This window comes from Clostridioides sp. ZZV15-6597 (assembly GCF_020657815.1).
In the GTDB taxonomy this organism is placed as follows: Bacteria; Bacillota; Clostridia; order Peptostreptococcales; family Peptostreptococcaceae; genus Clostridioides.
On sequence record NZ_JAGWCT010000021.1, the window covers coordinates 1 to 49,782 of the forward strand.

At 27.3% G+C, this 49,782-nt stretch carries 49 protein-coding genes; 37 read left to right on the plus strand and 12 right to left on the minus strand.

The window, feature by feature from the left end; genetic code table 11:
* Positions 1 to 288: 288 nt before the first annotated feature.
* On the plus strand, positions 289 to 2,076 hold the full coding sequence (locus KGF52_RS06975; RefSeq protein WP_227839594.1) for a UvrD-helicase domain-containing protein: 1,788 nt from the start codon (positions 289 to 291) through the stop codon (positions 2,074 to 2,076).
* Between the two features lie 77 nt (positions 2,077 to 2,153).
* Here the strand turns inward: KGF52_RS06975 and lepB are convergent, their stop codons facing one another.
* Both lepB and KGF52_RS06985 read right to left on the minus strand, forming a co-directional pair.
* Positions 2,154 to 2,684, minus strand: a complete 531-nt coding sequence (lepB, locus tag KGF52_RS06980) for a signal peptidase I (RefSeq protein ID WP_227827212.1) — start codon at positions 2,682 to 2,684, stop codon at positions 2,154 to 2,156.
* Positions 2,685 to 2,723: 39 nt separating this feature from the next.
* Positions 2,724 to 3,548, minus strand: coding sequence for an undecaprenyl-diphosphate phosphatase (locus tag KGF52_RS06985; RefSeq protein ID WP_227839595.1), 825 nt, complete (start codon positions 3,546 to 3,548; stop codon positions 2,724 to 2,726).
* 255 nt (positions 3,549 to 3,803) lie between these two features.
* Between KGF52_RS06985 and KGF52_RS06990 the strand changes: the two genes are divergently transcribed.
* From KGF52_RS06990 to KGF52_RS07000, 3 genes are all read left to right on the plus strand, one after another.
* Positions 3,804 to 4,715, plus strand: coding sequence for a tyrosine-type recombinase/integrase (locus KGF52_RS06990; RefSeq protein WP_227839596.1), 912 nt, complete (start codon positions 3,804 to 3,806; stop codon positions 4,713 to 4,715).
* Positions 4,716 to 4,855: 140 nt separating this feature from the next.
* Entirely contained in the window at positions 4,856 to 6,301 is a 1,446-nt protein-coding gene (gene purB, locus KGF52_RS06995; RefSeq protein ID WP_227839597.1) for an adenylosuccinate lyase, read from the plus strand.
* A gap of 310 nt (positions 6,302 to 6,611) precedes the next feature.
* Positions 6,612 to 7,064, plus strand: a complete 453-nt coding sequence (locus KGF52_RS07000) for a MarR family winged helix-turn-helix transcriptional regulator (RefSeq protein ID WP_227827215.1) — start codon at positions 6,612 to 6,614, stop codon at positions 7,062 to 7,064.
* 87 nt (positions 7,065 to 7,151) lie between these two features.
* Here the strand turns inward: KGF52_RS07000 and KGF52_RS07005 are convergent, their stop codons facing one another.
* Positions 7,152 to 8,348: a pyridoxal phosphate-dependent aminotransferase gene (locus KGF52_RS07005; protein ID WP_227839598.1), complete on the minus strand. Its 1,197-nt coding sequence runs from the start codon at positions 8,346 to 8,348 to the stop codon at positions 7,152 to 7,154.
* Positions 8,349 to 8,721: 373 nt separating this feature from the next.
* Here KGF52_RS07005 and galT point away from each other — a divergent pair, with 373 nt between their 5' ends.
* A complete protein-coding gene (galT, locus tag KGF52_RS07010) occupies positions 8,722 to 9,672 on the plus strand; it encodes a galactose-1-phosphate uridylyltransferase (protein ID WP_227839599.1) in 951 nt (316 codons plus the stop codon).
* 135 nt (positions 9,673 to 9,807) lie between these two features.
* The gene (locus KGF52_RS07015) at positions 9,808 to 10,560 is read left to right on the plus strand and encodes an exodeoxyribonuclease III (RefSeq protein WP_227839600.1); all 753 of its coding nucleotides are present in this window, start codon (positions 9,808 to 9,810) and stop codon (positions 10,558 to 10,560) included.
* A 92-nt stretch (positions 10,561 to 10,652) separates the two neighbouring features.
* Here the strand turns inward: KGF52_RS07015 and KGF52_RS07020 are convergent, their stop codons facing one another.
* Positions 10,653 to 11,429, minus strand: coding sequence for a 3'-5' exonuclease (locus KGF52_RS07020; RefSeq protein WP_227827218.1), 777 nt, complete (start codon positions 11,427 to 11,429; stop codon positions 10,653 to 10,655).
* Between the two features lie 313 nt (positions 11,430 to 11,742).
* Here KGF52_RS07020 and KGF52_RS07025 point away from each other — a divergent pair, with 313 nt between their 5' ends.
* Positions 11,743 to 13,641: a glutamine synthetase gene (locus tag KGF52_RS07025; protein WP_227827219.1), complete on the plus strand. Its 1,899-nt coding sequence runs from the start codon at positions 11,743 to 11,745 to the stop codon at positions 13,639 to 13,641.
* Between the two features lie 143 nt (positions 13,642 to 13,784).
* Here KGF52_RS07025 and KGF52_RS07030 read toward each other — a convergent pair whose 3' ends face one another.
* A complete protein-coding gene (locus KGF52_RS07030; RefSeq protein WP_227839601.1) occupies positions 13,785 to 14,915 on the minus strand; it encodes an MGDG synthase family glycosyltransferase in 1,131 nt (376 codons plus the stop codon).
* Positions 14,916 to 15,104: 189 nt separating this feature from the next.
* On the opposite strand from KGF52_RS07030, the gene KGF52_RS07035 reads away from it, so the two are divergent.
* From KGF52_RS07035 to KGF52_RS07070, 8 genes are all read left to right on the plus strand, one after another.
* Entirely contained in the window at positions 15,105 to 15,437 is a 333-nt protein-coding gene (locus KGF52_RS07035) for a PadR family transcriptional regulator (RefSeq protein ID WP_009889116.1), read from the plus strand.
* Positions 15,424 to 16,338, plus strand: coding sequence for an HAAS signaling domain-containing protein (locus KGF52_RS07040; RefSeq protein WP_227839602.1), 915 nt, complete (start codon positions 15,424 to 15,426; stop codon positions 16,336 to 16,338). Before KGF52_RS07035 ends, KGF52_RS07040 begins: the two co-directional genes overlap by 14 nt.
* Positions 16,331 to 17,404: a DUF4097 family beta strand repeat-containing protein gene (locus tag KGF52_RS07045; protein WP_227839603.1), complete on the plus strand. Its 1,074-nt coding sequence runs from the start codon at positions 16,331 to 16,333 to the stop codon at positions 17,402 to 17,404. The genes KGF52_RS07040 and KGF52_RS07045 overlap by 8 nt, the downstream gene beginning before the upstream one ends.
* 101 nt (positions 17,405 to 17,505) lie before the next feature.
* On the plus strand, positions 17,506 to 18,036 hold the full coding sequence (locus KGF52_RS07050) for a hypothetical protein (RefSeq protein ID WP_227827223.1): 531 nt from the start codon (positions 17,506 to 17,508) through the stop codon (positions 18,034 to 18,036).
* Between the two features lie 126 nt (positions 18,037 to 18,162).
* A complete protein-coding gene (locus KGF52_RS07055) occupies positions 18,163 to 18,870 on the plus strand; it encodes a lantibiotic protection ABC transporter ATP-binding protein (protein WP_227827224.1) in 708 nt (235 codons plus the stop codon).
* A gap of 1 nt (position 18,871) precedes the next feature.
* Positions 18,872 to 19,591, plus strand: coding sequence for a lantibiotic immunity ABC transporter MutE/EpiE family permease subunit (locus tag KGF52_RS07060; RefSeq protein ID WP_227839604.1), 720 nt, complete (start codon positions 18,872 to 18,874; stop codon positions 19,589 to 19,591).
* A gap of 1 nt (position 19,592) precedes the next feature.
* The gene (locus tag KGF52_RS07065) at positions 19,593 to 20,348 is read left to right on the plus strand and encodes a lantibiotic immunity ABC transporter MutG family permease subunit (protein ID WP_227839605.1); all 756 of its coding nucleotides are present in this window, start codon (positions 19,593 to 19,595) and stop codon (positions 20,346 to 20,348) included.
* 132 nt (positions 20,349 to 20,480) lie between these two features.
* Positions 20,481 to 21,872 carry a sensor histidine kinase gene (locus KGF52_RS07070; RefSeq protein WP_227839606.1) on the plus strand — a complete coding sequence of 464 codons (1,392 nt, stop codon included), beginning with the start codon at positions 20,481 to 20,483 and terminating at the stop codon, positions 21,870 to 21,872.
* Between the two features lie 74 nt (positions 21,873 to 21,946).
* Here the strand turns inward: KGF52_RS07070 and KGF52_RS07075 are convergent, their stop codons facing one another.
* Positions 21,947 to 22,768 (minus strand): pyridoxamine kinase, encoded by an 822-nt coding sequence (locus KGF52_RS07075; protein WP_227839607.1) that lies wholly within the window; start codon positions 22,766 to 22,768, stop codon positions 21,947 to 21,949.
* 250 nt (positions 22,769 to 23,018) lie between these two features.
* On the opposite strand from KGF52_RS07075, the gene KGF52_RS07080 reads away from it, so the two are divergent.
* The 3 genes from KGF52_RS07080 to KGF52_RS07090 all read left to right on the plus strand — a co-directional run bounded on the left by KGF52_RS07080 (position 23,019) and on the right by KGF52_RS07090 (position 25,407).
* The gene (locus KGF52_RS07080; protein ID WP_227839608.1) at positions 23,019 to 24,173 is read left to right on the plus strand and encodes an amidase domain-containing protein; all 1,155 of its coding nucleotides are present in this window, start codon (positions 23,019 to 23,021) and stop codon (positions 24,171 to 24,173) included.
* 182 nt (positions 24,174 to 24,355) lie between these two features.
* Positions 24,356 to 24,556 (plus strand): cold-shock protein, encoded by a 201-nt coding sequence (locus KGF52_RS07085; protein ID WP_227434262.1) that lies wholly within the window; start codon positions 24,356 to 24,358, stop codon positions 24,554 to 24,556.
* 422 nt (positions 24,557 to 24,978) lie between these two features.
* The gene (locus tag KGF52_RS07090) at positions 24,979 to 25,407 is read left to right on the plus strand and encodes a CBS domain-containing protein (RefSeq protein ID WP_227434263.1); all 429 of its coding nucleotides are present in this window, start codon (positions 24,979 to 24,981) and stop codon (positions 25,405 to 25,407) included.
* Positions 25,408 to 25,555: 148 nt separating this feature from the next.
* Here the strand turns inward: KGF52_RS07090 and KGF52_RS07095 are convergent, their stop codons facing one another.
* The 3 genes from KGF52_RS07095 to KGF52_RS07105 form a co-directional block, all read right to left on the minus strand.
* Positions 25,556 to 26,311, minus strand: coding sequence for a peptidylprolyl isomerase (locus KGF52_RS07095; protein ID WP_227827479.1), 756 nt, complete (start codon positions 26,309 to 26,311; stop codon positions 25,556 to 25,558).
* A 709-nt stretch (positions 26,312 to 27,020) separates the two neighbouring features.
* On the minus strand, positions 27,021 to 27,527 hold the full coding sequence (locus KGF52_RS07100; protein ID WP_227839609.1) for a hypothetical protein: 507 nt from the start codon (positions 27,525 to 27,527) through the stop codon (positions 27,021 to 27,023).
* Positions 27,528 to 27,609: 82 nt separating this feature from the next.
* Entirely contained in the window at positions 27,610 to 27,930 is a 321-nt protein-coding gene (locus tag KGF52_RS07105) for an XRE family transcriptional regulator (RefSeq protein ID WP_227434265.1), read from the minus strand.
* Between the two features lie 468 nt (positions 27,931 to 28,398).
* Between KGF52_RS07105 and KGF52_RS07110 the strand changes: the two genes are divergently transcribed.
* The 17 genes from KGF52_RS07110 (at position 28,399) to KGF52_RS07190 (ending at position 46,817) form a co-directional block, all read left to right on the plus strand.
* A complete protein-coding gene (locus KGF52_RS07110) occupies positions 28,399 to 28,839 on the plus strand; it encodes a hypothetical protein (RefSeq protein WP_227839610.1) in 441 nt (146 codons plus the stop codon).
* 251 nt (positions 28,840 to 29,090) lie between these two features.
* Positions 29,091 to 29,534, plus strand: coding sequence for a DUF6838 family protein (locus tag KGF52_RS07115; RefSeq protein WP_227827233.1), 444 nt, complete (start codon positions 29,091 to 29,093; stop codon positions 29,532 to 29,534).
* Positions 29,535 to 29,538: 4 nt separating this feature from the next.
* Positions 29,539 to 30,603 carry a phage tail sheath subtilisin-like domain-containing protein gene (locus tag KGF52_RS07120; RefSeq protein WP_227839611.1) on the plus strand — a complete coding sequence of 355 codons (1,065 nt, stop codon included), beginning with the start codon at positions 29,539 to 29,541 and terminating at the stop codon, positions 30,601 to 30,603.
* 13 nt (positions 30,604 to 30,616) lie between these two features.
* Positions 30,617 to 31,045: a phage tail tube protein gene (locus KGF52_RS07125; protein WP_009896262.1), complete on the plus strand. Its 429-nt coding sequence runs from the start codon at positions 30,617 to 30,619 to the stop codon at positions 31,043 to 31,045.
* 87 nt (positions 31,046 to 31,132) lie between these two features.
* Positions 31,133 to 31,579, plus strand: coding sequence for a phage tail assembly chaperone (locus KGF52_RS07130; protein ID WP_227839612.1), 447 nt, complete (start codon positions 31,133 to 31,135; stop codon positions 31,577 to 31,579).
* Positions 31,580 to 31,772: 193 nt separating this feature from the next.
* A complete protein-coding gene (locus KGF52_RS07135; protein WP_227839613.1) occupies positions 31,773 to 34,172 on the plus strand; it encodes a hypothetical protein in 2,400 nt (799 codons plus the stop codon).
* A complete protein-coding gene (locus KGF52_RS07140; protein ID WP_227839614.1) occupies positions 34,172 to 34,594 on the plus strand; it encodes a phage baseplate protein in 423 nt (140 codons plus the stop codon). Before KGF52_RS07135 ends, KGF52_RS07140 begins: the two co-directional genes overlap by 1 nt.
* A 55-nt stretch (positions 34,595 to 34,649) precedes the next feature.
* A complete protein-coding gene (locus KGF52_RS07145; RefSeq protein WP_227839615.1) occupies positions 34,650 to 36,431 on the plus strand; it encodes an NlpC/P60 family protein in 1,782 nt (593 codons plus the stop codon).
* A 15-nt stretch (positions 36,432 to 36,446) separates the two neighbouring features.
* Complete coding sequence (locus KGF52_RS07150) at positions 36,447 to 36,773, plus strand: DUF2577 domain-containing protein (protein WP_227839616.1); 327 nt, start codon at positions 36,447 to 36,449, stop codon at positions 36,771 to 36,773.
* Positions 36,773 to 37,201 carry a DUF2634 domain-containing protein gene (locus KGF52_RS07155; protein ID WP_227839617.1) on the plus strand — a complete coding sequence of 143 codons (429 nt, stop codon included), beginning with the start codon at positions 36,773 to 36,775 and terminating at the stop codon, positions 37,199 to 37,201. Before KGF52_RS07150 ends, KGF52_RS07155 begins: the two co-directional genes overlap by 1 nt.
* The gene (locus KGF52_RS07160; protein WP_227839618.1) at positions 37,194 to 38,246 is read left to right on the plus strand and encodes a baseplate J/gp47 family protein; all 1,053 of its coding nucleotides are present in this window, start codon (positions 37,194 to 37,196) and stop codon (positions 38,244 to 38,246) included. Before KGF52_RS07155 ends, KGF52_RS07160 begins: the two co-directional genes overlap by 8 nt.
* The gene (locus tag KGF52_RS07165; RefSeq protein ID WP_227839619.1) at positions 38,243 to 38,941 is read left to right on the plus strand and encodes a putative phage tail protein; all 699 of its coding nucleotides are present in this window, start codon (positions 38,243 to 38,245) and stop codon (positions 38,939 to 38,941) included. The genes KGF52_RS07160 and KGF52_RS07165 overlap by 4 nt, the downstream gene beginning before the upstream one ends.
* Positions 38,942 to 39,928 (plus strand): phage tail protein, encoded by a 987-nt coding sequence (locus tag KGF52_RS07170; RefSeq protein WP_227839620.1) that lies wholly within the window; start codon positions 38,942 to 38,944, stop codon positions 39,926 to 39,928.
* A gap of 21 nt (positions 39,929 to 39,949) precedes the next feature.
* A complete protein-coding gene (locus tag KGF52_RS07175; RefSeq protein ID WP_227839621.1) occupies positions 39,950 to 45,130 on the plus strand; it encodes a chromosome condensation regulator in 5,181 nt (1,726 codons plus the stop codon).
* 17 nt (positions 45,131 to 45,147) lie between these two features.
* Positions 45,148 to 45,501: a CD1375 family protein gene (locus KGF52_RS07180; RefSeq protein ID WP_227839622.1), complete on the plus strand. Its 354-nt coding sequence runs from the start codon at positions 45,148 to 45,150 to the stop codon at positions 45,499 to 45,501.
* Between the two features lie 253 nt (positions 45,502 to 45,754).
* Positions 45,755 to 46,018: a hypothetical protein gene (locus KGF52_RS07185; RefSeq protein ID WP_227839623.1), complete on the plus strand. Its 264-nt coding sequence runs from the start codon at positions 45,755 to 45,757 to the stop codon at positions 46,016 to 46,018.
* Position 46,019: 1 nt separating this feature from the next.
* Positions 46,020 to 46,817: an N-acetylmuramoyl-L-alanine amidase gene (locus KGF52_RS07190; protein WP_227839624.1), complete on the plus strand. Its 798-nt coding sequence runs from the start codon at positions 46,020 to 46,022 to the stop codon at positions 46,815 to 46,817.
* Between the two features lie 169 nt (positions 46,818 to 46,986).
* On the opposite strand, the gene KGF52_RS07195 is transcribed toward KGF52_RS07190, so the two are convergent.
* Positions 46,987 to 47,442, minus strand: a complete 456-nt coding sequence (locus tag KGF52_RS07195) for a hypothetical protein (protein ID WP_227434279.1) — start codon at positions 47,440 to 47,442, stop codon at positions 46,987 to 46,989.
* Positions 47,443 to 47,669: 227 nt separating this feature from the next.
* On the minus strand, positions 47,670 to 48,089 hold the full coding sequence (locus KGF52_RS07200; RefSeq protein WP_227839625.1) for a helix-turn-helix domain-containing protein: 420 nt from the start codon (positions 48,087 to 48,089) through the stop codon (positions 47,670 to 47,672).
* Positions 48,090 to 48,387: 298 nt separating this feature from the next.
* On the opposite strand from KGF52_RS07200, the gene KGF52_RS07205 reads away from it, so the two are divergent.
* Entirely contained in the window at positions 48,388 to 48,597 is a 210-nt protein-coding gene (locus KGF52_RS07205; RefSeq protein WP_227434281.1) for a helix-turn-helix transcriptional regulator, read from the plus strand.
* 37 nt (positions 48,598 to 48,634) lie between these two features.
* Positions 48,635 to 48,844, plus strand: a complete 210-nt coding sequence (locus tag KGF52_RS07210) for a hypothetical protein (RefSeq protein WP_227827249.1) — start codon at positions 48,635 to 48,637, stop codon at positions 48,842 to 48,844.
* A 231-nt stretch (positions 48,845 to 49,075) separates the two neighbouring features.
* Here the strand turns inward: KGF52_RS07210 and KGF52_RS07215 are convergent, their stop codons facing one another.
* On the minus strand, positions 49,076 to 49,483 hold the full coding sequence (locus KGF52_RS07215; RefSeq protein ID WP_227839626.1) for a helix-turn-helix domain-containing protein: 408 nt from the start codon (positions 49,481 to 49,483) through the stop codon (positions 49,076 to 49,078).
* Positions 49,484 to 49,782: the final 299 nt, after the last annotated feature.

The window sequence follows — 49,782 nt, forward strand, 5'->3', positions numbered from 1 at the left end:
GTTTTTAAATTTTTTAATACTAAGTTTTTATATTTCTAGACGAGAAGATTCGTCATTTTAAAGATTTTACTTATTATTTTAAACATTAATTATGAAATTTATCAATTTATTATCTACATAAAATATTTTATAACAATAAATATCTATAGTTATTGCAATTTTTCTTTAATAGTTTTGTATTTATTTGTACTTATTTTGAATTTGTTTGCTAAATTTGCCTATAAAAAGTATATATAAAAATATAGTTTAAAATGGTATAATTAATTATAACAGAAGGAGGTAATGTAAGTGAGCCAATACATAAATATAAACTCTCAGTTAGACGCCCTGAAATTGAAAGAATTCGAGAAAGTATTTTACGAAAATATCAATGAGGACGTTAAAGTAGTGCCAAAAGTTACTCCTTTTAAAGGAATAAATACTGACTTGTTGTATATAAAAGATGGAAAAATTTTATTTATAAAATTTATGGATACAACAGAAGATATATATTTTATTTTGGAAGAAGAGTTACTTGAAGTTATGCATGAGGAATATGAGCTTTTGAAACTAAAAATGGGACAAAAGAATAGAAATATAAGCTATAATTATGTTTATATTATGCCATATGTTGAAGTAGACGAAGCTTATGAGTTTGAAGAATTTGTGAATAATAATATAATAGATAAAAATAAGCTTCAAGATATAATGGCTAGTGCTTCACTGGATGAATATCTTAAGGAAAAAAATGATGAAATAAATTTAAATTTATTTTTATTAGATATATGTTCAGAATACTATATAATAAATGACACACTTCACCTAAACGAAAAATTTAAAAAAATTTCCTTCTACAATGATGACTATAAATATACAGCAACTATGATGGAAGAAATTCAAATTAAAGATGCTATTTCTATTAAATATGGAAATACACTTATTGAAGGCGGTTCTGGTATAGGGAAAACGGCAAATATGCTTTCTAGAGCTATAAAACTGGCAAAAGTATATCCACATCATAAATTACTAATATTTACACATACAAAACAACTATGTAATGAACTTCGAGAAAGAATTGAATTATTATATAAAGATAACAACAATTTAGAAGTTCATACATTTAGTTCTTTTATATTTAAATTAGCTAAAAAATATAATCTAATCATTGACTACAATATGTTAAAAAATGATTATGAAAAAACATTTAATAATCTTGTAAAGCAAGCACAAAACATTATAAAGAATAAAAACATGTTTAAGGCTATTTTCATTGATGAAGCAGAAAGTTTTTTAGATTATGAAATAGATTTTATAAGAGAGTTTTTATATAAAACAAAATTCATATTTAATGTGTATTCTTGTAACTCTTTAAATATCTTTAATAGATTAAATATATTTAGGAAACTATATAGTAATATAGAGTTTGATGATAAAATCATATTAAATAAAAATTATAGGCAAGCTAAAGAAATTGTTGATTTTACAAATAATTTTTCAAATAATTCTAATGCTTATATTAATGAATTAAGACCTAATACAAAGTTTAATACTTTTTTTAATACAAAAGCACTTAGAGGTGGTAATAAGTCGGTTGATATAATAAAAGTAAGTGATTTAGATGACCAAATAAGTTCTGTAATATGGGAAATCGAATATTTGATAAGCAAAAAAGGTCTTGATTATTCTGAAGTTGCTATTGTATATCCTTATAATAAGAAGAAATTAAAAAGTGGAAAAACTATTTATTTTCAATACATGTTAAAAAAGGCATTAGAAGAAGCACAAATTCCTTATATATGTGCAGAAGATAACTTAACAAACATAAGTAAGAAGATAGGAACGACAATAGCAAATATATATACAATAAAGAATTTAGAATATAAATCGATAATAATATGTGAGTTAGAAATGTTATATAATCAAACAATAAATGATACAGAGCAAGATTATCAAGTAAATGACTTTGTAGGTGATTTAAATAAGGTTTATTTGGCTATGAGCAGGGCAACTGACTATCTAAGTATAGTAACAACCTTTAATGAAGATGCAAGTGATATAATAAGAATTATTACAGAATCAAAAGAGGATAGGAAATAAAACGTATTTTGAATTCAAAAAATTAAAAGAGACTGAATTGTGTAGAATAAATATTACCAATTCAGTCTCTTATTTTTTTAACTTACTTTTCCAATATTATCAAAAGGTAATAATCTTACCATGACCTTACCAATAATTTCATCTTCATCAACCATACCTACATCTGGGAATCTACTATCATTACTATTTTCTCTATTATCACCCATTGCAAATAACTTTCCTTTTGGAACGACTGTGTCTACATCTCCAGAAGTATAATTATTATGTATATATGGTTCAGTTATTAATTTGCCATTTACATACACTTTAGAATTGGATATTTTTATACTGTCACCTTCAGTAGCTATAACTCTCTTTATTAAATCTTTTTTCTTTCCAGTATCTCCATCAACTAAATCAGTTTTAAAAACTACAATATCACCTTTTTCGGGTTTACCAACTTTATATGATATTCTATTTAAAATTAAATAGTCTTTATCGTCTAAAGTAGGATACATTGATTCTCCACTAACAATAGAAGGTCTTATAAATTGTAATATTACAAATGCAAGTACAATAGCCATGGCTATTGACTTAATCCAATCAAATATTTCCTTTTTAACACTCATAATTTTTCTCCTTATCATTTGTCATTAAATTAAAATACTCTAGAATAAAAAGAAATAACCAAGAACAACTATACCCAAAATTATTCTATAATAACCAAAGACTTTAAAATCGTGTTTTTTGATATAATCCATAAAAAACTTAATAACTACGATTGAAACTACAAAAGCTACTAAAGAGCCAACACCCAGAATAAGCCATTCAAATCCAGTAAATCCAAATCCAGCTTTTAAAAGTTTTAATGCACTAGCTCCAAGCATTGTAGGAATAGCTAAGAAGAATGAAAATTCTGCTGCTACGTATCTAGAAGTACCAAGTAATACTGCACCGATTATAGTTGAACCAGATCTAGATGTACCTGGAATAAGAGCTAGACATTGGAATAAACCTATACAAAGAGCTAGTTTATATGTAACTTGAGAAAAATCTTTATATTTTGGTCTTTTATTTCTACTTTCAAGTCCTATCATTATTATACCATATACAATAAGAGCAATTGCAACTACTGTTGAATTGAAGAATAATCTGTCTATATCATCCTCAAACAGTATACCAATAACTCCAGATGGTATAACTGCAATTATAACCTTAAGCCATAAGCGAACTGTTTCTTTTTTTTGTTTAGTATTCTTTGCACTATCAAAAGGATTTAACTTCCTAAAAAATATAACAAGTACAGCTAATATTGAACCAAATTGAATTACAACTAAAAATGTATTTATAAATGTAGATGAAAAATTCAATTTTATAAATTCATCAACTAATATCATATGCCCTGTACTACTTACTGGTAGCCATTCTGTAATTCCTTGAACTATTCCCAAAATGACTGCTTTAAAAACTTCAAGCAAACTAAATGTTTCCAAATTTAAATACCTCCAATACAAATTTATAGTAGCATATTTTACTCAAATATTAATAAAATATGCCACCTTTTACTAACTTATAATACCACAGTACTGTGTAGTGCACAATGGAAGATTGATATTTTCATAAAACCTTCATAATTTAAAAAAATAAACTTGAAACTTGTCTATTGAATAAGGGGTATATATGAAGGGGAAATATATGGTATAGTAAAAGTATAACTATTTTATTTTATGAAAAGGAAAGGAGTTATTATGTATAGTACGAAAATATTGGATGATTATGAGTATGAAACTTTTAATGTTTTTTCGACAAAATTAAACCCAAGTACAAAACACGATTATTTATCAAAGGTTATGTTATTTAAAGAGTTTCTAAAAGGAAAAGAATTAATTTATGTAACAAAAGAAGATTGTAAAAATTTTGTGGACTATATACAAACCAAATATGCAAAATCAACCTGTGAAAAGATATATAGTTATTTACATAGTTTTTATAACTTTTTAAAAAAAGAAGGATATATAGATATAAATCCATTTAGACATGTAGAAAAACCAACAGTAACTAGAATAAAGACAAAGGATGATGTTTTAAGCATACAGGAAATAAATAAGCTTATAGGTATTTTACCAAAACTGAATATAAGAGATAGAGTGATAATAGTCTGTCTAGTTACTACTGGGTGTTTATTAAATGAATTAGTTAGCTTAAAGTGGAAAGACCTTATGGTAGATGAAAACGATAACTCGTATGTTAGACTAGGAAAGGGAAGAAAAGAGAGAGTAGTAAAGTTACATCCATACTTTTTTAGGCTTTTAGAAGACTACAGAAATTATTCTGGACTTCCAGAAGTAATAATACCTAATGATGATTTTATTTTTACAACTCAAAAAAGCAATTCTATAACAGATAGAAATGTCAGATTGATAGTAAAAAAAGCATTAGATTTAGCAGGACTTTCTCAATATTCAGCAAGAGACTTTAGACATTCATTTGCAGCAATAAGTTTAAGACTTGGGGCGGATGAGGGTGACGTAAAAAATCAACTTGGCTGGAGTGATAAATACTATGCAATTAGATATAAATATGTATTGAATTTTGTTGATAGCGAGATTGTGGATTATTTAATTGAGAAAGATAATCTAGATATAAATAAAAAGTATTAGCACGTAAAAAATACTCTATATAAATGTGAACAAAAAATAAAAAAGTCTTGTTATAGTTCGTAAAATTATATATAATTATTTATGTACTAATATGTACATAATAACTATACAACAAAAGATTTAAGGAAGGTGCTAATATAATGATAGATAACAAATATACTACGTACTCAAATCCGCTTACAGATAGATACTGTAGTAAAGATATGAGTTATATATTTTCTCCACAATTTAAATTTTCTACATGGAGAAGATTATGGGTTGCTCTTGCTGAAGGTGAGCATGAGTTAGGAATCAATATAACTGAAGAACAATTAGATGAGTTAAGAGCTAATATAGATAATATAAATTTTGATGAAGCTAGAAAAATAGAAAAAGAAGTAAGACATGATGTAATGTCTCATGTAAAAGCGTATGGTTTACAATGTGAAAAAGCTAAAGGAATCATCCATCTAGGAGCAACATCTGCTTATGTTGGAGATAATACAGACGTTGTACAAATGAATGAAGCCTTAAAACTTCTAAGAGTAAAGCTTGTAAATTTAATAAATAACTTAAAAGAATTTGCACTTAAGTATAAGGATATGCCAGCTCTTGGTTTTACGCACTTTCAAGCAGCACAACTTACAACAGTAGGGAAAAGAGCTTGTTTGTGGGCTCAAGATTTAATCCTTGATTTAGAAGACTTAAATTATAGAATAGATAATATGAAATTAAGAGGAGTTAAAGGGACTACTGGGACTCAAGCAAGTTTTTTAAGTTTATTTGAAGGAGACCATGAAAAAGTAAAAGAGCTAGATAAGAAAATTTGTAAAAAAATGGGATATAGTTCTTCTTATGCAGTAAGTGGACAAACATATACTAGAAAGCTAGACTATCAAGTAATAAGTGTATTATCAGGAATAGCTCAAAGTATGCATAAAATGACTAATGATATAAGACTTTTACAAAGTCTAAAAGAATTAGAAGAGCCATTTGAAAAAAATCAAATAGGTTCATCAGCAATGGCCTATAAAAGAAATCCAATGAGAAGTGAAAGAATAGCTTCTTTATCTAAATATATAATATCTGAATCTATAAGCCCTGCAATGGTACAGGCTACTCAATGGTTAGAGAGAACATTAGATGACTCAGCCAATAAAAGATTAGCTATACCTCAAGCTTTTATGGCAGCAGATGCTATACTTGAAATAGGTATAAATGTAACTGATGGGTTAGTAGTATATGAAAATATGATAAATAAACGTGTAAATGAAGAACTTCCTTTTATGGCTACAGAAACAATACTTATGGAAGCTGTAAAAAGAGGTGGAGATAGACAGGAATTACATGAGATAATAAGAGAATATTCTATGAAAGCTGCTTATAGAGTTAAACATGAAGGAAAAGATAATAATTTAATTGAGCTTATAATGAATGATGATTCATTTAAAATGAGCAAGGAAGAAATATTATCTATAATGGACCCAAAAAACTTTATAGGTAGAGCTCCAGAACAAGTTGTAGAATTTGTAAATGAAGTTGTAGAACCAGCTATAAAAGATTATAAAGAAGATTTAGGAAAAGTAGATGTGGATTTAAGAGTGTAAGTTTTATAGATAAAATATAATTAAAAACGGCTATCTTATTTATAAATAAGATAGCCATTTTAATGGGCTAGCGTCTGCTCTTCACCGCTGTGAAGAGTTCTTCCTTATTTACTATATCATGAATTCAATAAAATAGCTATATAAATAATATTTAATCAGAAAAATATAATTAAAAACAAGAAAAATAATAAGATTACTAATTAAATTTAATCATTATTCAAAAACTATTGTACTTGCAATATTTTTAATGTAAACTGAAATAAAGTTAGTTAGATAATTTAATAAATTTTAAAACAACCGAGGTGATTGTATGAAATACGTAGTAAAAGATACTATAAGTTTTTTGGTAAAAACATTTCCTAAGATTTATTCTAGTTTATATTTAGAAGACCTAAAAAAATTCGCACCAGACTATAATGTAAATAAAACACAATTGAGAGCATTAGTATTTATAAGAAATTATGGAGTAATAAGCATGACTGATTTATGCTCTAAATTAAATATAGAAAAAGGCAGTCTAACTAGTATGGTAGATGATTTAACAGAAAAAAAGTATGTAACAAGAGAAAGAGATTTAGTTGATAGAAGAAAGTATTTAATTGACATTACAGAAGAAGGAGATAAGATAGCTTCTGATTTTATGGATAAATTAAGTGATGGATTGGAAGAAAAGCTTTCTAGACTAACTGAAGAAGATAGAAAGAACTATCTAGGAGCAATAAATACTCTTCAGTATATATTAAATAAAGATGAATTTAAATAGGAAACTATGAAAAATCCCCTTTTCAAATATTGGTTGAAAAGGGGATTTTTTATCTAATAAAATTTACATAAGGTAAACTTTTAAAATTTATTTGTGTAAAGATACATATTGCTCTAAACCTTCTTTTAATAATGTAGCAGCTCTATGAAGGTCAGTTTCATTTAAGATGTAAGCTAATCTTATTTCGTCACGTCCTAAACCTGGAGTAGCATAGAATCCTTCAGCAGGGCAAACCATAACAGTTTCATTATTTTTACTGAACTCTTTTAACATCCAGATTGTGAAATCTTCTGCATTTTCAACTGGTAATTTAGCAACTATATAAAATGCACCAGTTGGTTTTTTACAGATAACACCTTCAACTTTCATTAATTCATTGTATAATACGTCTCTTCTTTTTTTGTATTCTTCATTAACTTCTTTGAAGTAAGAAACTGGAGTTTTGTATAATTCAACAGCTCCTATTTGTTCTAATGTAGGAACACAAAGTCTTCCTTGGCATAATTTAAGTATTTGAGCGATAAGACCTTTATTTTTACAAGCGATAGAACCGATTCTAGCACCACAAGCACTGTATCTCTTAGAAACACTGTCTATTATTATAACTCTGTCTTGTACACCTTCTAAGTTACCACAGCTAGTGTATTCAAGTCCATCATAAACAAATTCTCTATAAACTTCGTCTGCTATTATCCATAGATTTTTTTCTTTAGCTATTTCAGCTAGGATATTAAGTTCTTCTTTTGTATAAATTGCACCAGTTGGATTTCCTGGGTTAGAAAGAATTATAGCTTTAGTTCTATCATCTACCTTAGAAGCTATTTCTTCTTTTGATGGAAGGTGGAAACCGTTTTCAGCTTTTGTTGTAACAGCATTAACTTCTACGTTTACACATTGACCAAATCCATTGTAGTTAGTATAGAATGGTTCTGGAACTAATAAATTATCTCCTGGGTCACAAACAGCCATCATAGTGAAAAGTAAAGCTTCACTACCACCATTAGTTACTAATAATTCATCTTTTTCAAAATCCATATTGTAAGTTTTGTAGTAATTTTGAAGTGCTTCTAATAATTCTGGAATACCTTCAGAAGTAGCATATTCTAAAACTTCGCTATCAAAGTTTTTAACAGCATCAAAAAACCCTTGAGGAGTTTTTATGTCTGGTTGACCTATATTTAAGTGATATACTTTGATTCCTTTATCTTTTGCTGCTTGTGCAAATGGAACAAGTTTTCTGATTGGAGAGGCTTGCATTGCACTAACTCTGTTTGAATAATTCATTTTAATACCCCCTATTTAATTTAAATACGTATATTGTATTATGTAAATTGTATATTGGAATACAAGACATCTTTACAAGATAATAATAACATACTTATAGGTAAAAATCATCAAAAAAAATTAATATAGCTTTAAAATAAACTTTTAACAAATTAGAGTGAAATACTCGTATTTATACTAATAAATTATATGTACATAAACTTATTTATAGTATGATAATATATGTATATATTAGTTATAATTTTTTGTATTACAAAATTAAAATACCTAATACTAAATATGTAAAATTATAAAAAATATTATAAATTTATTTAACAGATACAATAAATATCATATAATTATATTAAAGGCTATTAACTAAGAGGTGTTAATTATGAGAGAATTAAGAATAGATCCAATTACTAATGATGTTGTTATATTTGCTACTGATAGGTTGAAAAGGCCATTAGATACAATTGATGTACCAAATGATGAAGAAGAAACTAATGAATACGATGAAGGATGCCCATTTTGTAAGGGAAATGAAGTTTATGCAACGGATACACTATTTGAAATAAAAGGTGATGAAGGTTGGCTTGTAAAATCTATATATAATAAATTTCCTATAATTGATGATTTGGCAAGAGATATATATGGTATTCATGAGGTAATGATAGAAAGTAATAAACATAACAGCAGTTTTTACAATATGAATCAAAAAGAATTTGAAGATGTTTTTTTTATGTATAGAAATAGATTTAAAAATTTGTCGAAAGATGACAAAGTAGAATATGTGAGTATTTTTAAAAATTTCTTGAGAAAGGCTGGAGCATCTTTGATGCATCCACATGCTCAAATACTATCTATGTCTTTTATTCCACCTGAAATTACAAATGAGTTGTTGGTTTCAAAAGAGTATTATGATAGTAATAAAAGTTCTTTGTATAATGACTTGGTAGAAAATGAGATAAGTTTAAATAAAAGAGTGGTTTATAATGGAGATGCTTTTTTAGTAATTATACCATATGCAACTAAGTACAGTGGAGAAGTAAGAGTAATATTTAAAGACAGCATAAAGTTTGATGAATTAACAGATAACAATATAAAAGAGCTTTCTATGATATTCGAAAAGTTATTTAAAAAATTATATAATATAAATGGATATATGCCATTTAACTTGTGTATCCATACTCATCCAACAAAAATTGAAACAAAATCATACTTTAATGTTCATATGCACATAATACCAAGAAAGTATAACCTTGGAGGATTTGAACTTGGAACAAATATGTATGTTTCTTCAATGAATCCTGAAGAATTAACAAAAAAATTAAAATTTGATTAAAGGATGTACTTTTTAGGTATTAAAGAAATAATAATTTTAAAATAAAATTATAGTATATCAATGTTAAAATAAAAACAAACAGAAAAATAAATGAAAAAACTAATAGAAAATTACTATTTAGATGAGGAGTGGAATATGAAATTTATATCGTGGAATGTTAATGGGATAAGAGCATGTGTAGGGAAAGGATTTTTAGACTTTTTTAGAGATATTGATGCAGATATATTTTGTCTACAAGAGACTAAATTACAGGAAGGGCAAATAGAGTTAGATTTGCCAGGTTATTTTCAATACTGGAATTATGCAGAGCGAAAAGGTTATTCAGGTACTGCTATATTTACCAAAAAAGAGCCTTTAAAAGTAATGTATGGAATAAATAGAGAAGAACATGATAAAGAAGGTAGAGTTATAACTTTAGAATTTGAAGATTTTTATTTTGTTACTGTATATACTCCAAATTCTCAATCTGAGTTAAAGAGATTAGAATATAGAACTAGATGGGAAGATGACTTTATAGATTATTTGGTTAAATTAGATAATCATAAGCCTGTAATAGTGTGTGGAGATATGAATGTGGCACATAAAGAAATAGACTTGAAAAATCCTAAAAACAACACAAAGAACGCAGGTTTTACAAAGGAAGAAAGAGAAAAATTCTCTAAATTATTAGATAGTGGATTTATAGACACATATAGATACTTTAATCCTGATAAAGAAGGAGTGTATAGTTGGTGGTCATATAGATTTAATGCAAGAAAAAATAACGCTGGATGGAGAATAGATTATTTTTGTGCATCTAAAAAATTAGAAGATAGATTGACAAATGTAAATATACACACTGAGGTATTGGGGTCAGACCATTGTCCAGTAGAATTAGAGATAAGATAGAAGTTTCATAAGGATAAAAATTGGGCTGTAGATGTAAATTTAAAGTTAATTATTCTTTTAATCTACATGCCTGTTTTTAACCTAGATAAATTTCACTTATTTTTTCCTTGTTTACAATTTTCTAATTCAAATTGATTTGTTTTTCCCATGTTGTAAGCTAAATTAATAATTTTTTTCTCATCTTTAGTCAAATCGCGATTTAGAATTTTCTTGAACTCATCAAACAATTTATCATAGTCAACTCTTTTTTTATTAGAATACTTTATAGATTTAGATTTAATATTTGTATATACATATATATCAGGTACTATACTTGGATTGTATATCTTAATAAAAACCTTCGATGTATAGTATGCATCATTTAAAGCATTGTGATAAGACATTTTTTCATCAAGTTCCAATATAGAAATAGCATTTTGCAAGCCAATACTTTTTCCTGCTGGATTATTAAAATATTTAGATGCATGTTGTTGAATATTAATATAAGACTTAGGTAAAATATCTGATGCTAGCTTATGATAATTGATATTTCTGTATAATTCCTTTAAATCTCCAACTCCCCAAACACATAGTATAGGGTCGTGTGATGCTATAAATTTTATGAAATTGTTGTAAACCTCAGGAAAAGTAGGCGAATTGTTAAAATCAGAGTCTTTAATATTAGTCATACGACTAATAAAAGGGTGCATTGCCTTGTATAGTGTAGGTTTAATATAGCTATTAAATGTATCTACTATATTAAATTTAGAATCCAGTTTAATTGCTCCTATTTGTATAATTTCAAAAGGACATTTTTCATTGGACACAGTTTTATTGAGTTTTTTGTCAAAGCCTTGGTTGAATTCCAAATCGAAAATTATGTATTCCATAAAGTTTATCTCCTAAATTTTTGTATTATTACTAGTATAGATTATATTATAAGCTAAATTAAATTTTTAAACAAAAATACTTTTATTTTAGTATACCCCATATTTATAAAAATGTTAAACTATTGTATGTATAATATTTTTCCAAGAAAAAATATTGCGAACTTTTTGTACTTGATATATAATAATATAAATAAAAACACGAATAAAACACGAATGTTTTGCAAGAAAAATTCATAAACATAAGGAAAAATGAATTTTATCTTGTATATTTAATAAAATAAAATTTACACAAAAATCATAGGAGAGTGAAAAGATGGAGAGTTTATTATATGTAATAGAGAAAGATAAGCATACCAATGAAGAGATAAGAGAAATCCTAAAGAGCAATAAAAACATAAGATTCGTTTCTTTAATGGGTGTTGACTTAGGAGGAAATGCAACAGACGAAAAAATTCCTGTAGAATTATTTTTAGAGGATATAGATAAATTCTTAGAATCAGCTATACAAACTGATGGTTCAAGTGTTGAGCTTTATAATATAGCAACACTAAATAATGCAAAAGTAGACTTAATGCCAGATAAAAGTTGTCATTGGTATGTAGATTACAATATGGAATACATAGATGAAGAAGCAGGATTACCTGTAGGAACATTAAAGATACCTGCATTTCTAATACATGATAATAAAAAAGTATGTTCTAGGGGAATTCTTCAAAAAGCAGATAAATATTTTAAGAAATCTATGTTTGAAATATTTAGAGAATATCCACATGTAATAAACAATATAGGAATAAACTCAGTAGATGATATAGAAGAAATAATGTTAACAGCAGCTACAGAACTTGAATTTTGGGTTAATACTCCTGAAGATAAGGCTGACTTAGAAAAATTATATGTATCACAAAGCTTAAAAGAACAATACTGGAAAAGAACTCATGGTATTATAAGAACTTGTCTAGAACAAAGTTTAATAATACTTCAAAAGCTAGGTGTAAGCCCTGAAATGGCTCATAAAGAGGTTGGGGGAATTCAAAGTTCTATAAGTATAGATGGAAAGACAAACCATGCTATGGAGCAATTAGAGGTTTCTTGGAAGTTTTCTACACCATTACAAGCGGCAGATAATGAATTATTAGTAAGAGATGTTATAGAAGATGTATTTACATCACATGGATTAGAAGTCACATTTAAAGCAAAGCCAATTCATGGAGTTGCAGGAAGTGGTGGTCATACACATGTAGGAGTAAGTGCAAAATTAAAAGATGGAAGTAGCAAAAACTTATTTGCTCCAAAAGATTTAAAAGAAGATTATCTAAGTGAATTAGGGTATGGAGCTCTTATGGGACTTCTTTATAATTATGAAGTATTAAATCCAATTGTAACAGCTTCTAATGATGGATTTAATAGACTAGTTCCTGGATTTGAAGCACCTGTATGTATAGTTACATCTTTAGGTCATAGTTATGAAATGCCATCTAGAAATAGGTCAGTACTTGTTGGGTTAATAAGAGATATAAAGAATCCAAAGACTGTAAGATTTGAGTTAAGATCACCAAGTCCTCTATCTAATACTTATCTAGTAATAGCAGGATGTTATCAAACAATGTTAGATGGTATAAAAGCAGCAGCTAAGAGTGGACTTAGTACTAAAGAACTAGAAAAAGAATTATCTAAAAATGTGGGAGAAGAAAGTTTCTATTTAGAAAAAGACAGAGCATATAGAGATGAAAATGATGTATTTGAACATTATAATTTAGAAGAAAGAAATGCAAGATTTGGAACACCTCCAGCAACAGTTTATGAAAATATGAAAAATCTAGAGATATATGCTTCTAAATTAAAATCTTTAAAACAAGGCGATGTATTTACTGATAGCATAATAGAATCATTTAAAGTTGGGGCAATAGATAAGTGGCAAAAAAAATTAAAAACTAGAATAATAGAAGCGGGAATTCAAAAGATAAGAAGTATTGTAAAAGTACACACAAAAGAAAATATGGATGCACTTGATGAAGTAGTTTGGAATTCAATATCAGACTTAAAGTTTAATATTATGAAAGACACTTTAACTAGAGAATCACTATTTACTAGAGTAAGAGAAGCTGTAGAAAATAAAGATTATCAAACTGCTTCGGATTTACAAATAGAACTAAAGAGAAGCATGGAAGAAATACAACAATTATATATGCAATACAAGAAAAATATATACTAAGATAAAATGATAATAATTTGATTTTGATATTATAAAGGCAATTAAGTATGATTAAATCATTTTGAGTTAAATCTCAAATGTAAAAATCATACTCAATTGCCTTTAATTTTTGATTTTAAGTTTTACAATAAAATTAATCTAAATTAATTATATTGATTATCTATTAATTCTGATATATAATCAGCAATTTCATCTGGATGAATGACTGTTTTAAATTCTTCTAGATTCTTTTTCATAAAATTTATTATAGAATCAAATTCATTTGACACTAACTTGTAAAATATATTTTTTAGGTCTAGGTCATCGCTATAAATCATTCCAAGACCCTTATCTATTATAAATTTGGCATTTTCAATTTCTTGACCAACTTTTGGCATTTTAACGAGTACTGGAGTTTGAGACTGGATTGCTTCAAATATAGTTGCTCCTCCAGGTTTAGTCAACATTAAGTCACATTCTTCTATCAGATTGTACATATCATTTACAAATCCAAGTACTTTTATATTTTTTAGAGGTTTTTTATGAGTTAAATTATCATATAGTTTTTTATTTTTACCTGTAACTATTGTAATCTCTATGGAATTAATATGTTCTTCAATAAAGTCATCTATCCAATGTATAAAATCCTCATCTATATCAAACAGACCTCTTCCTCCTCCTAAAAGCAATAATCTATATTTTCCATAACAAGGCTCTTTACTTTCAATCTGGAATCTCTTATCTACAGGAACTCCAGTAACTTTTATGGAATCTGGATTTATTCCTTTTTGAAAAAATCTATTTTTTATCTCTGGAGATGGAACAAAATATAAATCTGTATTTTCAAAAACCCATTCCATACTGTCTACAACATCTGTAATAACTGTCAATGTTGGTATATTTATGTCAGGATTTTTTATCTTAAAATTATTTACACAAGCAGCAGCTAGTGGAAATGTAGAGATAATCAAATCTGGATTTATATCAGAAATATACTCAGAAAGTTTAGGTGTATATAATTTATGAGAGAAATCATGTCTTGAGTCAAACGATTTCTTAAAATAGTAATAATAATTATATAATCCAGGAGTATATTTTGTATTGTTTTCATAAAGCTTCACCATAGGCTTATTCATCATAGGGATACTTGCATTTATAAAGTTTTGTATAACAACATTGTAATTACTATATTTTTCAATGATACATTCCTTAACTGCTTTTGCAGCACTTATATGACCAGCACCAAATTGAGCTGTTAAGATTAATATAGTTTTATCTTCTTTTGTTTTAGACAATTTATCACCACTTTCATAAAATATATCTGATTAGAGTATTATACATTTACAGAAGAATTTAATCAATAATAATATTAAAAAATAACTATTGTGTAAAACATAGTACTGTGTTATTATGAAAGCATAAGAAGTTTTAACATAGTACCTTGTAAAACACAATACTGTGTATTTAAAGAAAGGATGGAGTATATGAACACACAATTTAGAAAGGGTGTCTTAGAAATTTGTGTACTCGCGCTAATATCTAAAAAAGATATGTATGGATATGAAATAGTACATAATATTTCTAAAGTAATAGATGTAAATGAAGGAACGATATATCCTATTCTAAGAAGACTGACAAAAGATTTGTATTTTGAAACATATATACTAGAATCTAATGAGGGTCCTGCTAGAAAATACTATAGAATAACTTCACTAGGAAAAGAAAACTTATCCAATTTGATGGAAGAATGGAGAGAATTTGTAAAGGCTGTTGAGATTTTAATAAGTGAAGATGAGGGAGGTAATGAACTTGAATAAAACTGAGTTTCTGGAAATTTTAAAGGATTATCTAAGAAAGGATTTTTCTGAGAGCGAAGTTAATGATATATTGAGAGATTATGAAGAATATTTTGTAGATGGGATTATAGAAGGAAAGAGTGATATGGAGATAATATCATCACTTGGTTCACCAAAATCTATAGCAAGAGAACTTATTCTACAGACAAAAGAAAAAAACATTGAAGATGAAAAAATAATAAACACAGATATTTTAAATGATAAGTTTAGTAAATTCAAGTTAGATATGAAAAAGGGATATTCTATTTTAAAAGATGAAGCTAAAGAAAAATACAATAAATCGAAAGAAAGAGTAAATGATAAACTTACTCCAAGTATAGAAGAAGGTGTTGTAGGAGTATCTAGAGAAGCTATAAAGATTTTATTAGTATTTTTATCCTTATTATTGATTATTCCAGCATTTGCATTTGTATGTGCTATTATTTCAGTTGCTATTGGGTTAGTATGTACATTGATTGCTTTTGTCATATCAATTCCATTTGTAATTAAATTTATTTCAATGGTTCCAGATGTTACAATGTTTTGTATATTTGCGACTATAGCATTTATAGGTTTAGAGATACTGGCATGGCAAATTTTACTGTTTGTTATAAAGTTAGGCAAACAATTGTTAAGTAGTTATATAAATTGGATAAAGAGAAAAAACATTTATATAAATGCAAATGAAAAGATGGAAAAAAGAAATAAAGATACTTTAAGTGAGAAAGATTTGAATAAAGATTTATATGATGATTATTACAATATAGAAAAAGAAGATATAAGGGAATCTGATAATTACAATGATGATAGCATAAATTTTGAGTCAATGTATAAAGATTTTGAAGAGACAGATGATAAGAAAGGAGAAGATAAACATGAATAAGAAACTTGCCATATTTGCTGCGGTTTTATTAGTAATAGGTATAATTGGAACAACATGGTCAGGGATTTTAGTTATGCCAAGCTTAATAAACTTTGGACTCGAAAAAGAAGCTGAATTTAAAAAAGAAAATAAACTTTATCAAGAAAAAGTAAATATTGACAAGTTAGATGTATCTGTTGACAATATAAATGTTACGATAAAGAGACACTCAAGTGAAGATGTACGTGTGACAACAAGGGGAAATAATGAGTTTTACAAATATAATGTAACTTTAAAGGATAAGACATTAGTTGTAAAAGGTGAACGAAAATATGAAAATCGTGTTAAAAAAATTAAAAATTTTGACCAATTATTTAATACATCTATAAATAGTATGTTTTCAGGAGATTATAGGGAAATAGTAATCTATGTACCAAATAATGTAGATATAAATGTATCAAGTGTAGATTCATCTCTATTAGTATATGATAATGTAGCTTCAAATAATATAACATATAAGAGTTCTTATGGAAGATTTGAGAGAGTTATAACTGAAAATAATATAAATAAGCTAGATACATTAAATTTAATATCTAGTAATAATCTTGAATTATCTACAAAATCAGTTTTAGGTGTTAAAAACGTAAATATAGAATCAGAATCATTAGATATATCTTCAGAATATGAAGACATATTTGTCAATAATGTAGAACAATATATACCTGAAAATATAAACATAAAGGAAAAAATAGGTAGGAATTCGCATTATGATAACAACTTTAGCATATATTGTGATTTTCCAATTGCTAAAAATTTAGATATAGATGTTCCAAATTCTAAAGTAAGTCTTACTCTACCAGTAAATAAGTATAAGTTTAATTGCGACATAAAGTCTAAAGAAAGAATAGAAGATATTAATGATGAAGCAGAAGAATACAGTGATAGTTCAGATGGATATGAACACAGTGAAGAAAATCATAACTCATATAAAAATATAAGAGAAATAAAAGGGCTTTTAAATGAAAACTTGTCGAATTTAGAACAAGAGTATACTATAAAAATAAATTCAAATAAATTAGAAATGTAAATAATTTATTACTATAATTAATAAATTGACCTAAAAGTATAAAAATATAGTCTATACTATGGTATAATAAGTATCGAAATAGAATTGGGAGAGGGATACTTATGAATAAAATAGCAGTAAGTTTTTTAATAATTGCTACTACTTTATTGAGTACAGCATGTATGGATTATAAAGTTGACAAAGTAGAATTGGTTGATTCTAGAGATTCTGCAGTTGTAAAGAAAGGTGAAGACATAAAAGAAGAAACTGATACAATTAATCCTAAAAAAACAGCTAAAATACCTATAGAGATAGTTTCAAAGGATGAAAAGATAGTAAAATACTTGCAAATAGATGAAGAAAGTACATTAAAAGATAAACTACAGTTAATCTTAGATACTTTATCACATGAGTATTTTAATGGTTTAGATATGGAAGTTGAAGTTCAGGAAAAAGATAGTCTAGTTAAGATAAACTTAGTTGAACCTGATGAAAAGGGGAGAGTTTCTTGGAAAGAGGATTATTTAAATGAACAAAATATAATATATACTATAAATAATATTATCAAAAATGTCATTCAAGAAGATGATAATAGTATTTGGGTTGAAGAAGTAGAGATATACTACAATGGAGAATTAATAGAGTTAACATAAGAAATGATGTGTTTTATTTAAAAGCACATCATTTTTTTTATAATTTTTTAATCCTTATAAAATCCTTATATTTATGATTTAAAATGATTCTTGTAAATAAGTTTGACAAAAGAAAGGATGAAAATTATGAGTAATTATATTTTGGAGGTAAAAGGAGTTTCTAAAAAATTTAAGGAGCAGGCTGCAGTTAATAATATTTCAATTGCAATTAAACATAATTCTATTTATGGATTATTAGGACCAAATGGAGCAGGGAAATCTACTTTATTAAAAATGATAACAGGGATTTTAAACCCCACTTCTGGAAAGATATTATTTGAAGGTCATAGATGGACTAGAAAAGACTTAGCAAACATTGGGTCTCTTATTGAATCACCTGCTATATATGAGAATTTAACAGCAAGAGAGAATCTAAAAGTTCATACTACATTACTTGGTCTTCCTGACTCTCGCATTGAAGAAGTTTTAGAGATTGTTGATTTAAGAGATACTTTTAAAAAGCGTTCAGGTCAGTTTTCTCTAGGTATGAAGCAGCGTCTTGGTATTGCTATCGCATTATTAAATCACCCAAAACTTTTAATCTTAGATGAGCCTACAAATGGACTTGACCCTATTGGAATTGAAGAACTTAGAGAATTGATTCGTTCTTTTCCAAAGCAAGGAATTACAGTTATTTTATCAAGTCATATTTTGTCTGAGGTTGAGCAAGTTGTAGATGAAATTGGAATAATTTCTAATGGAGTAATAGGGTATCAAGGAGAAGTATCAAAAGAACAAAATTTAGAAGAACTTTTTATGAAAGTTGTAGCTGAAAATAGAAAGAGAGGTAAGTAAGATGGAAAGATTTGTTAGAGCAGAGTTCCAAAAGATGAAAAGAACTTTTGGAATGAGATTGTCTTGGATAGCCCCAATATTTTCTATACTTATCTGTTTTGGACTAGGTGGAGGACAAAATGGTACTTACAATTGGTGGTATACTATGTTTCTTCCAGGAGCAATAACTTTAATTTGTTCTTTAGTAGTACAAAAAGATGAAAAAAAGAAGTATCAAGGTGTCTTGTCATTGCCAGTTGACAAAAAAAATATCTGGACTGGAAAAATACTTTATTGTACCATTATACTTTGTATATCTTCAATTATTTTCATGATAGGGATAGTTTTTATTGGAGTAGTTTATAAGAAAACTATTTTAATAAATCAAAATATTATTGGAACTATAGTACTTATCTTACTATTTATGTGGCAAATTCCACTTTGTATGTTTTTAGCTTCAAAATTTGGTTTGTTTATTACAGTTTTAATAAATATGTTTTTCACTGTGCTTGGAGTAGCTGTTTTTTCAACTACAAGTTCATGGTACTTATTTCCATATTCAATTCCATCAAGATTAATGGCTACGGTATTGCATATTTTACCAAATGGGCTTCCTGTACCAGAAGGGAATGAACTTTTAAGTACTAATGTTATTTTACCAGGGATATTAATATCTATTGTTTTATTTATATTATTTACTTTAGCTACAAGTGTTTGGTTTAAAAATAGAGAGGTGAAATAATATGGCACAACTAATAAGACTATTTAATTCTGACTTGATAAAACTAAAAAGAACTTACATAGTACTAATACACTTTTGTATTGTATTAGTAGGAATAGGCTTATTTTTAGGATATTACAATATTTCAGGTTATGATAGTATATCAAAAATAGTAGCATATTTACAAGTTATAGCTATAGCTTTTCCTTTATTATCAAGTATTATGTGTTCAATGTGTGTTGAACAAGAATATTACTCAGGAAATTATAAGTATATACTAACAGCATCTAATCCAAAATACCTTACACTCATGAGTAAATATATAATTTTAATATGCCTTGGTTTTGGAGCAACATTAGTTTCTGTTTTAGGTTTTAAATTTGGTATAAATACTATTTTTAATGATAATCTTTTTACACTAAGTTTTTATATGATTTCAATTTTAATTTTAGTTGGAAGTAATCTATTTGAATATATATTACATTTATTCTTAAGTTTGAGATTTGGAAAAGGAGCATCAATTGGAGTAGGTATAGTGGAAACTTTACTCTCAGCACTATTACTAACTGGACTAGGAGATGGTATATGGCAATATATTCCTTGTGCATGGGGCGTTAGATTTGTAAGTGTTTGGGCATCTTTTTCAAGTTCTAAAGAAATTGAATCCATTCAAGAGTTTCAGTTAATAGGTTTAATTTGTGGTTTTGCAACTATTTTTGCATTTGTAATTTTATGTATTTGGTTTTCTAAATGGGAAGGTAAGAAATCTGAAGAATAAAATAACTAATTGTTTATTTAGATTATTTGTATTATTATATTATAGTATAATTTGATAGCATAAAAGAGATAAAAATAATCAGATACATAGTTGTTTATTTGTTAATTAAACTGTTTGGAGGATATGATACGAATGTTTTGGGAAAAAAAGTTTAATAATAAAAAAGTTGTAAAGTTAAGAACTATTTTTGTAAGATATTTATCTGTATTCTTTGTTATAACAATTACTTTGGGAATTCTTTTAGTATTTTTGTTTTCTGTGTTATTATCATTAGGAGTAGTATTGCCATCCAATTATGCAGAAAAGCAAATCTATAAATATAAAGATGAAATTATTTCAAGTGAAAAAGTAACTAAAGATATAATACCAGATTTTTGTGATTATGGAATCTATACTTTAGATGGTAGATTAACTTCAGGAACTTTTAATAATGAAGAAGCAAAAGAAACCTGGAATTTAATGAAAGGTATCGAAGTAAAAAGCGGACATTCGTCAGACAATTATATAAAACTTTTTAGACCAAATGAAGTCTGTATAATAAGATATGATATAGTATCAGAATTCAATTCTCCAGCTTTAAGAAAATATTTACCAAAACCAGAAGTATTAGGGATTATTATTTTTGTTATAGCATTTTTTATTGAAATGGTTATACTATCAAAATCCTTTGGTAAAAAAATTAATGCAAAAATGGACCTTTTGAAAAATGCTACAGAAAAAATACAACAGCAAGATTTAGATTTTACAATAGAGTCTAGTGATATTTATGAAATTGACAATGTTCTTTTTTCTATAGAAAAAATGAAGTTAGCATTAAAAGATTCTTTAGAAAAGCAGTGGAGACTGGAAGAAACTCGAAAAGAACAGATATCTGCATTAGCACATGATATAAAGACACCATTAACCATTATACATGGAAACACTGATTTATTAATTGAAATAAATGAAAATGCTGAGCTATCAGAATATATGGAATATATAGCAAATAGCGCTACTCAGATAGAAAAATATATTAATACTCTAATATACATATCTAAAGCAGATAAAGGTTATATGATTAATAAAGAAAGTATTAATATTGATAAATTTATAGAGGATGTTTTGGTGCAAATAGAAGCACTCTCCAGTACAAAAAGTTTAAGTGTGGAATTTTATAAGCAAGATGATTTACCTAAGAATATAATAATAGATAGAGAATTATTATTTAGAGCTATTATGAATATAATTTCAAATGCTATTGATTATTCAACAAATCAAAGTAATTTATATTTTGATGTATTAGTAAATCAAAGATACTTAAAATTTGTAATTACAGATTGTGGAAGAGGTTTTTCTAAGGAAGATTTATCAAAAGCTAAAGAACAATTTTATACAGGTGATTTAAGTAGGAACTCTAAATCTCATTACGGTATGGGTCTATACATTGTAAATAATATTGTCCAAAAACATAATGGGACTTTGTATATTGAAAACTCTATAAAAACTGGTGGTGCCATGGTAACAATTGAAATACCAATAATTTAATAAATAATATCCATTTTTTAAATACCTAAATTTTATATTATAGGTATTTGCAAAATGGATAATTTTTTTGAATTTTATATACTAGTTAAATCTGATAAAAAGTTTTCAAACATAACCCCATCATTTCTATCGGTATCAAATTGAGATGTGTAATTTATAGTTTTATATATAAAGTCAGTTGCTGTTTTAACAGCTACTCCTAAGTCATGGTTATTCACTAGCATACCACAAAGTATAGATGTAAATATGTCTCCTGTTCCGCTATAAGAGCAATTATTGTATTTAACTGATGTAAAAAATATATGTTCAGTATCTTTATCATAAGCTAAATTTAATATATTATCATCTTCTAATATACCTGTGATTACAACTTTACTAGGTCCTAAAGAAGATACAGACTTTGCAATATTTATAAGTTCATCTCTATTATAATCCTTTTTTGTATAGTCATTTCCAGTTAAGAAACAAGCTTCTGTTAAATTAGGAGTAGTTAAATCTGAATGTCTAACTAATTCTTTAATTTCATGTCTCATTTCTTCTGTAAAGATTGGATACATAATTCCATTATCACCCATTACAGGGTCAACTACAATAAAAGCATTTGGATAATCATTTATAAAATTTGCCACTATTTCAATTTGATGTTTTGAACCTAAAAAACCACTATATATACTGTCAAAGTTGACTTTTAAATTTTTCCAAACAGTTGAATATTTTACCATCTCATCAGTACAATCTAAAAATGTAAACTCAGGATAACCAGTTTGACTTGAAAGTATAGCTGTTGGAAATGGACAACATTGAACCTTTAATGCTGAAAGTATAGGTATAGCAACTGATAATGAACATTTTCCTATTCCAGATAAGTCATTAATTGCTGCGACTTTTTTTTGCATAAAAAACCCTCCATTAGTATGTATTAATCATAATGATAACAAAATATTTATATATATATATATTACTATAAAAAAAAGAAAAAAGTAGATTATAAAATAAAAATTTGTAAAAAAAACAGTGTATCAATACAATTAATTTTTAATATTGGACATAATAAGATAGAGAATTATTAAATATGAAAATTATTGTATATAATAACAGCTTTTTTGTGAATTTATTCGTAAGGTGTACTATTTGGGAGGTGTAGCTTTGAAAATACTGAAAAATAAAAATAAGTACATCAAAGGTATAATGGCATTTGTATTTTTATCTTTAGCTACTACAGCAGGTGTATTTTTAATTAATGATTTAAGTATGAAAAATATGAAAGAAAAAGTTATAGAATCTGCTACTGTTGAAGGTGATGATGTAAAAGACCAGTATAAGCTATTGCTTGAAAATTTATTTGACTACAGAAATAAGGCAATATTGGAGAAAAATGAAAATATTTTAAAAGGCCTTTATGAGACAGAAAAAAAGTTTGGTCTTTGGGCTTATGAAAATGAAGTAAAAAAGATGAAGTATTTAGAAAATTGGTCTAGTAAACAAGGTGTAAAGTTTAAAGATATAAAAACAAGAGTAAAAGTTAAAAAAATAAAAGAAAAAGAAAAAGACTTATATGGCATAATATGTTCTGTATCAACTGAGTATAAGTACTCATATGAAAATCAAAAGGACAAAGAAAATTCATTTAGAATAGGTACATATCATTATCTAAATGTAAAAATCATAGATAATCAATATGTCATAACTAAAGAGTGGTATACAGACCCTTTTGCAGATTCTTTAAATTTAGAAAATATAAAATCTGATGATATAAGAAGCTATATTGGTCAACAAAATGCTGTAGAGCTACAGCTCACAGAGGAGCAAAAGAAGGCTATAGATTATGCACATAAATACTGTGGAGCAGCAGCAGACGAAGAACATGGTATGAAGTTTAATCCAAATTATAGAGATTATAATCCAGAAGGTGGAGATTGTGCCAACTTTGCATCACAGATAATGTTTGAAAGTGGAAAGTTTAAGAAAAATTCAATTTGGAATTATAGTGAAAGAGCAGGAACAAAAGCATGGGTAAATGCACAAGCTTTTAAAAATTATGCTCTCTATAGTGGAAGAGGCTCATTAATAGCTAAAGGTTCTTACGAAGATGTTTACAAAGAAGCTTATAATCTACGTCCTGGAGATTTTGTAGGATATGAAAAAAAAGGTAGAATAACGCATGTTTCAACTGTAACAGGATTGGATTCAAGAGGATATCCTTTGGTAACCTGTCATAATACTGATAGAATGCTTGTGCCATGGGATTTAGGTTGGAGTGATAAATCTATAAGATTCCATATAATAAAAATAAACTATTAAAAATTTATAAAGAAAAATAAAGTATAAAAGATAACAATGATTTAATATTATAAATTAAAAAAAATGCTTATTAATGTATAAAAATAATAATAATTGACAAACATAGCTATATGTGATAAAGTAGTAATAAGGTTACAGGAAATAGTAGCTAAATAATTGTGTTTTTTTAGGAGGATTTATTAATGAAAACTGGTGTAGTTAAATGGTTTAACAATGAAAAAGGATTTGGATTTATATCTGTAGAAGGTGAAGGAGATGTTTTCGTACATTTCTCAGCTATAACAGGAGATGGATACAAATCATTAGAAGAAGGACAAAGTGTTGAATTCGAAGTAGTAGATGGAGCTAAAGGTCCTCAAGCTGCTAATGTAGTTAGATTATAATTAAAAATTCATATATATTAGTATTCTAGTAATATGACAGATAAGCCGCTAATCGTTTAGCGGTTTTTTCAGTTTTTTGGAAACTAAATTAATTTCAAAATAAATTAAAATTATTAAAATAAAGGCATTAATAATAAGATAAATATGTTAAAATTAATAGTGTAGAGTAAAATTATTATGGCTAAGTTTAAGTTAATTAACCTCTAGTTAATTTTCTATAAAAAGAATAAGTGACGCTGATAGACCATACAAAAATATTAATAAAGCATAGACATTTAAAGCTATTAAAAGAAAAACGCTTGTTACAGCGTATAGTATCTAAAAAATACTTAGAAAATGAGAAAGGAGAAAGTTACTGCAAAAAAGTAACATTATGAATATTGGATAATATTTGTAAGTTTTCAGTAACGGTGGGTAGTGTAATGAACATATTATTCTTTCTAACACCAAAAAGTGAAGTAGCATATATATATGAAGACTACACTATAAGGCAAGCCCTAGAAAAAATGGAATATCACAAATACTCTGCGATTCCAATAATAAGCAAAGAAGGTAAATATATTGGAACTATAACAGAAGGTGATTTTTTATGGACATTAAAAAACGACTTAAATCTGGACCTAAAAGGATTGGAAGATGTTCCAGTAACAGATATCAATAGAAAAATGGATAATTCTCCTGTTTCCATCAATGCAGACATTGAAGATTTAGTAATAAAATCTTTAAATCAAAATTTTATTCCTGTTATAGATGACCAAGACACATTTATTGGGATAATAAAAAGAAGAGATGTAATAGGTTATTGCTATGAGATAATACGTGGATATAAAAATTTAGCAGATGATAATTAGAAAAATTTTTGAAACTTTTCAAGTTTCTACTTCTATTCTTTGTAATAAAAGAATAATAATGTGAAATTAAATTCTTAAACTTTAATATAAAAGCTGTCTTTTCTAAGAATTATAGATAAGACAGCTTTTTTTATCTGTTGCTTTATTATTAGTCGTTGTATTTTACAAGATTTCCATATTTAGCGTTAAGAGCATTTATTTTATTTCCATAAACTTCATTTTGTTTTTGGTATAATAAACTTTTTTCAACTTCAGCTTCAACTTCATCAAATGTAGATTCTGTACTTTCTTGAAGGTCTTCTAACTTTATTATATGGTATCCAAATTGAGTTTTAACTGGCTCACTTACTTCACCTTTAGCCATAGAGAATACAGCTTCTTCAAACTCAGGAACCATTTGTCCTCTACCGAATGTTCCTAAATCACCACCCATATCTTTAGATGGGCAAGAAGAATGTTTAATAGCAGCATCTTCGAAAGATATTTCTTCTGATTTTATTTGAGCAAGTATTTCTTTAGCTTTTTCATCACTATCTACTAGTATATGTTTAGCAGTTGCGCTTTCTGGTTTAGAAAAAGAGCTCTTATTAGCTTCAAAGAATTTTACTTTTTCATCTTCTGTTACATCAACACTAGATAAAACTTTATTTATAGCAAATTGCTTTAATACATTTGCTTCTATCTTTTTCATTTCTAATTTAAATACTTCTTCTTCATCTAATTTTTCTTCCTTAGCATCTAAGAAGAATAGTTCTTGGTTTACTAAATCATTTAATAAATGTTTTTTTCCTTCTTCAGTTTTAAATTGCATTGCTTGATAAGGGTCTAATGATTTTAATGCATTTTCAATATCGATATTAGTTATCTCTTTTTCTCCAACTGTTACTAAAACTTGTTTTTCCATATTTTCCATAATAGTTAACTCCTTTTATAGTGTATTTCATTATTAATATAAAGCTACCAACTTAAATAATATCAGAAAACGATGTAGATGTCTAACATTTAAAGTCATATTAAGTCAAATAGACTTAAATTTAATAGAACAAGGTGATTACAGTCAATAAAATTGAGCCCATAATTCCCACTATTCCTTCTTCATGTTTAAATTTAAGTGTTTTCACTATTGAATAATAAAAATATATTCCAGTAAAAACTATCTTTAGATATAAGAAAAGTAAACTCTTTGGATATATTAAAAAACTAAAAAGAGTAAACATAAATGCAAGTAAAGTGCTTATCCTGTAAAAGAAATCTATTTGTGTAATGTCTTTATATTTTATTATAAATCTTGAATATAAAATGATGTAAATAATTGCAACAATTGTATAAGCAGTAAATAATGTATTTTCAAGGGTACCATTTGAAATTACTATCCACTTATACCACATAATTGGCCAAAAAAATAGTGCTAAGAACTTAAAATAATTATCAAAAAACTTTTCTTTATACATTCATCAAACAACCTTTCTTAAAAAAGCATGTATTTGTTTTTAGAATTTTAAATAATGTGCTATCATTATTATATATTAATATTGAGTTTATAGAAACCAAAATTTGCTAAAATAAATATATAGATTTTTGCTATTAAGTCAATTAAAATCACTACCATTTTATTATGAAATTGGATCAAATATGTAGAAATATGGCAAATTAGTTAATACAAGATATTTATTATTACCAAGTGGTAAAGCTTGTTTTTTTAATGATAAGAATTCCAATCTTTTTTGAAAAAATTTGATATCTACATTAAGTATGTCAGCCATTTCATAAACACAAGTAATACCAGAATTAATTATATTTATTATATCTTCTTCTGTAATTAAAAATTCACAAGCCCATTTTAAAGCTTTATTTTCACATTTGTCTATAATGATTTTTGTGTAATAATCGTTATAAGAGGATATATAGTATCCAAAACTAGTGAAATGATGTCCAAGTTCCTCTGCTAATATGGATGTAAGTTTATTGGTATTTTGTTTTAAGTTATTGAGTAATGATATAACTTTTGTACCATGTTTGTTTATATATAATCCTTCTAAGTCACCTGCAATATGAGTGGTATAATGAATTACTATCTCTTCTTGAGAAGCTAATTCAAAAAGTTTATCCAAATTATTCATAAAAATCCCCCTAATATAGAATGTATGTTTGATGAAAAGTTATATTAAAAGAGCAGAGAAATAAATCTGCTCATTATATAGTTTATTTTTTTTTATATTTATTTAGTAAAAATTCTATATAATCATTAAGTTGTTCTTGAGCTTCTTCAGGCAAGTCTTCATGTGGATTTTTTCTATGTGCCGCAACAGTGTCAATATTTTCCTTAACCAAGGTTCTTCCAAGAAGGTAATCAACTGATACATTAAATACATCAGCCAATTTATTTAAAATATGTTCATCAGGAAATCTGTTTTCTGTTTCATAGTATCCTAAAACTCTTTGAGAAACTCCTACTTTTTCACCAAGTTCTCTTTGAGTAAATCCAAATTCCTTTCTAAGTTCTCTTAATCTTTTGGCAAACATTATAACACCACCTTATGTATAAATTATAACAAATTGTTCTAAAAATTAAAACTAATAAAAGAAAAAAGAATAATTTTTTCTAAAAAATATTGATAAAGAACAAACAATTCTATATAATGGTAATAGATAAGAACAAAATATTCTTAATTATACTAGGAGGAGAAAAGCATGTTTAAAAATAATTTAAAAGATTACAGAGAGTCTATCAGTCTGGCACAAGCTAAACTTGAAAAAAGTAGGAATTACAAATAATTATGTATCGAGAATAGAAAGAAACATAAAAATTTATGATTCATTTTGCATAAAAAAATTCTGTTATTTTAGAACAAAATATAGCTAAAATTTTTTGAATATATATAGAACAAAATGTTCTTTAAAGATTGTGGAATTTGCAATAATACTATTGATTATAAACTATCATTATAAAGTTAAAGCTAAAGACAATAAAATATAAAAAGGAGAAATATAATGGATAATAAAAAAGATATATTACTTAAGGAAATAGATGAAAGATTACATAATTACAAGTATTTGGATGTAAAAATAAAGAATATTAACCTAGATATAAAAAGATGTGAAAATGAATACTTTGGATGTGGAGCTGTAGTTTATACTGAAAAGACTAGTACTACATATAATATAAGCTCTTCTGTTGAAAATGAAGTTGTAAAAAAAGAGGAGAGATTAAGAAAATTAAAAATAGAAAAAGATGATATAGAAATAGAAAAGGAAAAAATAGAAAATGCTTTAACTTGTCTAAATGATATGGAAATGGAATTTTTTAATCTATTCTATAATAGTAAGACAAAAAATAACATGACCTATATTTCTATGAAATTGCATTTAGATAGAACTTCTTGCTACAACTTAAAGAAAAAGATGATTTGTAAGCTAAGTGAAATATTATAAAAAACATAACACTTTTACAACACTTTATACACATTATAGCAACAACAGCCCCTAAAATATGTGAGATAATGTTATTGTGAAAGAAATCTATAGTGAGGGAGGTGAGGAATTGAAAAATATGATATTACCTAAAAATATAGAGGGAACATAACAATAGAGAAATTAGATGTATCTTTAAAAATTACTTATGCTACTCATAAGAAGATTGTCACATTAAGTAAAAAAATATTTAGTGATAGAGTGGTGATTATTTGCTTAAATACAAAGAAATATTAGAAACAATTATTGATATACTTAAAAAAAGTTTTGATGAAAGTATTTTTATTGATGATGAAAGTGTGCAAGGCTCTGAAGGGTCTTGTTTTTTTGTAAGTATGGTATCAGCTCTTTGTACACCCATAATGTTAAAGACAAACAACAAAGATGTTGTTATGTCTATAAAATATTTACCAAGACCACAATCAAATAATATAAGAATGTATGAAGTTTCAGATGAACTTGATAAACTATTTAATAGAACTGTAAATGTAAGAAATAGAAAATTAAATATAACTAAAATTGAACAAAGTATTAAAAAAGAAGAGTCAATTTATACATTGAACTTTTCAATTACATTAAACTTTCTTGATAGTATATATGAGGAAGAAGAAGTATATGAAAATATGGAAGAAATAAATTTAAACTTAGGAGAGTGATAGTATGGCTATAGGATTACCAAGTATCAATATATCATTTAAGGAGCTAGCTACAACTGTTAAAGAGCGTTCAGCTAGAGGAATAATTGCAATAGTGCTTAAAGATACCAAAGCACTAGGATTCAATGAGATACATGAAAAAGAAGATATACCAGCTGATTTATCTGCTGAAAATAAAGACTATATAAATATGGCTTTGATGGGAAATGTCAATGCACCAAATAAAGTATTAGTTTATGTGTTAGGAGAAGAGGAAGAGGTTCAAAGTGCCTTAGACTTTTTAGAAACTAAAGAATTTAATTATTTATGTATGCCTAAAGCAATAGAAGCTGATAAGACTGTTATCAAAAGCTGGATAATTAAACTTAGAGATACAGACAAAGTTAAAGTTAAAGCTATATTGGGCAAAGTTGCAGGAAATCATGAGGGAATAATTAATTTTACTACAGAAGATGCACTAGTTGGAACAAAGAAGTATAGTGCTGATGAGTTTACGAGTAGGATAGCTGGTATTATAACAGGGACACCTTTAAGTCAATCAATAACTTATACTAAGCTTAGTGATGTTGTTGATATACCTAAAAGTACTAAAGCCGATGCAGAGTCAAAAGTTAATAATGGAGAGCTTATCCTTATTAAAGAAGCTGGAGCTATAAGAATTGCTAGAGGAATAAATTCTTTAACTGATTTAACTGAAGAAAAAGGAGCGATGTTCCAAAAAATCAAGATAGTTGACACTTTGGATATTATACATAGTGATATAAGAAAGGTAATTATAGATGACTATATAGGAAAAGTTACTAATAGTTACGATAATAAATGTCTATTAATAGTATCTATAAAAAGTTATTTAGAAGAACTAGAAAAATCTGCTCTTATAGAGTCCAATTCTACTGTTGAAATAGATTTTGAAGCACAAAAATCGTATCTGAAATCAAAGGGAATAGATTTATCTTATATGACTTCACAAGAAATAAAAGAAGCTAATACTGGCTCTAAAGTATTTTTAAAAGCAATAATAAAAGCACTAGATGCTATGGAAGATATAGATTTATCAATAGAAATATAGGAGGATTGTTAATATGGCAAATATGGAAGCTAGAAATGTAATGAGTGGTACTTGGGGAGAACTTTGGCTTGATGGAGATAAAGTAGCGGAAGTAAAGAAATTTCAAGCAAAGATGGAATTTACAAAAGAAGATATTATAATAGCAGGTCAAATGGGAACTGATACGAAGTATATGGGATATAAAGGGAAAGGCTCAATAACTTTATATCATGTTAGCTCAAGAATGCATAAGTTAATTGGAGAGAAAATAAAAAGAGGTTCTGAACCTAGATTTGTAGCTATATCTAAGTTAAATGACCCAGATTCTTATGGAGCGGAAAGAATAGCAGTAAAAAATATAGCTTTTGATGATTTAACTTTAGCTGATTGGGAAGTTGGAGTAAAGGGAGAAATAGAAGCTCCTTTTACATTTACTGAGTATGACTTTCTTGATATAATTTAGTTTTGTGTGAAGAGTTGATAAGTATAGATAGTTAATAAATATAAATAGTCAGTGAATAGAAATTTATTGATAAAGGAGTAAATAACAATGAGTGAAAATGGATTACAAAAAAATATAAATATAGTAGACTTACTTTTAAATGCAGATACAGAAAATTTAGAAAGACCAAGTACTATAGTTGAACTAAAAAGATTATCTAATATATTTGGCCAAGAGTTTAAAGTAATGTGTAGAGCATTGACAATAAGTAAAGATGAAGAGATACAAAATACATGTCTTAAAATTGATGAAAACATGAAAACAGATATAGATTTGCCAGAAATGCAGATGCTTACAGTTATAGAAGGTATATGTGATTTAGATGGAAATCTTTTATTTAAAAATAAGGAGTTAATGGATAAATTTAAGGCTCCAACTCCAAAGGAATTAGCGAGAAAGCTATTGTTACCAGGTGAAATTACTAATTTATATAGAATCCTTCAAGATGTAATGGGTTATGGTAAAAATGCAGTAATAGAAGAGGTAAAAAACTAATAGGGACGGATACTAAAACTACAATAATGTATTATTATTGGAAGAAAAAAGGTATTAGACCGTCCCTTTTTTATGCAATGGATAAAGGCGAATTAAAGCTTATTGAAGCTTTTTTCGCCTTAGAAATTGAGGAAGAAGTTGAGAAAATGAAGCATGGATATGGAGTTTGTCCTTTGACGGGAGGTGGTATATAGTGGGTAATGTAAGAGAAGAAGGTATAAATATGTATCTTACAGATAATTACACTCCAAAGATGAATCAAATTATATCAGTAACGGATACTTTTAGAAGAGCAACTGTGGCGGTTTCACTTTCAACTAATGTGATGGCTAGTAGTATAAAAAATTCTATTGGAAGTGCAAGTAGTAGATTAAATAGTTTGAATTCTTCTTTAAGAAAAGTTCAGACTACTGCTAGTAGTGCAAGTTCCACTATGACAAAGTTAAGTTCTAGTATAAATGCTACTTCAGGAACGATTGGAAGTTTAAATGGAAGTATTATGAGACTAGCAGTAACTATAGCTATGATTATTGATTATTTTAGTAAGCTGATTCAAAAGAAAAATGAGTTTAATTCAAATCCTATAATTACATTAATATTTAGAGTTAAGAATAATGTAATAGAAAAAACTAATTCAAAAATAAGATCCTTAAAAAGTCTTGCATCTAATATAAGGTTAAAGATAGAAAGTTTTAGTGTACAGAAAGCTATCGATAAAGCACGTAGTCTTTCAGAACAATTAAAACAACTGACTAAAAATCGTTGGCAAGGAATTGTTAATCTTAAAGATAGGGCAAGTAGTATTATTGGAAAAATTTTACCTAAATTAATGTTATTTAAAGGTTCGCTTTGGAGAGGTGTAATAGCTATAAAGGATATGGCAAGTAGTATTATAAGTAGGGTATTTCCTAAGTTAAGATTGTTTGCAGGTAAGGTATGGAACGGTGCAATAGCTGTAAAGGACATGGCGAGTGGAATACTTAGCTCTATAAAAGGGAAGATATCAGATTTGACGAATGGTGTTACTATAAGTGTTGCTGTGAAAAAGGGTGTTGACTTATTTGGTCAAGAGCAAAATCAGAAAGTTGTCCTAGAAAGTGTAATGAAAAGAAATACTGGGAGTACTAGTAAAAAAGATGTTGATAAGTATTATGATCGTTTAGTAGATATGGCAAATGATACACCTTTTGATCCTGAAGATGTTGTTGCAATGGGAACTAAAGCTAAAATGATTAGTAATATTACTGGGGGTAAAAAAGAAGAAGATATAACTCAGGCTATGGTAGATGTTAGAGCTTTAAATATGGATACAAGTAGCACACAAGATGTATCAGCAGCTTTTTTAAGTGCAGCAAAGGGTAATATGGAATCTCTTAATACTTTGGTAGGAGAAAATTATAAAACTTTTGATGAAGCATTGGAAGGTATAAGTATAAAGCAGATAGGATTAGCTAAAGAAATGAGTAATACAATACCAGGTATAATAGCAGGTGCTCAAACAAGTATTAATAATGGTTTGAAGAGTATTGTTAAACCTTTCGATGATATTTTAGGTCAAGGAATAGGTAAAATAAAAGATTTTATAGAGAGTGGATTAGGAAATTTAGCTGGTTTATCTGAAAAAATGGCTGGTAAGATAGGCAATGTAATGAATGGTAAGGTGATTATTGGTAATAAATATGACCAAATGCAGTTTAGAAGTATGAAAAGTGGAAAAGAGTTTTCTGATTCTAATGAATATAGAATTTCTAATGCAGTTGAAAAGCGAAAAATGATGGCTGAAAATAAACAAGAAAATTTTGAGAATCATGCAGCAACAATGATAGGGAATGCTCCAAAAGCAATTGTTAATACAGGAAGTACACTATTACAAAATATTGACTTTACTGCATTGATAGATTCATTATTACCAGTAGTAAACTTAGTAAATAATTTACTAGACAATATAAACAATAAATCACCAGTTGCACAAGGGTTAATAAGTATATTTGGAACGATAGTAACTACGGCATTTCAACTAATCGGGCCTGTAGTTGAGGCTGTTAGTCCTATTATCACAAGAATTTTTACTTTCTTAGGTGAATATGCTCCCCAAATAAATAACTTTATACAGACACTAGGTGTTATCTGGGAAACAGTTTGGGCAACAATAGGACCGCTTTTAGAGGATGCTTGGATTATTGTAGAACCAGTTTTAGGGGGAATTTTTAGTCTATTTAATGATATATGTAATATTATAAAAGACGTTTGTAAATGGTGGCAAAATTTAATTGATAAAATTAATAAAAATCCAATTATTGATACAGTTAGGTCTATAATTGATGACTGGAATTCAGGTGCAAATAAATCTGGTAATAATGCATTTGGATTAAATTATGTACCTTACAATGACTATCCAACAAGGCTTCATGAGGGAGAAATGGTCTTAACTAAACAAGAAGCCAATCAATATAGAAGTGGAAAAAGTGGTGGAAATATAAGTATAGCAAAATTAGCTGACACAATAGTAATTAGAGAAGAAGCTGATATAGAAAAAGTTACATCAAAATTAGTTTCAAGTATAAAAATGGCACAATTGGGAGGTGTATTATAATGGAAATATGGCTTAGACAAGCAGAAGATAGATTTAGATTTCCAGTATTTCCATCTTCCTTTAGTATTAATGGAAAAGCTGCTGTAAACTCTTCTAGTATACTCAAAATAGGTGAAATAGCAACTTTTGGAGGTGTAGCTCTTAAAAGTATTTCAATATCAAGTTTTTTTCCAAATAAAGACTATACTTTCTGTGATTATACAGGTTTTCCATCACCATATGACTGTGTAAATAAGATTGAAAAATGGATGAATGAAGGGCTTATATTAAGATTTATAATTACAGAAACAAATATAAATATGGAGGTCATAATTGAGGGTTTTAGCTATGAAGAAAGAGATGGGACTAGAGATGTGTATTTTACATTAGACTTAAAAGAATATAAGAGAATAAAAATACCAAAAGTAACTCCAAAAAAATAGCTATTATGGATAATAAGTTGTAAATAACTGCTGATAGAGTTAAATGAAAAGGCAGGTGATTTTTATTATTAAAATTTGGGTACACATAAAAAATGGAAGTATATATGATATAACTGATATAGTAGATAAAGTTTCTTGGTCAGGTGATTATAAATCTCCATCAAGAACTCTAGAGTTTTCAATAATCCAATCCTCTTTTGATGTGAATTTTCAACAAATAGATATACCAATAGCTAGTACGATTTGTTTCTATTTAGATGAGAAAGAGCTTTTTAGAGGAATGATAATTAATAGGTCTAAAGATTCAAGTAGTAATGAAATTAGTTTTGTATCCAAAGATATGGGATTTCTACTTACACAAAGTGAAGTGTCATACAATTTTAAAGACAAGTTAGTTGAAGATATAGCAAAGCAAGTATTTGCTGAAAATAAGCTTGCAGTTGGTACAATAGCAAAGACTAATGTTAAGTATACTAAGATGTTTATAGGAGTAAATGGATATGACACGATAATGAGTGCATATACAGAGGCAAGTAAAAAGACAAAGAAAAAGTATATGATAGAAGCCAATTTAGATAAGTTTAATGTTATTGAAAAAGGAACTGTTACATTAAGTGTTATGTTTGAAGAGGGATTTAATATTATAAATACCACCTTTTCAGAGAGTATGGAAAATGTAAAAAATAAGGTAATAGTAGTAGACCAGTATGGAAGTAAAATTAGTGAAAAAATAGATAATGAAATTTTTAAAGAAGTAAATGTAATAATGCAAAAAGTAATTCAGAAACAAGAGAATCAAGATGTAGATGTGGATAGTGAGTTTAAAGGTATAGAAAAAAGCTGTTCTCTTAAAGGTTATGGAGATGTAAGTTGTATAACTGGTAGAGGGGTAAAAGTTAAAGATTCTTATACAAAGCTTGTAGGACTATTTTATATAGATACAGATAAGCATACCTGGCAAAATGGAGAGTATCAAATTGAACTTGAACTTAATTTTCAAAATCTTATGGATGAAAAATCAGCAGGACAGGATGAACCTAAGGAAGAAAGTAATTTAGGAGGAGAAGGTTATGTAGGAGGAACGGAGTTTGCTACTATATTTACAGCCTATTATCCTGGACCTGGTATAGAAGGTGGAGATACAGATTGTAGAGAGAAAAAGCTCAATCCATCTAAAAAGACATGTGCTGCACCTATGATTGGAGCTTATGAAAAGCCTTATTACACAAAAGAGTTCTTATCAAAACATCCATTATTTAAATATGGTGATGAAGTAAGACTTGTAACAGGAGTTTCTGGACGTGATGGAGTTTATAAAATCAATGATAATGGTTCTGCCATAATTATAGAAAAAGATGGAACTTATCATATCGATGTTTTAGTAAAAAATGCAGAAGAAATGAAAAAGTTTGGAAAGAGAAAAGGAAAAATTATTCATGGTGGTTATGCTGGTAATGTATCTGATAAAGCTAAAATAGTAATATCAGAAGCAAAAAAACATCTAGGCAAGCCTTATAAATGGGGAGGTAATGGGCCAAGTAGTTTTGATTGTTCTGGATTAATGGTCTATTGTTTTAAGAAAGTTGGTATTAATCTTCCAAGAACAGCAAGACAGCAGGCTAGAAAAGGCAAGGCAGTAAATAAATTAAGTTTACAAACAGGAGATTTAGTTTTCTTTTCAAAAAATGGGCCTGAAGGTGAAATAACACATGTTGGTATGTTTATTGGAAATGGAGAATTTATCCATGCTCCACATGAGGGTGATGTGGTAAAAATAAGCAAGTTAAGTGGTAGTTATTACACTAAAAACTTTGTGACAGCTCAAAGAGTTTTATAAAAGGATGGTGATATAATGGCAAATCCGATTAATGAATTTATAGGAATAATGAGAGACGAAGGTAAGTACCATAATCAACCTTCTTTTTTTATTGGAAAAATTAAAAGTAAATTACCAGATTTAAAAATAGAGACAAACAACATCATATTAGAAAAAGAAGATATTTTAATAGATAGTTGGATACTTGATAGACAAATAGAATCCTTTGATACAGAAACAAATCAAGAACATAAACATGAAGTAAAAAATCCTTTTATAGATAATTTTGAATCTGGAGACATGGTAATAATGTTTAGAATAGGCGAGAAATTTGCTGTTGTAAGTAAGTTGGTGAGCTTATAATGAGTACAATATTCCCTTTTATAGGTGTCCCAGAAGATTATATCTTACCTAAAACTGAAGAGTTACCAATCTTTCGTGAAGTGGCATGGGATTTTGAAAAAGATGAACCTATTTTAGAAAAAGGTGATTTTAAAATAATTGAAAAAAAAGAAGCTTTAAAAGTTTGGATATACAAGTGTATAAAAACAAATAGATATGAACATGAGATATACTCTTTAGAGTATGGTACAGAGCTTTCAGAACTTATAGGACAAAAGTATACAAAAGGTCTTACAGAAAGTGAAGCTAGTAGATTTATAAAAGAAGCTCTTTTAATAAATCCATATATATTAGAAGTAAATGTAAAAAATGCTAACTTTAACAGAGACATATTGAGTGCAAATGTAAAAGTATCCACTATCTATGGGGAGGTGGAATTAAATGTATAGTGACCAGACATATGAAATAATAAAAAATAGAACTCTTGAAAATATTAAGCTTGATATTTATAAAGGTGAGGGTTCTTTTATAAACAACATGGTATCTGGAAATAATCTAGAACTTGCAAAAATGTATATAGAACTTTCTAAAATACATAAAATGGCTTTTATACAAGACACATATAACCAATTTCTTGATAAAAGAGTTAATGAATTTGGTGTATATAGAAAGTTGGGAACAGAGTCAAATGGGGAAGTTGAATTTATTGGAGAGAAAGGAACTGTAATAACTAATGGCACAGTAATATCATATAGAGATTTACTATTTGTAGTAATAAAAGATGTAACTATTGGTAGTGAAGAAGGTGATAATAGTCCAGTTCAAGCTCTAGAAGTTGGAAAGAGATATAATCTACCTACAAATTGTGAATTTAAATTAGTTGATAACATATCTGGAGTAACAAAGATTATTAACACTAAAAGCTTTGAAGGTGGTACAGATATAGAGACAGATGAAGAATTAAAAGAAAGATTTTATAAAATACAGAAAAATCAAGCTACAAGTGGAAATAAAGCTCACTATGAAGAATGGGCTTTAGAGGTAGATGGAGTCTATAATGTTAAGGTTTATCCAAGGTGGGGTGGTCCAGGAACAATTAAAGTTTTGATATTTGGGAAAAACAATCAGGCTGTTGATACAGAAACAATTGAAAGATGTCAGCAACATATAGATGAAGAAAAACCTATTGGGCCAACTGTAACAGTTACAACACCATTACCAATAGAAATAAATATAAGTGCAGTGATGAAACTAGAAGATGGATATACATTAGATAATGTCAAAGAATCTTTCTTAGAAAGTATAAATTCGTATTTTAGAGAGATTAGAGGGGAAATAATCTATACGAAAGTCATGGGAATACTGATAAATACTACTGGTGTACATGATTTAAGCAATTTACTTATAAATGGAAGTACAGACAATATAACTATTAATGAGGACAAAATACCAAGTGTAACATCTGTTGATTTTAGTGAGGTGGAAAATCAATGAAACTAATTGATAAACTACCATCATTTGATAGAAATCACATTGTAGAAGAGATACAAGGTGCATATGATACAGAATTAAATATTCTTAAAGAAGATATTGATGATACTTTTAACCAATTATTTGTTGATACAGCAACATGGGGACTAGATATGTGGGAAGATATACTCTGCATTGAAAAAAAAGACCTTGATTTTAATACAAGACGTAGTAATATAAAAGCCAAAATGAGAAGCAGAGGTACTAGTACTATTGAGGTTATAAAAAGTATCTGTGAGGCATATACAAAATCAGAAACAGATATAAAAGTTTATAGTGATAAGTTTACATTCGTACTGAGTTTTATAGCAAATAATTGTGACTATAAAACTCTTTTAGATTGTAGTGATATGATTGAAAAGGTAAAGCCTGCGCACTTGTTACATTATCTAGAGCCTATAATATTAGATGAAAGTATGGTTTATTGTGGTGGAGGGATGGTGTGCAGTGAAGAGGTAAAAGTTCATCCATACTTTGAACCAATTATAAAGTGTAGCGCTGTTGTAAATTGCGGAGCTGGAATGATAAGTAGAGAAGAAATAAAGGTCTATCCTTTAAGTATTAAATGTATTGAGAGTAATTGTAAGATTAATATAGCTATTGCAAATAATACTGGTGTAGAAAATGTAATAGTTTATCCTAAATCGGAGGTGGTATAGTTGGAAGAAAAGTTTTATATAATATTAACCAAAATTGGTAGAGAAAAAATAGCAAATGCGACTGCACTAGGAGAGCTTGTAGGATTAACCAAGTTTCAAGTTGGAGATAGTAATGGAGAATATTATGAGCCGACAGAAGAGCAAACTGCTTTAAAAAATGTAGTTTGGGAAGGAAATATAAATTCTCTAAGAATTGATGAGAAGAATCCTAATTGGATAGTTATAGAGACTATTTTACCAGGAACAGTTGGTGGATTTATGATAAGAGAAGCTGCTGTTTTGGATAATGAAAATAATATAATAGCTATAGGCAAATATCCAGAGACGTATAAGCCACGTGCTGAAGATGGAAGTATTAAAGATTTAGTTGTAAAGATGATTTTACAGCTGTCTAATACTTCAAATATTACATTAGAAGTAGACCCTACATTGGTTTTTGTAACTCAAAAGGATATTCAAGATTTAGATGATAAGTTTGATAAGAATATAAAAGAAATAAAAGTAAACATTGGTGATGTAAATATATTAACTACAGATTCCAAAGATTTATCAGGAGCTATAAATGAGGTAGTTAAAAAAATAGAAAACATATCTTTTGATGATGTTATAAGTGGTCAAATACAAACTGATATATCAGTATTAAAAAATAGCTATAACAAATTATCTGAAAAAGTGCTAGATATATTAATATACCTAGAATTAGAGTCAGAAGTAACTGTAGATGAGGCTGGTTATTGGTATGATACATTAGCAAATGGAAATAACATAGTAGCTATAGAAGGACTTAAGTTAGATTTAAATAGAAAATGTATAACAGGTGAAATGGGTAATGTGATTTTTAGAGATGTGGTATTGCCATTTAGTGCAAATAGAGTTAGATATATACATGAGATGGATAATAACTTTGTTGAGACAAAATCTAGTAATACTTATTTAAAAGAACAAAAAGATATAACTCTAAATAAGTATTCATATGAAATAAGATAAATAAAGGGGGGAGTTCTGATAATGAAGCAAAATAAACTTTTACAACGTGGTGCTTATTTTAACGATAAGAATATATTGATTGATGATTTTGATAAAAGATATAATGATTATGATTTTGTAGCATTTTTTACTGGTATAAGTAATAGTACCTTTGGTTTAAAATCAGATGGGAATTTATATGCTTGTGGTGATAATACAGGTTTTCAATTAGGACTTGGAAAGGATTCGTCAGAGAGAAGGATGTTTAGTAAAGTAAAAATTGATAATGTAAAATACGTATCTTGTGGTTCAAAGCATAGTGTAGCAGTGACTAAAGATGGATTTGCATATGGAGCAGGAACAAGTAATGTAGGTCAATTAGGTGTAATTGAGTCTACAGTATATTATGAATTTACTAAATTACCAATAGATGATGTAAAAACTGTTGCATGTGGTTATGACTTTACTTTTATACTTAAAAATGATGGAACATTATATTCAGCAGGTTTAAATTCAAGTGGTCAACTTGGACTAGGTGATACTAACAACAGAGCCACTTTCACTAAGGTGAATATAGATAGTGTAAAGGATGTAGTAACTTATAATCAATCTGTATTTATCATAAAAATGGATGGAACAGCACATGCATGTGGATTAAATTCAAGTGGGCAGTTGGGAATTAATAGTACTTTAAATAAGAGTGTTTTTAATAAAATAGAAGGTATGGATAATGTAAAACAGATAGCGTGTGGTAGTAGTCATACAATTCTTATTAAAAATGATGGAACTATGTATACTACAGGATATAATGGAGTTGGTCAGCTTGGTACAGGAAATAATAACAATTCAATTGTATTTACTCTTTCTAGTATAAATAATGTTAAGTATGCTTCTTGTGGAAATAACCATACTATGATATTAAAATATGATAATACACTATTTAGTACAGGACAAAACAATTATGGTCAACTAGCAAATGCCAATAAAGATGTAGCAGCGAGAAATACTTTTGCTAAGGTTAACGTAGAAAATATAAAGGATATTAAGTGTGGTTCTCAATTTAACTTTTTAATAAATGGTTTAAAAGAGATATTTGTATCTGGCTGTAATTTAGCAGGTCAACTTGGTTCATTTTTTCATACAACTTTTCTGTATGAGTTTTCAAAGATACAATCTTCAAGTTTAGATAATTATTCAGGTCTATTGGTCAATGATGATTATTTGTATGTTACAAAGGATAATAGTGAATTTTTAAATGTAAAGTTAAGTGATAATTTTCAAGATTATAAGAAGATAGAGTTGACAAATAACAATATGTTTATTGTTATGAATGATGGTACATTGTATGCTTGTGGTTTAAATAATAATGGACAGTTAGGACTGGGAGATACTATTAATAGGTCAGTTATGACTAAGGTAGATATAGATAATGTTTTGGATATAAAGGGAAATGGAAACTCGACTTTTGTGCTTAAGAATAATGGAACATTATATTCATGTGGTTTAAATACTTATGGGATATTGGGTTTAAAGGATGAAGTTAATAGAAATATATTTACAAAAATTGAGCTAGAAAATGTAAAAGATTTTTCTGTAGAAAATGATTATATTATAGCTTTAAATCACTCAAAAGAAGTGTATGGATGGGGTAATCGTATATATACAAATATAGATTCAAAATCAAATTATCCATATAAGCAAAATATTGCTAATATAGAAAAAATAGCTTCATATAATTATTCTATTTATATGATAAACCATGAAGGAAGGTTATATGTTAGAGGATTAAATAATTATGCTCAGCTTGGTGTTAACACTTATGGTAGTGATTATGGAATTTCATTAGTAAAACAGTATAGACCATATTCACAATCTAGTACTTATCAAGAGTTGGTTGATCTACCAAAGATAATTAATGTATTTCCTTTTGATTATGGTTGCGCAATTGTTGATTTAAATGGAAAGGTTTATTTAACAGGACTACATAATTACTCAAATACACAATCTAGCAATATTACTATAAACAATTTCTCTAGATATGGAAAATATGTTGATAGAACAAATGATAATTATAACTATAGTTTTGTACTAAGTCCAGATTTTTCTGACATAGAAAAGGTAGTTGGTAATCCTAGTAATATACTATATATTAAAAAAGGAACTACATATATCACTGGTTATCCAAAAACATTTGGTTCAAATTTTACAGGATACAGAGGATATTCAAGTTTAGGATGTGAAAACTCAAATTTAGGAAACAATTTTATAATTAAATCTTCTAATTCTAAATTACTTGGAGATGGTGTTGCCAGTAATGGAGAATTTGGAAATATAACAAGCCTAGATGGTGTAAGTAATTATGATACAGGGTTAAAAGACATAAAAGATATCATTGTAAAAGGAAATAGTGTAGTAGTAGTAGATAAAAACAACAATATATATGTGACAGGAATGAATCAAAATAACAAACTTGGCATAGGAGAATATAATAATCAACCAGTAAAAAAATTCACAAATATAACTGAACAATCAAACTCATTTATATTTATGGATGATATAAAAGAAATTACAACATCAAGAAATACAATGTTTATAGTCAAAAATGATGGAACAGCCTATGCCACAGGAAACAATAGTTCTGGACAATTAGGTTTAGGAGATACAATAAATAGAAATAACTTTACTCAAATAGACCTTGATAACATAAAGAAAATATCAACAAGTATAGATGGAAACACAACATTTGCAATTAGAAATGATGGAACACTATACTCTACAGGACTAAATACCAAAGGACAGTTGGGACTAGGTGATATAGTAAATAGAAATACATTTACCAAAGTAAATATACAAAATGTAAGAGATGTAGTTTTAGGGACTACTCACTCACATGCAATCAAAGATGATAACACACTATATTCATGTGGAGAAAATACTCATGGACAACTAGGTTTGGGAAGCGAAAGTAGTCATCCAGATGTATTAACATTTACTGTAAACAATATAACTAATGTAAAAGATGTATACTGCTCAGATACAACAACATTCATTGTAAAAGACACAAATATTGCATATTGTTGTGGATACAATAATAATTCACAGCTAGGTATGGGAAATACTACTGACCAGTATAGTTTTATAAAGTGTATGGAAAATGTAAAAGAAGTTATACCAAATGAAATAAATACTTATATAATAACAATCTATAATACTGCATATAGTACAGGTCTAAATACTGATTATTGCTTAGGACTAAATAGTAACAGTAATCAAAGTGCATTTTCTGAAATTCCAATTTCAAATGTAGTAAAGGTAGCACCAAACAGAAATAATGCAGTACTTTTACTTACAAGTGAAGGTGATGTATATACTGCAGGTAAATGTAGTAATGGTTCAGGTACAGGAAGTGAGACTCCAGAGAAGATTAAAAAAATAGCATCAAAGGCAAAAGACATAAGTATGAGTTGTAGATGTGGATATTATGTAAGTGATAATGGTGACTTATATGGCACAGGTTTTAATGATTATGGACAATTAGGTCTTGGTGATGTAGCAAAAAGAGATACATTTATAAAAACCAATACAAGAGTAAAGAAAATACTTCCTCTAGAGTATGCTAATATAGCAATAAAAGATACTAATGATATATATATTTGTGGATTAAATAATTATGGGCAATTAGGTGTTGGTAATAGATATGATAGTAGAAATAATGATAATAGAATATTTAATTATAAGCATATGAATTTTGTAATGGGAGATTTAACATCTATTAAAAATAGACATAATTTTATACTTCTAAACAATAAGATAGTTATACCTACTACAAAAGACATAGATTATGGTTTAGTATTAGGAAATTTGTACAAAGGAGACCTTTATACTGAGCTTCCATATGAAGATATAAAAGAAGTATCTATTTCTAAAACTCATATTATTATATTACTTAATGATGGAACAATGTATGGATGTGGTACAAACTACCATGGAGAATTATTGCAAGATTTATCTATAAATCAAGTGGACGAATTTGTGCAGATTAATGTATCAGATGTAAAACATATTTCATGTGGAGATAATTTTACTTACTTTATAAAATCTGATGATAGTCTTTGGTCTATTGGTAAAAACTCAGAGTATCAATTAGGTATAGGGCATAATAATCCAGTTACTGAATTACAAAGAATTACAACTGTATCTAGCTGTAAAGAAGTACATTGTGGTAAAAACTATACTTTAGTAGTAACTACAGGCAATGAATTATTTGTACAAGGGTATAATGATAAAGGTACTTTAGGATTAGGAAGTGATAGTGAAAATACTATAATTAAATTCTTTACAAAAGCATTAACAGACATAAGAGAAATAAAATCTTATGGAAGTGACCATATATTAGTACTTAAAAATGACAGTTCAGTATGGATTACTGGGAAAAATAGAGATGTATATAAGATTGAACAACCTGTAGAATTTTTAAAAGAATTTACAATAATACCTATTTCTGAAGATGTAAATACAGTAAAGGATGTACTTGCAACAGACAATACATTATATATTATATCAGAAGTAGGAACAACAAATGCTGCTATAGAAATTACTGAAAAGTCGATTTCATCAATTAAGATAAAAATACAAGACCCTAATAAAGATATAAGCAGAATAGAAATGCTTATAAATGGAGAAAGTATAAAATCTATAAGTGACTTAACTACTGAAAAAATATCATTTGAAATACCACAAGATAAAATCAAGGTAGGGGAGAATAAGATACTATTTAGAGCTTACTGTAAAGGTGATGATTTATATGCATCTTTATTTATTTTTAAAGAGAGTACTGGAAATTCTATAATTAAAGACTCTTATGTTATGATAGGCAATAGAATGTACAAAGTAGTCAATACAACATCTAATGAGCAAGATATTACAATTACACTAGATAGAGGTCTTGAAGAAGATTTAAACCTTGGAGACCCTATATATCAATTAATAAATAAGACTAAGGTTCAAGTAAAAATAAATAAATCTGATTTATTTAAAGACATGAAACTAGTTGAAATTAAAAAATCAGATTCAAGCTATCAAGAAATCTATGAATTAGAAGAAGCCAACATAAAAAGTGCTCAACCTAAAATCATAGTAGAAAAAGGAGATAAATGGACAGCTATAAAACGTCCATCTATGATTTTTAGATATGATGCAGAAAACAACGAATCAGAAGCTTAAAATGGAGGTGTTAAAAATTGTTTAAATTTGATAAAAACAAAATAGAGCAAATCAAACAAGGTAGAAAAGTAGAAATGCAATATAAAGATATTTCAGACATAAGTGCAGGTCAAGTAAAGCAAGATGATGATATAACAAGTAACTTTATAGCAAATGCAGAAATATATGAGATGTTATTAAGTCAAAATCCTGTCAATGAAGTTCGCAGTATAAGCGCATTTAATACATCAAAATCTGGAGGTGAAAGTGGAATGGTAGAAGTATATGTAGCATTAATTTTAAGAGGAAAGAAAACTATAGAAGAGGTACCAACAATAATTAGAGAACAAGTTAGAATTAGATGTGAAGAACTAGAAATACCAGTTGAATAGTAAACTTAGAATAACTATAGAGTAGTTATTTTTTTTATGCAAAGTACAAGGTCTTACTTACTAAAGTTAAGACCTTGTACTTATTTTTTGCTATATTAATATTTTATAGATTTAATTAATTTATAAAAGAAATAAAAAATTAAAACACTAAATATATAAGTAGCAGTGTCAAAATATAGAGTACTATATGATATTAAAATATAGTAAAAATTCAAGATGTAAGTATAAAAAAATTAGATGATAGGAGACTATAATGGATAAGTTAATAACCGAATTGAGTAGTCTAGGGGCAATAGGGATATTATGTGCTCTTCTATTTAAAAACACTATGGAAGAGAAAAAAGAAGATAGAGATATGTACAAAAAAACTGTAGAGAATTTTATAGAATTATCTACTCAACAACAAGAAATAAATAAAAATATACTTGTACAGATGGGAATAATGAAGATAGATGTAGAGGAAATTAAAGAAAATGTAACTGATATAAAAGATATGTTACAAAAAGAAGGTGTATAATATGAAAGTAGCAATAGTACCAGGTCACACATTGTCAGGAAAAGGAACTGGGGCAGTTGGCTATATAGACGAAGGAAAAGAAAACAGAATCCTAACAGACCTAATAGTAAAATGGCTAAAACTAGGAGGAGCAACAACATATACTGGTAAAATAGACAAATCAAATGAATATCTATCAGAACAATGTCAAATAGCCAACAAACAAGATGTAGACCTAGCAGTACAAATCCATTTTAATGCAAATAAAACAACTCTAAATCCTATGGGAACAGAAACAATATATAAAACAAATAACGGAGAAATATATGCAAAAAGAGTAAACTCAAAACTTTCAACTGTGTTTAAAAATAGAGGAGCGAAAGAAGATATAAGAAACCTATACTGGCTTAATCATACAAAAGCACCAGCAATACTAATCGAAACTTGTTTTGTAGACAGTAAAGTAGACTCTGATTATTATATTAGAAGCAAACACACAATTGCAAAACTAATAGCAGAGGGCATTTTAAATAAAAATATAAAAGAAGAAGATAACTTACAGGAATCTTATGAAAATGTAATAGTATATTCTGGAGAAGTTGATAAAGCAATTGCAACCATAATGTCATTTTATATAGAAAAAAGCTTATTAATTGATATAAAGGACTATAAAAATAAAATGGCAAAAAACATTTTTTCTATAGGTGGAAAATCTACTGAAGTCGTAAAAAATTATTCTGATAAATATATTGAATTTGTTGGGAATGATAGAAAAGAAACTTTTGAGCTTGTGTTAAAGTACTTAGAAAAGCATAATTAAAATATAAATAAAGAAATATATATAAATAAATGTGTAAAACAAATAGATAGGAAACTTGAATAAATTAGCTTAATTAGAAAACTAAATAAAACGAAACAAATTAAAAAAATGAACAAATATAAAAGCGGTAGCATTAAATGCTACCTCTTTTTATAATTAAACTATAAAATTATTGTCTGTTAACTAAAATAGCTATCTTAGCATCTGGATTATAACTTATTTGAACCATTTGATTTTTCTTAATATGTTCAAGGTCTTCACCACCATAAGCAATTTGTAATTTAACTGGTAATTTACCTTGTTTTATAATAGCAACATACTCTTTTTTACCTTTTTTCTCTAAACTAATCAAATTGCCAACATAAGGTTTAAAGTTTTGATACTTTTTACTAGAATTTCTTATGTAGAAGAAAGCACCAACAGCAATAACTAAATTTATGCCAAGTGTAACCCAAGAATTGATTTTCAGCATAGCTCCAGCGATTATTATCACGAACATTAAAACGATAGGTAATATAGCCTTCTTAAGAAGTAATTTACCCATTATTTCATTAGCCTTTTTCTCAGGGCCACTCATAGTTTTTGATCTAGCAAATGATTGCGCGAATTTGTCTTTTAAGCCCATTTTATCCTCCTAATTTTAATAAATATTTAGTTATAATAACGAGAGATTACTTGAAACTAAAAATTTACTACATTTATATTATGTTTGACTTTTGTATAAATAATTACATTCAAGTAAAGCAAAATATACTAATTATTTTATCATAAAACTATAAAAAAGAAAATAAATGAAATAAAAATATTAGAGCAAAGAAATGATGTAAAATCGTATCAAAAGCAACATAAAAATTATTTATCTATTTTTTTATCTTTATTTTTATTATACTCAGTTTTTTCAAAGTCTTTCTCTTTTTCATATTCATGAAGTTTTAATTCAATCATACCTTCTATTTTTGCTCTATCATAATCACTTAGTTTTCTAAAGTTTTTTAAAAGTTTTATTTCATCAGAACTTATGCTATTAAATGGATAGTTTGGTGAGGAATCGCAAATTAAATTTGATTCTTGTGATATATTATCTCCATTTAATAGCCAGTCTACAGAAACATTAAATATATCAGCTATGGATTTTAATATCTCATAATTTGGTTTTCTAATATTTCTTTCAAATTTACTCAAATTATCACAGTTTAACATTTCTTCTAATTCATATTGCTTAAGGTTCTTTGTTTTTCTTAAATAAACAATTCTTTCTCCTAAAGTATCCATAAACACTCTCCATTCAATTAATGTCAGAAAGACTTTTTAAAATATAAATAGTTGCAAATTTAAGGTCAAAATGACATAAAAATATTGACTTAAGGTCAAAATGACTTTATAATTAATTTAATGATACGAAATTACATCCTAATTTTAGCACAAAGTAATCAAAAAATCTTATTTAGTATTAAATAAATTCATGTACTTAATATTTGTACATATTTAAAAAATATACTAAACAGAGGGAGGTGTATAAATTTAATAATAAAATTAAATATAAATCCACTTAGAAAGGAAACTTGATTAAATGGATACTCGAAAAAAATGGATACCTTTTTTGGGAATACAGGTCAAGCAAAGGCTTATTGAATTAAACATGACTCAAAGGGAATTAGCAAAAAAAGTCGGTGTTAATGAAAACTATTTGTCAGCTATTTTAAATGGCAGAAGAACAGGAAAAAAATATAAATCATCAATTTATCAATTGCTTAATATAGAATATTCAGAAGAAGATTAATATTAATAACTAATATATGAAGAAGGGGCATATTATTATGTGTAAATTAGATTCAGAAGGAGTAATAGAGTGCTGTAGAGCAATTGATGATTTTATTACGGCTCTCAATGGTGTACGAAGTTTAAACATGGAAAAACTGGATATTTTAACTAAATATTCTACTTCATGTTCAATCCTTCTTAGAGAGGAAAATTACAAAGGATGTACAATTGTATATAAAAAGATGTTGGAAGAATTAAAGACATAAATAATATATTAATTAGAGATAGAAAGAATTACATAGTGAGATAGAATATTTTTAAAAATATATAAAAAACATATAAACTAAAATATGGATATGTTAATCTAACTACAATAAATGTGTTTGTAATTAAATTATAGTTTATTTGAGCAACTTAATATCCATATTTTAGTTGTTAATTTAGCACAAAAAAAGAATCTTTATAAATGATGTAAATTCGTATCAAATTATGTATGTTTAAACTGGTTTATCGTTACTATCAGTAGGAGAATGTTTTTCTAATTCCTTATATTCAGATATCTTAAACTCTAGCATTCCTTCTATTTTTATTTTATCACGTTCATTCAATTGCCTATAGAGATTTAATATCATCATTTCATCATCAGTTACATGTAGATTATACAAATAATCTTCCTTATTTTCTTCAACACTATTATTGGAGTTTACTTTTTCTTTTCCATATAGAAGCCAGTCAGTGCTAACATCAAAATAATCAGCTATTGACATTAATATATCGCAATTAGGCTTCCTACCTCCAGTTTCAAACTTACCTAAGTTTTCAAATTTTAAAATATCCATAAGTTTACGCTGGGTAAGTTTTCTGGAGTTTCTCAAATAAGCAATTCTTTTTCCTAAAGTATCCATGAAACACACTCCTTTCTTTTTATAAATAAAAGTCTAAATGACATTAAAAATCGAGGTATATTCTTTTTGTTCTATAAAATTACTAAAATAAAGTCTAAATGACATTTTGCTTAAATTAATATACTCATACTATGATTTTAACATATTATAATTGAAAATATATGGTTTATTTTGATTTATAGATATCTTTTAATAGGCAAAAGTAGATATTGAAAATAAAGTAGTTTCAATAATATATTTTATAGATTACTTTTAAAGTATACTTGGGTATGAAAATATAATTTTCTAATAATGAAGAA

Bases quoted from the DNA above. Each gene is read 5' to 3' on its own strand.
- lepB (WP_227827212.1), bottom strand. From the start codon at position 2,684: ATGAGTGTTAAAAAGGAAATATTTGATTGGATTAAGTCAATAGCCATG.
- KGF52_RS06990 (WP_227839596.1), top strand. From the start codon at position 3,804: ATGTATAGTACGAAAATATTGGATGATTATGAGTATGAAACTTTTAAT.
- purB (WP_227839597.1), top strand. From the start codon at position 4,856: ATGATAGATAACAAATATACTACGTACTCAAATCCGCTTACAGATAGA.
- KGF52_RS07000 (WP_227827215.1), top strand. From the start codon at position 6,612: ATGAAATACGTAGTAAAAGATACTATAAGTTTTTTGGTAAAAACATTT.
- KGF52_RS07005 (WP_227839598.1), bottom strand. From the start codon at position 8,348: ATGAATTATTCAAACAGAGTTAGTGCAATGCAAGCCTCTCCAATCAGA.
- galT (WP_227839599.1), top strand. From the start codon at position 8,722: ATGAGAGAATTAAGAATAGATCCAATTACTAATGATGTTGTTATATTT.
- KGF52_RS07015 (WP_227839600.1), top strand. From the start codon at position 9,808: ATGAAATTTATATCGTGGAATGTTAATGGGATAAGAGCATGTGTAGGG.
- KGF52_RS07020 (WP_227827218.1), bottom strand. From the start codon at position 11,429: ATGGAATACATAATTTTCGATTTGGAATTCAACCAAGGCTTTGACAAA.
- KGF52_RS07025 (WP_227827219.1), top strand. From the start codon at position 11,743: ATGGAGAGTTTATTATATGTAATAGAGAAAGATAAGCATACCAATGAA.
- KGF52_RS07035 (WP_009889116.1), top strand. From the start codon at position 15,105: ATGAACACACAATTTAGAAAGGGTGTCTTAGAAATTTGTGTACTCGCG.
- KGF52_RS07040 (WP_227839602.1), top strand. From the start codon at position 15,424: ATGAACTTGAATAAAACTGAGTTTCTGGAAATTTTAAAGGATTATCTA.
- KGF52_RS07045 (WP_227839603.1), top strand. From the start codon at position 16,331: ATGAATAAGAAACTTGCCATATTTGCTGCGGTTTTATTAGTAATAGGT.
- KGF52_RS07050 (WP_227827223.1), top strand. From the start codon at position 17,506: ATGAATAAAATAGCAGTAAGTTTTTTAATAATTGCTACTACTTTATTG.
- KGF52_RS07055 (WP_227827224.1), top strand. From the start codon at position 18,163: ATGAGTAATTATATTTTGGAGGTAAAAGGAGTTTCTAAAAAATTTAAG.
- KGF52_RS07060 (WP_227839604.1), top strand. From the start codon at position 18,872: ATGGAAAGATTTGTTAGAGCAGAGTTCCAAAAGATGAAAAGAACTTTT.
- KGF52_RS07065 (WP_227839605.1), top strand. From the start codon at position 19,593: ATGGCACAACTAATAAGACTATTTAATTCTGACTTGATAAAACTAAAA.
- KGF52_RS07070 (WP_227839606.1), top strand. From the start codon at position 20,481: ATGTTTTGGGAAAAAAAGTTTAATAATAAAAAAGTTGTAAAGTTAAGA.
- KGF52_RS07075 (WP_227839607.1), bottom strand. From the start codon at position 22,768: ATGCAAAAAAAAGTCGCAGCAATTAATGACTTATCTGGAATAGGAAAA.
- KGF52_RS07085 (WP_227434262.1), top strand. From the start codon at position 24,356: ATGAAAACTGGTGTAGTTAAATGGTTTAACAATGAAAAAGGATTTGGA.
- KGF52_RS07090 (WP_227434263.1), top strand. From the start codon at position 24,979: ATGAACATATTATTCTTTCTAACACCAAAAAGTGAAGTAGCATATATA.
- KGF52_RS07095 (WP_227827479.1), bottom strand. From the start codon at position 26,311: ATGGAAAAACAAGTTTTAGTAACAGTTGGAGAAAAAGAGATAACTAAT.
- KGF52_RS07100 (WP_227839609.1), bottom strand. From the start codon at position 27,527: ATGAATAATTTGGATAAACTTTTTGAATTAGCTTCTCAAGAAGAGATA.
- KGF52_RS07105 (WP_227434265.1), bottom strand. From the start codon at position 27,930: ATGTTTGCCAAAAGATTAAGAGAACTTAGAAAGGAATTTGGATTTACT.
- KGF52_RS07110 (WP_227839610.1), top strand. From the start codon at position 28,399: ATGGATAATAAAAAAGATATATTACTTAAGGAAATAGATGAAAGATTA.
- KGF52_RS07120 (WP_227839611.1), top strand. From the start codon at position 29,539: ATGGCTATAGGATTACCAAGTATCAATATATCATTTAAGGAGCTAGCT.
- KGF52_RS07125 (WP_009896262.1), top strand. From the start codon at position 30,617: ATGGCAAATATGGAAGCTAGAAATGTAATGAGTGGTACTTGGGGAGAA.
- KGF52_RS07130 (WP_227839612.1), top strand. From the start codon at position 31,133: ATGAGTGAAAATGGATTACAAAAAAATATAAATATAGTAGACTTACTT.
- KGF52_RS07140 (WP_227839614.1), top strand. From the start codon at position 34,172: ATGGAAATATGGCTTAGACAAGCAGAAGATAGATTTAGATTTCCAGTA.
- KGF52_RS07150 (WP_227839616.1), top strand. From the start codon at position 36,447: ATGGCAAATCCGATTAATGAATTTATAGGAATAATGAGAGACGAAGGT.
- KGF52_RS07155 (WP_227839617.1), top strand. From the start codon at position 36,773: ATGAGTACAATATTCCCTTTTATAGGTGTCCCAGAAGATTATATCTTA.
- KGF52_RS07160 (WP_227839618.1), top strand. From the start codon at position 37,194: ATGTATAGTGACCAGACATATGAAATAATAAAAAATAGAACTCTTGAA.
- KGF52_RS07165 (WP_227839619.1), top strand. From the start codon at position 38,243: ATGAAACTAATTGATAAACTACCATCATTTGATAGAAATCACATTGTA.
- KGF52_RS07175 (WP_227839621.1), top strand. From the start codon at position 39,950: ATGAAGCAAAATAAACTTTTACAACGTGGTGCTTATTTTAACGATAAG.
- KGF52_RS07185 (WP_227839623.1), top strand. From the start codon at position 45,755: ATGGATAAGTTAATAACCGAATTGAGTAGTCTAGGGGCAATAGGGATA.
- KGF52_RS07190 (WP_227839624.1), top strand. From the start codon at position 46,020: ATGAAAGTAGCAATAGTACCAGGTCACACATTGTCAGGAAAAGGAACT.
- KGF52_RS07195 (WP_227434279.1), bottom strand. From the start codon at position 47,442: ATGGGCTTAAAAGACAAATTCGCGCAATCATTTGCTAGATCAAAAACT.
- KGF52_RS07200 (WP_227839625.1), bottom strand. From the start codon at position 48,089: ATGGATACTTTAGGAGAAAGAATTGTTTATTTAAGAAAAACAAAGAAC.
- KGF52_RS07205 (WP_227434281.1), top strand. From the start codon at position 48,388: ATGGATACTCGAAAAAAATGGATACCTTTTTTGGGAATACAGGTCAAG.
- KGF52_RS07210 (WP_227827249.1), top strand. From the start codon at position 48,635: ATGTGTAAATTAGATTCAGAAGGAGTAATAGAGTGCTGTAGAGCAATT.
- KGF52_RS07215 (WP_227839626.1), bottom strand. From the start codon at position 49,483: ATGGATACTTTAGGAAAAAGAATTGCTTATTTGAGAAACTCCAGAAAA.